Origin of the sequence: Enterococcus dongliensis (assembly GCF_031927985.1) — a bacterium.
In the GTDB taxonomy this organism is placed as follows: domain Bacteria; phylum Bacillota; class Bacilli; order Lactobacillales; family Enterococcaceae; genus Enterococcus_A; species Enterococcus_A dongliensis.
Genome location: NZ_JARPZC010000006.1, coordinates 1 through 57671, shown reverse-complemented (window position 1 = coordinate 57671; position 57671 = coordinate 1). Strand labels below are relative to the sequence as shown.

The 57671-nt window shown below is 38.8% G+C and carries 46 protein-coding genes and 7 tRNA genes (1 of these 53 running past the window's edge); 11 read left to right on the top strand and 42 right to left on the bottom strand.

Annotation, left to right across the window (positions count from 1 at the left end; translation table 11 throughout):
- The 6 genes from P7D84_RS06340 to pcrA all read right to left on the bottom strand — a co-directional run.
- Window positions 1–39, bottom strand: partial view of a diacylglycerol kinase gene (locus tag P7D84_RS06340; RefSeq protein ID WP_137603376.1) — the 5' end (the start) only. It extends 969 nt beyond the left edge of the window; the window shows 39 of its 1008 coding nt (coding positions 1–39); it begins with the start codon at window positions 37–39; its stop codon lies beyond the left edge, outside the window.
- Window positions 40–50: 11 nt separating this feature from the next.
- Window positions 51–1481 (bottom strand): Asp-tRNA(Asn)/Glu-tRNA(Gln) amidotransferase subunit GatB, encoded by a 1431-nt coding sequence (gene gatB, locus P7D84_RS06335; RefSeq protein WP_311805597.1) that lies wholly within the window; start codon window positions 1479–1481, stop codon window positions 51–53.
- Window positions 1481–2950, bottom strand: coding sequence for an Asp-tRNA(Asn)/Glu-tRNA(Gln) amidotransferase subunit GatA (gene gatA, locus P7D84_RS06330; protein ID WP_311805595.1), 1470 nt, complete (start codon window positions 2948–2950; stop codon window positions 1481–1483). Before gatA ends, gatB begins: the two co-directional genes overlap by 1 nt.
- Entirely contained in the window at window positions 2950–3255 is a 306-nt protein-coding gene (gene gatC, locus P7D84_RS06325) for an Asp-tRNA(Asn)/Glu-tRNA(Gln) amidotransferase subunit GatC (RefSeq protein WP_311805593.1), read from the bottom strand. Before gatC ends, gatA begins: the two co-directional genes overlap by 1 nt.
- Before the next feature lie 195 nt (window positions 3256–3450).
- A complete protein-coding gene (gene ligA, locus P7D84_RS06320; protein ID WP_311805591.1) occupies window positions 3451–5478 on the bottom strand; it encodes an NAD-dependent DNA ligase LigA in 2028 nt (675 codons plus the stop codon).
- A gap of 77 nt (window positions 5479–5555) precedes the next feature.
- Window positions 5556–7796, bottom strand: coding sequence for a DNA helicase PcrA (gene pcrA, locus P7D84_RS06315; protein WP_311805590.1), 2241 nt, complete (start codon window positions 7794–7796; stop codon window positions 5556–5558).
- Window positions 7797–7949: 153 nt separating this feature from the next.
- Here pcrA and P7D84_RS06310 point away from each other — a divergent pair, with 153 nt between their 5' ends.
- The 4 genes from P7D84_RS06310 to P7D84_RS06295 all read left to right on the top strand — a co-directional run bounded on the left by P7D84_RS06310 (window position 7950) and on the right by P7D84_RS06295 (window position 13536).
- On the top strand, window positions 7950–9521 hold the full coding sequence (locus tag P7D84_RS06310; protein WP_311805588.1) for a ClC family H(+)/Cl(-) exchange transporter: 1572 nt from the start codon (window positions 7950–7952) through the stop codon (window positions 9519–9521).
- A 383-nt stretch (window positions 9522–9904) separates the two neighbouring features.
- Window positions 9905–10657, top strand: a complete 753-nt coding sequence (locus tag P7D84_RS06305; protein WP_311805586.1) for a DeoR/GlpR family DNA-binding transcription regulator — start codon at window positions 9905–9907, stop codon at window positions 10655–10657.
- Window positions 10654–11568, top strand: a complete 915-nt coding sequence (gene pfkB, locus P7D84_RS06300; protein ID WP_311805584.1) for a 1-phosphofructokinase — start codon at window positions 10654–10656, stop codon at window positions 11566–11568. Before P7D84_RS06305 ends, pfkB begins: the two co-directional genes overlap by 4 nt.
- A gap of 54 nt (window positions 11569–11622) precedes the next feature.
- Window positions 11623–13536: a PTS fructose transporter subunit IIABC gene (locus tag P7D84_RS06295; RefSeq protein ID WP_311805583.1), complete on the top strand. Its 1914-nt coding sequence runs from the start codon at window positions 11623–11625 to the stop codon at window positions 13534–13536.
- Between the two features lie 66 nt (window positions 13537–13602).
- On the opposite strand, the gene P7D84_RS06290 is transcribed toward P7D84_RS06295, so the two are convergent.
- Both P7D84_RS06290 and P7D84_RS06285 read right to left on the bottom strand, forming a co-directional pair.
- Complete coding sequence (locus tag P7D84_RS06290) at window positions 13603–13788, bottom strand: hypothetical protein (RefSeq protein ID WP_311805582.1); 186 nt, start codon at window positions 13786–13788, stop codon at window positions 13603–13605.
- Between the two features lie 15 nt (window positions 13789–13803).
- Window positions 13804–15132: a hypothetical protein gene (locus tag P7D84_RS06285; RefSeq protein WP_311805581.1), complete on the bottom strand. Its 1329-nt coding sequence runs from the start codon at window positions 15130–15132 to the stop codon at window positions 13804–13806.
- Window positions 15133–15333: 201 nt separating this feature from the next.
- On the opposite strand from P7D84_RS06285, the gene P7D84_RS06280 reads away from it, so the two are divergent.
- The gene (locus tag P7D84_RS06280) at window positions 15334–15480 is read left to right on the top strand and encodes an SPJ_0845 family protein (protein ID WP_311805580.1); all 147 of its coding nucleotides are present in this window, start codon (window positions 15334–15336) and stop codon (window positions 15478–15480) included.
- Window positions 15481–15488: 8 nt separating this feature from the next.
- Here P7D84_RS06280 and yihA read toward each other — a convergent pair whose 3' ends face one another.
- From yihA to P7D84_RS06240, 8 genes are all read right to left on the bottom strand, one after another.
- Entirely contained in the window at window positions 15489–16079 is a 591-nt protein-coding gene (yihA, locus tag P7D84_RS06275; protein WP_311805579.1) for a ribosome biogenesis GTP-binding protein YihA/YsxC, read from the bottom strand.
- Between the two features lie 53 nt (window positions 16080–16132).
- Entirely contained in the window at window positions 16133–17380 is a 1248-nt protein-coding gene (gene clpX, locus P7D84_RS06270) for an ATP-dependent Clp protease ATP-binding subunit ClpX (RefSeq protein ID WP_137603388.1), read from the bottom strand.
- Between the two features lie 152 nt (window positions 17381–17532).
- Complete coding sequence (locus P7D84_RS06265; protein WP_311805578.1) at window positions 17533–18882, bottom strand: GH25 family lysozyme; 1350 nt, start codon at window positions 18880–18882, stop codon at window positions 17533–17535.
- 237 nt (window positions 18883–19119) lie between these two features.
- Window positions 19120–20403 carry a trigger factor gene (gene tig / locus P7D84_RS06260; RefSeq protein WP_137603389.1) on the bottom strand — a complete coding sequence of 428 codons (1284 nt, stop codon included), beginning with the start codon at window positions 20401–20403 and terminating at the stop codon, window positions 19120–19122.
- Window positions 20404–20506: 103 nt separating this feature from the next.
- Window positions 20507–21430 carry a tetratricopeptide repeat protein gene (locus P7D84_RS06255; protein WP_311805576.1) on the bottom strand — a complete coding sequence of 308 codons (924 nt, stop codon included), beginning with the start codon at window positions 21428–21430 and terminating at the stop codon, window positions 20507–20509.
- Window positions 21427–21972: an RDD family protein gene (locus P7D84_RS06250; protein WP_311805575.1), complete on the bottom strand. Its 546-nt coding sequence runs from the start codon at window positions 21970–21972 to the stop codon at window positions 21427–21429. Before P7D84_RS06250 ends, P7D84_RS06255 begins: the two co-directional genes overlap by 4 nt.
- Window positions 21973–21974: 2 nt before the next feature.
- Window positions 21975–23003: a signal peptide peptidase SppA gene (gene sppA / locus P7D84_RS06245; RefSeq protein ID WP_311805574.1), complete on the bottom strand. Its 1029-nt coding sequence runs from the start codon at window positions 23001–23003 to the stop codon at window positions 21975–21977.
- Between the two features lie 42 nt (window positions 23004–23045).
- A complete protein-coding gene (locus P7D84_RS06240) occupies window positions 23046–23333 on the bottom strand; it encodes a hypothetical protein (RefSeq protein ID WP_311805572.1) in 288 nt (95 codons plus the stop codon).
- A 468-nt stretch (window positions 23334–23801) separates the two neighbouring features.
- Here P7D84_RS06240 and glmS point away from each other — a divergent pair, with 468 nt between their 5' ends.
- On the top strand, window positions 23802–25610 hold the full coding sequence (gene glmS / locus P7D84_RS06235) for a glutamine--fructose-6-phosphate transaminase (isomerizing) (protein WP_311805570.1): 1809 nt from the start codon (window positions 23802–23804) through the stop codon (window positions 25608–25610).
- Window positions 25611–25769: 159 nt separating this feature from the next.
- Window positions 25770–26417 (top strand): CPBP family glutamic-type intramembrane protease, encoded by a 648-nt coding sequence (locus P7D84_RS06230; protein WP_311805568.1) that lies wholly within the window; start codon window positions 25770–25772, stop codon window positions 26415–26417.
- 50 nt (window positions 26418–26467) lie between these two features.
- Here the strand turns inward: P7D84_RS06230 and glmM are convergent, their stop codons facing one another.
- The 4 genes from glmM to nifJ form a co-directional block, all read right to left on the bottom strand.
- The gene (gene glmM / locus P7D84_RS06225) at window positions 26468–27823 is read right to left on the bottom strand and encodes a phosphoglucosamine mutase (protein WP_311805566.1); all 1356 of its coding nucleotides are present in this window, start codon (window positions 27821–27823) and stop codon (window positions 26468–26470) included.
- 23 nt (window positions 27824–27846) lie between these two features.
- Window positions 27847–28950 carry a CdaR family protein gene (locus P7D84_RS06220; protein ID WP_311805564.1) on the bottom strand — a complete coding sequence of 368 codons (1104 nt, stop codon included), beginning with the start codon at window positions 28948–28950 and terminating at the stop codon, window positions 27847–27849.
- Entirely contained in the window at window positions 28947–29831 is an 885-nt protein-coding gene (gene cdaA, locus P7D84_RS06215; RefSeq protein WP_137603398.1) for a diadenylate cyclase CdaA, read from the bottom strand. Before cdaA ends, P7D84_RS06220 begins: the two co-directional genes overlap by 4 nt.
- Window positions 29832–29943: 112 nt before the next feature.
- Complete coding sequence (nifJ, locus tag P7D84_RS06210; RefSeq protein ID WP_311805563.1) at window positions 29944–33612, bottom strand: pyruvate:ferredoxin (flavodoxin) oxidoreductase; 3669 nt, start codon at window positions 33610–33612, stop codon at window positions 29944–29946.
- Window positions 33613–33909: 297 nt separating this feature from the next.
- Between nifJ and P7D84_RS06205 the strand changes: the two genes are divergently transcribed.
- Complete coding sequence (locus P7D84_RS06205; RefSeq protein ID WP_137603400.1) at window positions 33910–34425, top strand: thioredoxin domain-containing protein; 516 nt, start codon at window positions 33910–33912, stop codon at window positions 34423–34425.
- Window positions 34426–34444: 19 nt separating this feature from the next.
- On the opposite strand, the gene whiA is transcribed toward P7D84_RS06205, so the two are convergent.
- From whiA to uvrB, 7 genes are all read right to left on the bottom strand, one after another.
- Window positions 34445–35380 (bottom strand): DNA-binding protein WhiA, encoded by a 936-nt coding sequence (whiA, locus tag P7D84_RS06200; RefSeq protein WP_137603401.1) that lies wholly within the window; start codon window positions 35378–35380, stop codon window positions 34445–34447.
- A gap of 38 nt (window positions 35381–35418) precedes the next feature.
- Window positions 35419–36417 carry a gluconeogenesis factor YvcK family protein gene (locus P7D84_RS06195; RefSeq protein WP_170999764.1) on the bottom strand — a complete coding sequence of 333 codons (999 nt, stop codon included), beginning with the start codon at window positions 36415–36417 and terminating at the stop codon, window positions 35419–35421.
- Entirely contained in the window at window positions 36414–37301 is an 888-nt protein-coding gene (gene rapZ / locus P7D84_RS06190) for an RNase adapter RapZ (RefSeq protein WP_137603402.1), read from the bottom strand. Before rapZ ends, P7D84_RS06195 begins: the two co-directional genes overlap by 4 nt.
- Window positions 37302–37634: 333 nt before the next feature.
- On the bottom strand, window positions 37635–38348 hold the full coding sequence (locus P7D84_RS06185; protein WP_311805562.1) for an amino acid racemase: 714 nt from the start codon (window positions 38346–38348) through the stop codon (window positions 37635–37637).
- A gap of 2 nt (window positions 38349–38350) precedes the next feature.
- Entirely contained in the window at window positions 38351–39601 is a 1251-nt protein-coding gene (locus tag P7D84_RS06180; RefSeq protein WP_137603404.1) for a carboxylate--amine ligase, read from the bottom strand.
- Between the two features lie 101 nt (window positions 39602–39702).
- Window positions 39703–42525 carry an excinuclease ABC subunit UvrA gene (gene uvrA / locus P7D84_RS06175; protein ID WP_311805560.1) on the bottom strand — a complete coding sequence of 941 codons (2823 nt, stop codon included), beginning with the start codon at window positions 42523–42525 and terminating at the stop codon, window positions 39703–39705.
- Window positions 42526–42561: 36 nt separating this feature from the next.
- Window positions 42562–44553 (bottom strand): excinuclease ABC subunit UvrB, encoded by a 1992-nt coding sequence (uvrB, locus tag P7D84_RS06170; RefSeq protein WP_137603406.1) that lies wholly within the window; start codon window positions 44551–44553, stop codon window positions 42562–42564.
- A 243-nt stretch (window positions 44554–44796) separates the two neighbouring features.
- Here uvrB and P7D84_RS06165 point away from each other — a divergent pair, with 243 nt between their 5' ends.
- A complete protein-coding gene (locus P7D84_RS06165; RefSeq protein ID WP_311805558.1) occupies window positions 44797–46956 on the top strand; it encodes an amino acid ABC transporter substrate-binding protein/permease in 2160 nt (719 codons plus the stop codon).
- A gap of 1 nt (window position 46957) precedes the next feature.
- Window positions 46958–47695: an amino acid ABC transporter ATP-binding protein gene (locus tag P7D84_RS06160; protein ID WP_137603408.1), complete on the top strand. Its 738-nt coding sequence runs from the start codon at window positions 46958–46960 to the stop codon at window positions 47693–47695.
- A gap of 101 nt (window positions 47696–47796) precedes the next feature.
- Here P7D84_RS06160 and tuf read toward each other — a convergent pair whose 3' ends face one another.
- Window positions 47797–48984 carry an elongation factor Tu gene (gene tuf, locus P7D84_RS06155; protein ID WP_311805557.1) on the bottom strand — a complete coding sequence of 396 codons (1188 nt, stop codon included), beginning with the start codon at window positions 48982–48984 and terminating at the stop codon, window positions 47797–47799.
- Between the two features lie 228 nt (window positions 48985–49212).
- On the opposite strand from tuf, the gene P7D84_RS06150 reads away from it, so the two are divergent.
- Complete coding sequence (locus P7D84_RS06150; RefSeq protein WP_311805556.1) at window positions 49213–49467, top strand: hypothetical protein; 255 nt, start codon at window positions 49213–49215, stop codon at window positions 49465–49467.
- Between the two features lie 39 nt (window positions 49468–49506).
- On the opposite strand, the gene ilvA is transcribed toward P7D84_RS06150, so the two are convergent.
- The 14 genes from ilvA to P7D84_RS06080 all read right to left on the bottom strand — a co-directional run bounded on the left by ilvA (window position 49507) and on the right by P7D84_RS06080 (window position 57671).
- The gene (gene ilvA, locus P7D84_RS06145; protein ID WP_311805554.1) at window positions 49507–50763 is read right to left on the bottom strand and encodes a threonine ammonia-lyase IlvA; all 1257 of its coding nucleotides are present in this window, start codon (window positions 50761–50763) and stop codon (window positions 49507–49509) included.
- A 14-nt stretch (window positions 50764–50777) separates the two neighbouring features.
- Window positions 50778–51773, bottom strand: a complete 996-nt coding sequence (gene ilvC / locus P7D84_RS06140) for a ketol-acid reductoisomerase (protein WP_311805552.1) — start codon at window positions 51771–51773, stop codon at window positions 50778–50780.
- Window positions 51774–51821: 48 nt separating this feature from the next.
- Window positions 51822–52298, bottom strand: coding sequence for an acetolactate synthase small subunit (gene ilvN, locus P7D84_RS06135; protein ID WP_311805550.1), 477 nt, complete (start codon window positions 52296–52298; stop codon window positions 51822–51824).
- Window positions 52299–54005, bottom strand: a complete 1707-nt coding sequence (ilvB, locus tag P7D84_RS06130; RefSeq protein WP_311805548.1) for a biosynthetic-type acetolactate synthase large subunit — start codon at window positions 54003–54005, stop codon at window positions 52299–52301.
- A gap of 11 nt (window positions 54006–54016) precedes the next feature.
- On the bottom strand, window positions 54017–55699 hold the full coding sequence (ilvD, locus tag P7D84_RS06125; RefSeq protein ID WP_311805547.1) for a dihydroxy-acid dehydratase: 1683 nt from the start codon (window positions 55697–55699) through the stop codon (window positions 54017–54019).
- 528 nt (window positions 55700–56227) lie between these two features.
- Complete coding sequence (locus P7D84_RS06120; RefSeq protein ID WP_311805545.1) at window positions 56228–56413, bottom strand: N-acetyltransferase; 186 nt, start codon at window positions 56411–56413, stop codon at window positions 56228–56230.
- A gap of 30 nt (window positions 56414–56443) precedes the next feature.
- Complete coding sequence (locus P7D84_RS06115; protein ID WP_311805544.1) at window positions 56444–56686, bottom strand: hypothetical protein; 243 nt, start codon at window positions 56684–56686, stop codon at window positions 56444–56446.
- 281 nt (window positions 56687–56967) lie between these two features.
- Window positions 56968–57040: transfer RNA gene (locus P7D84_RS06110), tRNA-His, on the bottom strand.
- Between the two features lie 55 nt (window positions 57041–57095).
- Window positions 57096–57179: transfer RNA gene (locus P7D84_RS06105), tRNA-Leu, on the bottom strand.
- Window positions 57180–57208: 29 nt separating this feature from the next.
- Window positions 57209–57279 (bottom strand) — tRNA-Cys (locus tag P7D84_RS06100).
- Between the two features lie 67 nt (window positions 57280–57346).
- A tRNA-Gln gene (locus tag P7D84_RS06095) sits at window positions 57347–57418 on the bottom strand.
- Window positions 57419–57428: 10 nt separating this feature from the next.
- Window positions 57429–57501 (bottom strand) — tRNA-His (locus P7D84_RS06090).
- 14 nt (window positions 57502–57515) lie between these two features.
- A tRNA-Trp gene (locus P7D84_RS06085) sits at window positions 57516–57586 on the bottom strand.
- An 8-nt stretch (window positions 57587–57594) separates the two neighbouring features.
- Window positions 57595–57671, bottom strand: a tRNA-Tyr gene (locus P7D84_RS06080).

Sequence of the window (57671 nt, the reverse complement as noted above, 5' to 3'; positions counted from 1 at the left end):
TCCGGATACTGGATTATAAATCAGTCGTGCTTTTCTCATGATCGAGCTCCTTACCGTTTTGCTAATTCCTCTTGAAGTAATTTATTTACTACACCAGGATTTGCTTTTCCTTTAGTTGCCTTCATAATTTGTCCAACTAGGAAGCCAACTGCCCGATCTTTACCGTTTTTGAAGTCTTCCACGGATTGTTCGTTGTTATCTAACACTTCGTTGATCATTGGCAATAATTGAGCAGGGTCAGATAATTGAACAAGACCTTTTGCTTCAACAACTGTTTTTGCATCACCGCCGTTTTGAATCAACTCACGGAATACTTTTTTGGCGATCTTAGAACTGATCGTCCCATCAGCGATTAGTTTAATCATCCCCGCTAAATTATTCGGTGTTAATTTCGTATCGTCTAATTCCAGTTTTTCACTGTTTAGATAGGCTGAAACTTCCCCCATCAACCAGTTAGAAGCTTGTTTAGCATCTGCGCCTTCTCGTAGTGTTTCTTCAAAGAAGTCAGACATCTCACGACTCAATGTCAAGACCATTGAATCATATTCTGGTAATCCTAAATCAGTAACGTAGCGGTCGCGGCGTGCTGCAGGCATTTCTGGTAATGATTCACGAACCGTTTCAATCCATTCATCATCAATCTCAAAACGTGGAATATCTGGTTCTGGGAAGTAACGATAATCACTTGAACCTTCTTTTACCCGCATCAAGATTGTTTTATTTGTTCCTTCATCGTAACGACGCGTTTCTTGTTGAATCGTTCCGCCAGATAATAAAACTTTGGTTTGGCGTTGGACTTCAAACGTCAGACCTTTTTTAACAAAACTGATTGAATTTAAGTTCTTTAATTCGGTTTTAGTTCCAAATTCTTCTTGACCGTAAGGACGTAAAGAAATATTGGCGTCACAACGCATCGAGCCTTCTTCCATTTTTACATCGCTGACGCCGGTAAATTGGATAATCGAACGCAAAGCTTCTAAATAAGCATTGGCTTCTTCTGGTGAACGCATATCTGCTTCAGAAACGATTTCAATCAGTGGTGTACCTTGTCGGTTTAAATCGACATAGGAATAGCCACCGATTCCGTGCATGTTTTTACCAGCATCTTCTTCTAAGTGTACCCGTTCAATCCGGATTTTTTTCTTTTTACCGTTGACATCAATCTCGATCCAACCATCATGACCGATTGGTTCATCAAATTGTGAAATTTGATAAGCTTTCGGATTATCTGGATAGAAATAGTTTTTACGATCAAAATGCATATTTTTTGAGATTTCACAGTTCAATGCAAGAGCGGCTTTCATGCCAAATTCGATTGCTGTTTTGTTCATGACTGGCAAGACACCTGGATAACCCCAGTCGATGATATTTGTATTTGTATTCGCTTCTGCACCAAAGTGAGCGGGCGCAGGTGAAAAGATTTTAGAGTTTGTTTTTAATTCTACATGGACTTCAAGTCCAATGACTGTCTCTAAATTCATTATTTGTCCCCCCCTAAAATCACAGGTCTTTGTTTATGGAAATCTGTCGCTTGTTCAAAAGCGTAAGCTGCTTTATACATCGTTGATTCATCAAAATGCTTCCCGATGATTTGTAAACCAACTGGCAAGCCTTCTGAAAATCCTGCTGGAATCGACATTCCTGGCAGACCTGCTAAGTTCACAGGAATCGTTAAAATATCATTTAGATACATCGTAATTGGATCATTAATATTTTCACCGATACCAAAAGCAACAGTCGGTGCTGTTGGGCCAATAATCAAATCATATTCAGCAAAAATTTTGTCAAAATCTCGTTTAATCAATGTCCGTACTTGTCCAGCTTTTTTGAAGTATGCATCATAATAACCAGCTGAAAGTGAGAAAGTCCCCAACATAATCCGGCGTTTTACTTCATCGCCAAATCCTTCAGTCCGTGTATTTACATAGACATCTTCCAAGTTTTGAACATCTTCTGAACGGTAACCATAACGAATCCCGTCAAAACGTTGCAAGTTTGAACTTGCTTCTGATGAGGCAATGATGTAATACACTTCTACACCATATTTTGAATACGGCAAACTAACTTCTTCTACTGTCGCACCTAACGCTTTAAATGTTTCTACCGCTTTGACGATTGCTGCTTTGACCCCTGGTTCGATTCCTTCGGCCATATATTCTTTGGGCAAAGCAATCTTCATTCCTTTGATGTCCCCAGTCAAACCTGCCGCAAAATCAGGTACAGAAACACCAGCAGAAGTACCATCTTTAGGATCGTAACCACTGATTGCATTTAATGCCAAGGCATTGTCTTTAACCGTACGAGTAAATGGCCCAATTTGGTCTAATGACGAAGCAAAAGCGATCAGCCCAAAACGTGAAACACGTCCATAGGTAGGTTTCAATCCGACGATTCCATTAAATGCTGCTGGTTGGCGGATACTACCGCCTGTATCGCTCCCTAAAGAAACTGGGATTTCACCGGCAGCCACTGCTGCTGCTGAACCACCAGAAGAACCGCCAGGAACTTTTGTTTGATCCCAAGCATTTTTCGTTTTCTTGAAATAAGATGTCTCACTAGATCCACCCATCGCAAATTCATCCATGTTGAGTTTTCCAACGGGAATTAAATCAGCACCATAGACTTTTTCCATTACTGTCGCATCATAGATTGGTTCGAAATTCGACAAGATTTTCGATGCTGCGGTAGTCAAAATACCTTTTGTAACAATATTATCTTTGATCCCGATTGGAATACCAGCCATTGCATTTTCTTCAGTAATTCCTTTAGCATCGATTGCTTTGGCTAAATCCATCGCTTTTTCTTCGTTTAATGTAATAAATGCATCGATATCTTTTTCTGTTTCTTTAATACGAGCATAAGTTTCACTTGTCAGATCAGTTGCAGTGATTTCTTTTGAAACAAGTAATCCATGAAGTTCTTCAATTGATTTATCATATAATTTTTCCATTACGCACCAGCCTCTCCGTTGTCAATGATCGCCGGAACTTTGATAAACCCATCTTCACTTTCCGGCACATTTTTCATCAACTCATCGCGTGACCAGCCCGGTGCAGCGACGTCTTCTCGCATGACATTGATTGATTCTGAGACATTTGAAGTAAAAGGTACTCCTTCAGTGTCCACCTCTCCTAATTGTTCAACCATGTCGATTATTTTCCCTAATTGATCGGTAAATCCGGCCAATTCATCATCTGAAAAAGAAAGTTTCGCAAGTTTTGCTACATGTTTGACTTGTTCTTCATTGATTGCCATAATATCCCTCTTTCTTTTGTCAATTTTCAATCATTTTATCATAACTCTATTAGAATTCACGTTTTTTTCTTGAAATTTTTCGAAAAAATTGTTCAATTCAAACAATTTAAATGAGATAGATTTTAATAGAGCCGACGCTTTTTTATAATACTCGTTCGTTAATAGGCTCGTCAACAATCTTCTAAACAAAATTAGCTAATCTGTCTGACTTTCTTCAATTGCTTGAATCATTTGCTTTTCATCCCAAATTTCAACGCCTAAGCTTTGTGCTTTGCTCAATTTGCTTCCGGCCTCTTCACCAGCTACAACGATATCTGTTTTTTTCGATACGCTACCTGTGACTTTTCCGCCGAGTGCTTGAATTTTTTCTTTTGCCTCTTCGCGCGTATAATCAATCAATTTTCCAGTCAACACGACCGTTTTATTTTTAAAAGGAGAGTCAACTTCTGCTAATTGACTGCTTCGAAGCCCTTTATATTTCAAATTCACACCACGATCAGCGAGTTCCCGCATCAACTCATGGACCTCTTCATTTTCAAAATAAGTTACGACACTATCTGCAATCGTTTCACCAATCGTGTTTAAACTGACGATCTCTTCTTTTGTTCCTTGGCTAAGAGCTGTAAGACTGCCAAAATGTTCAGCCAATATTCCAGCAGCTTTGGCACCTACATGACGGATTCCTAACCCAAAAATCAAACGCTCTACCGAATTTTCCTTACTTGCAGCGATCGCTGTCAAGATATTTTCAGCTGATTTATCTTTGATCTTTTCCAGTGTCAACAACTGTTCTTTGTCTAATGCATAAAGATCTGCGACATCTGCGACCAACCCTTTGTCAAACATTTGTGCCAAGACGCGAGGGCCTAAGCCATCGATATTCATCGCATTCCTTGAAACAAAGTGATTTAAACCTTCTTTTATCTGTGCCGGACATTTTGGATTGATACAGCGCAGTGCGACTTCTTCGTCTAAGTGGACTAACTCACTGTTGCAAATCGGACAATGAGACGGTATTGGATAGCTTGTGCTATTTGCTGGACGTTTTTCCAAAATAACTTGTGCAACTTCGGGAATGATATCGCCTGCCTTATAAACTAAAATCGTATCATTTAACCGAATATCTTTTTTTTCGATGTAATCACTATTATGCAGACTTGCTCGACCAACTGTCGTACCTGCTAAACGAACAGGTTTCATTATTGCCGTGGGGGTCAATACTCCAGTCCGGCCAACCGTCCAATCGATGTCTAATAACAGCGTTTGTGCTTCTTCTGGTGGGAATTTATAGGCTGTGGCCCAACGCGGTGCTTTCACCGTGAAGCCCAAGTCGTCTTGCACATCAAATTCATTGACTTTAATCACGATACCATCAATTTCATAGGGCAGTTGATCCCGCGTTTTGTGGAATGCTTCGATATATTCCCATACCTCATCAATTGTCTTGCAAACACGATGTTCAGGATTTGTTCGAAAGCCTAAACGAGACATCTCAGTTAGGGCATGGTCTTGTGTAGTAGATTCCAACGGTCCAAAATCAGCCAGCGTATACAAAAAGGTACTTAGATTACGTTTTGCTGCGATTTTTGTATCTAATTGCCGCAAACTTCCCGCTGCGGCGTTCCGTGGATTGGCAAAAACTTCTTTGCCTTCTTCTTCTCGTTGTTGATTTAATTTAATAAAAGAAGCTTTTGGCATATAGCATTCTCCGCGAACTTCGATCGTCAAGGGTTCTTTTAAACGAAAGGGAATTGACTTGACTGTTTTTAAATTCTCAGTGATATTTTCGCCAACTGTTCCATCGCCGCGGGTCGCTCCTTGAATGAAGAGTCCTTCTTCATACTTTAAGGAAATCGACAGACCATCGATCTTCAGTTCACAACAATAGGAGACGGGATGTCCTACCGCTTTTTTGACCCGCTCGTCAAAAGCAATCAATTCTTCTTTGCTAAATACATCGTTCAAACTGTATAAAGGAACATCATGTACAACTTTTTCAAATCCTTCCAGTACTTTGCCTCCGACACGTTGTGTGGGCGATTCTGGGGTAATCAGGTCTGGGTATTCCATTTCGATTGCAACTAGCTCTTGATATTTTTTATCATAAACAAAATCTTCCACAGTGGGTTGATCTTGTACATAATATTCATACGCATATTGGTTCAGTTCCTCACGAAGTTTTACGGAACGTTCTTCTGCTGCTTGAAAGGTCAGTGGTTCCAAAAAATTCCCTCCTAACTTTTTTAAAGATTAATCATCTCTTCTCCTAGTAATTCTAGGAAACATTATAAAACTCAGCGTTAAACTTTTTCGATTGGTGCAAAGGCTGCTAACAATCGTTTGATTCCTTGTTGTGGAAATGCGATATCCAATTCAATGTCTTTAGCCTTACCGCTGACTTTTACCACTGTTCCAATTCCCCATTTTCTATGCTGAACTTTATCACCAGGATTCCAGTTCTCATTTTCACCACCAGAGGCCTTCTTTGTCATGACTGGTTCACGAGTAGCCTGTTGATATTTAGGACTCATTGGATTGTTTTTGAATGGGCTGTTCACTGCTTTTGATTGCGGCTGTATCCCTACAGGATTCAATAAGCTGTCATCAATTTCAGCGATGAAACGAGAAGGCTGATTGTACTGCGTTTTCCCGTAAAGCGTTCGCGAGAATGCGTTGGTCAAATACAGACTTTGTTCTGCACGTGTGATACCGACATATGCCAAGCGGCGTTCTTCTTCTAATTCAGCTTCTTCCATCAATGACCGAGACAATGGGAAAATTTTTTCTTCCATCCCAATCAAAAAGACAATTGGAAACTCTAGACCTTTTGCCGCATGCAATGTCATCAACGTTACTTGTGCGCTGTCTTCTTGATAATCATCCAAGTCTGAAACCAACGCTAAATCGTTTAAGAAAATAGCAAGTTTTTCTTCTGGGGCATCCGCTTCTTCATCATCCTGTACTTCATTTCGCTTATCAAATTCTTTTGTAACTGTTCGAAATTCTTCTAAATTTTCTAGACGTGATTCTGCTTCTAAAGTTCGCTGATTTTTTAATTCAGCCAAATAACCGGTTCGTTCCAATACTTGATCGACTAGCTCTGTTACAGGAAGGTATTCAATCATTTCTTGAAATTGTGTGATCATCATACCAAATTCACCAATCATTCGTCCTGCCTTGCCCGAAATATTCGCTAAGTCTACATTTTGAGCTGCTTCTACCATTGACCAATCGTGCATTGTTGCAAAAGCTCTTAGTTTTTCGACTGAAGCAGCGCCGATGCCGCGTTTTGGTGTATTAATCACTCGTTCAAAACTAACGCCATCGCGGGCATTGTTGATGATATTTAAATAAGCAATGATATCTTTAATTTCTTTGCGATCGTAGAATTTATGCCCACCAACCATCGTATACGGAATATTTGATTTGACTAATGTGTCCTCAATGATCCGAGATTGAGCATTCGTTCGGTACAAGACCGCAAAATCATTGTAACTATGATTATTTTTTTGGATCTCTTCTTTTATCTTGCTGACGATAAATTGCGCTTCATCTCTTTCGCTATCTGCACGATAATATGTGATTTGTTCTCCTGCATGATTATCCGTCCAAAGATTTTTTTCTCGCCGGTTGCTGTTGTTTTTAATCACTTGATTCGCCGCATCTAAAATACTTTTAGTCGAGCGATAATTTTGTTCTAGCAAAATAACAGTTGCATCGTTATAGTCTTTTTCAAAGTCTAAAATATTTTGCATATCAGCTCCGCGCCAACCGTAGATACTTTGATCCGCATCGCCTACGACACATAAATTGCGAAAACGCGCCGCTAACAAATTGACTAACGTATACTGAGCATGATTGGTATCTTGATATTCATCGACATGCAGATAATGAAATTTATTTTGATAATACGTCAAAACCGCTTCATTTTCGTCGAATAAACGGATCGTATTCATAATCAAATCATCAAAATCCATACTCTGATTGTTCCGCAAAGCTTTTTGATAGGCCTCGTAACAACGTGCCACGATTTCTTCAAAAAAAGATCCTTGTCGTTCTCCATATGTTTCCGGAGTCAACAATTCGTTTTTAGCATTACTGATTGCTCCTAAAATCGAGCGTGGATCATACTTTTTAGGATCAATATTCAATTCTTTCAAGATTCGTTTCATCAACGTCAATTGATCTGAACCATCCAAAATAGTAAAATTCCGATCATAACCGATGGCATCAACATCTCGACGTAAAATCCGCACACACATTGAGTGAAAAGTTGAAACCCAAACATCTTGGCCGCCTTGACCTAAAATACTATTTACTCGCTCTTTCATCTCACGCGCAGCTTTATTGGTAAAGGTGATTGCTAAGATATTCCAAGGATTGACATTTTTTTCTTCTATTAAGTAAGCAATTCGATGGGTCAAAACTCGTGTCTTCCCACTTCCTGCTCCTGCCATAATCAATAATGGGCCTTCGGTGTGAAGCACCGCTTCTTTTTGTTTAGGGTTAAGTCCTGCTAACAACTCTTGCTTGTTTGGCATGCAAAACGTCCTTTCTTTATTCAATCTTTTTTATTATAGCATCTCAGAAAGTTTCGCGACACTAGCAACAATTTAAAAAAGCGGATTCATTGATTCAGTCTTGTTTTTCTTAGGAATTCGCGCTAAATTGAATAGTGGTTATGGAGGGAGAACATGAAAAACGAGCATGAAATCAAGCGTTTAGACAGTACAAAAGTAATCTTTATTTTAAAAGGCGTCTTAATCGGCGCACTTGCTGGCGTAGTCGTTAGTTTATTCCGGTTATTGATCGAAAAAATTATGACACACGTCGTAACACTTTATCTCTGGTTTAAGATAAATCCTTTATGGATGATTCCTTGGGCTTTAGTGATGCTCGCTATCGCCTTTATTGTTGGTCGTTTAATGAAGTCAGAGCCCAACATCAAAGGCAGCGGGATTCCTCAAGTAGAAGGAACGTTGCAAGGAGAAATCAAATTAAACTGGTTCTCAATCCTTTGGAAAAAATTTATTGGCGGAATTTTATCAGTCGGTTCGGGGTTATTTCTTGGGCGCGAAGGTCCATCGATTCAATTAGGGGCAATGGTCGGTCAAGGATTTAGTGAATATACACAAGCTTCTACTTCCGAAAAAAAAATCTTTATCTCCAGTGGTGCCGCCGCTGGACTAAGTGCTGCGTTTAACGCGCCAATCGCCGGATTATTATTTGTGATTGAAGAAGTTCACCATCATTTTTCACCTTTAATTTGGTTGACTTCACTCACCGCTGCGCTGACAGCAAATCTGGTTTCACTTAATTTTTTTGGTTTAAAACCTGTTTTGTTTATTGCCAATGTCCCATCGTTACCATTGAAATATTACGGCTTATTGCTTCTTCTTGGTGTAATTTTAGGAATTCTTGGCTATGTCTACCAAGTGGTACTTTTGGCATTGCCAAAATTGTATAAACGTTCTCATTTACCAGAGCATCTTTACGGAATCATTCCCTTTTTATTGATCATTCCAGTTGCGTTCTTTTTCCCACATTATTTAGGTGGCGGAAACCAAATCGTTTTAGCTATCGGTGAGAAAAATTTTTCGTTAGCTTTATTGATCTTATTATTTTTTCTTCGCTTTATTTTTTCAATGGTTTCTTATGGGGCAAATTTACCTGGTGGAATCTTTTTACCTATTCTGACTTTGGGCGCTTTAATTGGTGGAATCTACGGAACGGTTTTACATCAATGGTTTGGAATAGACCCACTGTTAATCAGCGATTTTGCTATTTTTGCTATGGCTGGTTATTTCACCGCGATTGGTAAAGCACCTTTGACAGCGATTATTTTAGTAACAGAGATGGTTGGTAATATCACTCATTTGATGCCGTTAGCTGTTTGTTCGCTAACAGCATATGTAATTAATGATTTATTAGGTGGAAATCCAATCTATGAATCCTTGCTGGAACGTTTGCTTGCAGGGCATACTCCTAGTATTACCGGTAATAAGACAATCATTGAAATCCCTGTTACTGCGGAAAGTTCTCTAGACGGAATGATGGTCCGCGATTTCAATTGGCCTGACGAGATGTTATTGATTTCGATCCGACGAGGTTCAGCTGAAATACTCACTCATGGCGATACCGTCATGAAAGTTGGCGATCTGCTAATGATATTAACAGATGAAGGTCATACACAAAAAATCAAACAACAGATTCATAAACGATCTTATGCAGCAATCTCCAAAAAACAAGAAGCAATCCGAGGCTGAGTTTTACTCAACCTCGGATTTTTTAGTAAATACCCAATTTATGTCATATTTAGTCCCCATACCTCTTGATCAAAGTCACTAAGATCATACACATCGTAGCATCCATCTCTAACATTTTTTATATACTAATAAAATCCAATTATCATCAAACTAAGAAAACAGAATTTTCTAGTTTTTGGCTTGCACACTCTAGTAATTGCTATCAATAGGCGCTATTATTCAAAAGTTTGTAAAACTATTTATTTTTCATCAGATGAAAAATAAGATAAATCCAGACTAAAGAAGACAAAGACTTTTTTTTGCTGTTTTTGAATGTTTTTGACTGTTTTGTCTTGTGTTACAAAAATAATTATGCTAATATTTCAATTGAAGGGGGATTGAAAATGCTTACAGAAGAACGACATAAAAAAATTATCGAATGGTTGGAACGCGATGGTTTAGTTAAATCACAAGATTTAATCCAATGGTTAAACTCCTCTGAATCTACAGTCCGTAGAGATCTTCATGAATTAGAAGAACTTGGATTACTAGAACGCATCCACGGAGGTGCGAAACGTCCACAACATCTTGAACAAGAATTAGGGATGGATGAAAAATCATCCAAAAACGTTCAACAAAAGAAAATAATCGCCAAATATGCGGCAAATCTCCTTTCTGAAGGCGATGTCATTTATTTAGATGCTGGAACGACTACCTCCGAAATGATTCCATTTATGAAAAAACAAAAAGTTACGGTCGTTACAAATTCAGTCGGACTTGCTGCTCATTTAGTCGAAGCGCAAATCGCTACGATCGTCCTGGGCGGCCGAATAAAATTAACAACTGATGCAGTTGTTGGCTCGCAAGCGTTAGAACAACTGAAACAATACCGTTTTAATAAAGCTTTTATGGGGATGAATGGCATCCATTCTGACAGTGGTTATTCGACACCCGATCCTGAAGAAGCCATTTTAAAAAGAACTGCGATCCAACAAGCCGAAGAAGCCTTTGTCTTAGTCGATCACAGTAAATTTAATCAGACAAGTTTTGTCCGTGTCGCTTCTTTATCAGCTGCTTCAATCCTCACTGATACCTGTCCTTTGATAATCCGTGATCAAATCACAGAACAAACTACCTTGAAGGAGGTTTCTGTATGATCTATACAGTAACACTAAACCCATCAATCGATTATATCGTTCACGTCGATCAATTAACGATTGGTGCTGTCAATCGAATGAAAAATGACTTGAAATTACCTGGAGGTAAAGGAATCAATGTTTCACGTATTTTAAAACGAATCAAACATGAATCCACCGCTTTAGGCTTTATTGGCGGTTTTACCGGAAACTTCATCAATGAATGGATGAAGCAAGAAAACATTCAAACAAACTTTACGACTGTGGCTGACGACACTCGTATCAATATCAAACTAAAAGCCCACGAAGAAACTGAGATCAACGGTCAAGGTCCCCTTGTTTCTACTGATGAGATGAACAAACTAAAAAAAATCCTAGAAAATTTGACAGCGGCTGATATCGTGGTACTGTCTGGCAGCAAACCTGCCAGTGTTCCAACAGGTTTTTATCAAGAATTAATTGAAATCATTACATCATGCAATGCTGAGTTCGTGATTGATACAACTGGTGCTGATTTAATGGATGCTCTAGAGAAACGACCACTATTAGTCAAACCAAACAATCATGAACTAGCCGAATTGTATCAAACGACTTTTAATTCTGTGGAGGATATCTATCCTTTCGGTCAACGATTACTCGATGAAGGTGCACAATATGCTCTGGTCTCTATGGCTGGTGATGGCGCATTGCTCTTTACCCAAAACGGAATCTATCGCTCAAATGTTTTAAATCGACCTGTAAAAAATTCAGTTGGCGCGGGTGATTCAATGATTGCTGGTTTTGTCGGTAATTTTACTCAGACTAAAGATCCTGTTGAAGCCTTTAAATGGGGAGTAGCCTGTGGCAGTGCAACTACTTTTTCAGATGATTTAGCCACAGCTGCCTTTATCCAAGAATTATTACCAGAGGTACAGATCACTCAAGTCCAATAAGTTTGATCTTACTTACTGTTAAAATAGGAATCTATAAAAATTGGAGGAATTATGATGGAGATTAAAGATTTATTGATCAAAGATGCCATGATCATGGATTTACAGGCCACTACTAAAAAAGCCGCAATCGATGAAATGGTTCAAAAGATGTATGCTGCTGGCCGAATCTCAGATATCGATGTTTACAAAGACGGGATCTTGAAGCGCGAAGCACAAACTTCAACCGGATTAGGCGATGGGATTGCAATGCCTCATGCAAAAAATAGTGCAGTCAAAGAAGCGACCGTTTTATTTGCCAAAAGTCAAAACGGTGTGGACTACGAATCATTAGATGGCCAACCTACTTACCTATTCTTTATGATTGCTGCTCCAGAAGGTGCTAATGATACTCATCTTCAAGCACTAGCAGCTTTATCAAGACTTTTGATCAATCCTGATTTTGTCGCAAAATTAAAAGCAGCAGAAACACCTGAACAAGTACAAGCAACTTTTGAAACCGCTGAAAAAGCCAAAGAAGCAGAAGAAAAAGCTGAAGCAGAAGCTGAAAAGGCTGAAGATGGAACTCGACGCTATATCGTAGCGGTCACTGCCTGTCCGACAGGGATTGCTCATACGTATATGGCAGAAGATGCGCTGAAGAAAAAAGCGAAAGAAATGGGCGTCGAAATCAAAGTTGAAACAAATGGTTCCGAAGGCATCAAGCACCGCTTAACGGAAGAAGATATTGCTCGTGCAGCCGGCGTAATCGTCGCTGCGGATAAAAAAGTCGAGATGAATCGTTTCAATGGGAAAGAATTAGTCAATCGTCCTGTTAGTGATGGAATCCGTAAACCAGAAGAATTGATCAATTTAGCTCTAAGTGGTAAAGCTCCTGTTTATCACGGAGATAGTGAAGAATCTTCAGAAACTGAAGAAAAAAGTGACAACGGAACGTTAGGTCAGCGTATCTACAAAGATTTAATGAACGGCGTTTCTCATATGCTGCCATTTGTTATTGGCGGTGGAATCATGATCGCTTTGTCATTCATGATTGACCAATTCATGGGTGTACCGCAATCTGAGTTAGCAAATCTAGGAAATTATAACCAAGCAGCTGGATGGTTCAATCAAATCGGCAGTGCTGCATTTAGTTTCATGTTACCTGTTCTCGCTGGCTTTATCGCATCTAGTATCGCTGATCGACCAGGTTTGATCGTTGGTTTTGCCGCAGGTGCCTTAGCAAATGCCGGTGGCGCTGGATTCTTAGGAGCATTGATTGGCGGGTTCTTAGCTGGTTATGTAATCATTTTCTTGAAGAAATTATTTAAAAACTTACCTAAATCACTTGAAGGAATCAAAGCAATTCTTTTTTATCCTTTCTTTGGTCTATTGATCACTGGTTTCTTGATGCTCTTAGTGAATGTTCCTATGAAAGCAATCAATGATGGTTTAAATGGTTTCTTAACTGGTCTTAGCGGTTCAAATGCCATCTTACTAGGTGCGTTACTTGGCGGAATGATGGCCGTTGACTTAGGCGGACCAATCAATAAAGCCGCTTATGTTTTTGGTACTGCGACCTTAGCTTCAAGCGTTGCTCAAGGCGGATCAATCGTTATGGCAGCAGTTATGGCTGGTGGTATGGTCCCTCCTCTTGCAATTTTTGTTGCAACACGCTTGTTCAAAAACAAATTTGAAAAGAGTCAAGTCGATGCCGGATTGACTAATATCGTCATGGGATTATCTTTTGTAACAGAAGGAGCAATTCCATTTGCGGCAGCTGACCCGATTCGTGTCATCCCAAGTTTTGTAGTTGGTTCTGCACTAGCTGGTGGATTAGTTGGTGCTGTAGGTATTAAATTACTTGCTCCTCACGGTGGTATCTTTGTGGTTTTCCTATTAAGCCACCCACTGCTTTATCTTTTATTCATTGCTATCGGTGCGATTGTTTCAGGAATTATCTATGGTTTAGTCAAAAAACCAGCGAACTAATAACAAAAAAAGATTCGTTCTCATTTTGAGAACGGATCTTTTTATTATTGATAAAAAGCAAGCTTGTTACATCCAGCGATCTTTTCTACGAACACGGACTGGTTGAGGCTTAGGTTTGATTGAAAATAAAACAATCCCGATGAAAAATACGGTAATGGACAGCGGTATAGCTAACGTCGCCAAAGGTAAGGCAAATATCATCCCCACAATCAATAAACAACTTCCCATAATCTTAATGTAACGTTGATCCATAATTATCCGCTCCTTTCAAATTTCGAGTATATCTAACTGATTTTTTAATGTTACCTTCTTTTGATCTATAAAGGAAACGATCAAATGTTTTTTTTCTTTTTCCAAGGAAAAAGTCAACGAATCGTTTTTACGACTGATCTGATGGATCGTCATATCTTTTAACGCTCGTTTCAATTCTTCCAAAGGAAAATCCGAAAAAGCTTTCTTTGGAATAAATAATTGTAAAACAGCAGTATAATCCTTGTAGCGTGTGTCTTGAATCTCAAATTCGATTGAGTCTCGAATATAGTATTCAAAAGCCGCCAGTCCTTTATCTAAGGTCAATTCAGGATATAAAATATGATAATTCATCATTCGCTCACTTTTGTCATCGATCCAGGGAAAATAAGCCAAGGCATTCAACCCGCCCTTCATTCGATTGACTCGATACTGATTCGTCAAAAAATTATAGGTCCGAGTCACAAAATATGAGGCATGCTTCTTTTCGGTCGGTTGAAATCGTTCATTTTGGTATTGAACAGTCTGAATAACAGTATCCTCAAATGCAAATTCAATGTATGGTTGTTTTAACAAGCCTACTCCATTGGTATAAGATAGTTGCGGGATGCCTAATTGATCACGAAGCAATTGTTGAAACTTTAAATTCGCCTCTTCTTGCCATTGAAATGGATCTTTATATAACTTAAAAATAACCCCTTCGCCAAGTTCGGCAACTTCTTCGACTTGCTGGATTTCCAGTAACAGCGGTTTTGCAAATAATTGTTTGTAAGGCGCTCCTAGAAAGATACGCCAACATGCCGTCAAACAAACTCCTTTATAAAAAACATCATAGCCTGGAAAAACATTGCAATCTACGACAACATCTCCATTAAGCCCTTTCATTTTAGGCAATTTTTGCGTTTTTTCTGCTGTTTCAAATGAACGCCGTTTGGACAAGTCACTTGTATTATGGTATAAATATTCAGCATACGAACGAATATATGCGAAAAACCCATGTTGACGCAAGCGAGCTGCCAAATAATCTAGATAAACATTTTCCCAATAATAAAAATTTTTTTTAGCAAGAATATATTTCTCAAATAATCTATCACCCATCAGATGGATCGTCGTTTCTTCCTCATCGTTTCGTAACTGAAGCCAATAATCTTCATTTACGCCAAATTCAGCGATCAGCTGTCGCAGATAATCCAGATCAAATTTTTGATCCTTTCCATTGATCGACATTGTATCTGGTTCCAGCAATAGACGGCTCATAACTAGCCAATCTTCGATCTTCAATTGGATCTCATCTTGTTTCAAATCATACAGCTGACTGACACAATATATCATTTGATTTTTTTCCATTGCCTTCCCCTTTCCTATCTATCTATCTATCTATCTATCTATCTATCTATCTATCTATCTATCTATCTATCTATCTATCTATCTATCTATCTATTATAATTATATCGTAAAGATTAAAAAATCCCTATAAAATTGATTACTATGTTTTAAAAAATTGTATACTATAATAGATTATGTTAAAACTTAATTGGAGGTGCTCAAATGGGACTAAAATTTGAAAAAACCGATGACTTGGATAAATTATTTGAATCTTTTGTAGTTGATCCGGATAAAGATGTACAGAAAAGTGAGGATATTCAAAAATTCTTAAAACCAAAGGTAGAACCAACTGACAAAAAAAAGGACTGAGCATAAGCTCAGTCCTTTTTGATTGCCGCTTCAATCGCCTGCCACGCCTCTTCTTTTCCTTTTTTCGTTTCAGATGAAAAGAGAACGAAGGTATCGTTTGGATCAAAATCCAATTTTTTCTTAATCGCACTTGTGTGTTTGTTCCATTTTCCACGAGGGATCTTATCCGCCTTAGTTGCAACCATGATTACAGGGATATTATAATATTTCAAAAATTCATACATCTGGATATCTTCTTTACTAGGATCGTGTCGAAGATCCACTAACGAGACGACTGCACGTAATTGCTTACGCGTAGTGATATAAGTCTCAATCATTTCTCCCCATTTAGCCCGCTCAGTCTTAGATACTTTCGCGTAACCATATCCAGGTACATCGACAAAATGTAACGCATTTTCGATTAGATAAAAATTCAATGTCTGAGTTTTTCCGGGTTTTCCTGATGTTCGTGCCAGATTTTTACGATCAATTAATGTATTGATAAAAGAAGATTTTCCAACATTTGATCGGCCAGCTAAGGCAATCTCAGGCAATTCTGTTTCCGGATATTGTTTAGGTGAGACCGCGCTGATGACGATCTCTGCATTGTGCACTTTCATTCTTTCACGCCTTTCAAAAAGGGTCCACAAATTACTTTGTGAACCCTCATTTGCTAACCTGCTTTTTTCGTGTCGCTATGATACTCGATTATTGGTTTTCCTGATCCTTCAACAGAATCTTTTGTAACGATTACTTTTTTGATTGATTCGTCTGAAGGTATATCGAACATGACATCCATCATGACGTCTTCGATGATCGACCGCAAACCGCGTGCGCCTGTATTACGAGCAATAGCTTTGTCGGCGATTGCATTCAACGCATCCTCATCAAACGTTAGCTCTGTCTCATCATAAGAAAGTAATTTTTGATACTGCTTAACCAACGCATTTTTAGGTTCAGTCAAAATACGAACCAAATCTTCTGTCGTTAGTTTTTCTAACGCTGTTGTCACTGGCAAACGTCCGATGAATTCTGGAATCAAACCGAATTTCAATAAGTCTTCTGGAATGATCTGTTGCATAATACTTTCATCATCTGCAATTTTTTTATTATTGGTCCCAAAACCAATCGTTTTTTCTCCTAGTCGGTTTTTAACGATTGCTTCGATGCCATCAAATGCCCCGCCAACGATGAACAAAATATTGGTTGTATCGATTTGAATAAATTCTTGGTGTGGATGTTTGCGGCCGCCCTGCGGTGGAACGCTAGCAACAGTCCCTTCAAGAATTTTAAGCAATGCTTGTTGGACACCTTCACCTGACACATCACGCGTAATTGAGACATTCTCACTCTTACGGGTAATCTTATCAATTTCATCAATGTAGATGATTCCTTTTTCAGCACGCTCAACATTATAATCTGCTGCTTGTAATAGCTTTAATAGGATATTCTCTACATCTTCACCGACATACCCCGCTTCGGTTAAACTAGTAGCATCTGCGATTGCAAATGGTACATTTAGCGTTCTAGCCAAAGTTTGTGCCAAGAAAGTTTTCCCTGAACCTGTTGGTCCAATCAAACAAATGTTACTCTTTTGCAATTCAACTTCATCTATCTCATCTGCTTCAGCATTCACTCGTTTATAATGGTTGTACACCGCAACTGATAACGCTTTTTTAGCACGGTCTTGCCCAATCACATATTGGTTTAGTACATCTAATAATTCTTTGGGTTTTGGTACATCAATAAACTCACGAATCGCTTCTTCATGAAATTCTTCATCTATGATCTCTTTACAAAGGTCAATACATTCATTACAAATATAAACTCCGGGACCCGCGACAACTTTTTTTACTTCTTCTTGGGTCTTTCCACAAAATGAACAGCGGACTGTTTCACCTGCGCCTGTGCTTTCATACATGGTTTTCACCTCTTGTTTCTTTCTCTACAAGTGTTTCCACGATTGCAGTCTTTATCTATAATAACACAAAGCCTTGAAAAGACAAAGAATCCAAGAAAATTTAAAAAGAATTTCTAAAGAAAAAAGTTCTCGAAAAATCGAGAACTTTTTGTCTATTTTGCGTACCAAGCCAATCCCTCATAACGCCAACCATGTTTAACTAAATTATTCTTTTCATTGGTATTGAGCGTATAATGATGGGCTCCTGCTTTGGCATTGGGATTATATAAGCGATGCAGTTTATTCGAGCCACCTGAATACCAAGAGATTCCTTCATAACGCCAGCCTTTTTTGACTAGATTGTCTTTTTCATATGAATTCAATGTGTAATGATGATCTCCTGCATTTGGATTATACAAGCGATAAACTGGATTACCTGATGTCGGCCCATTCCAGCCAATCCCTTCATACTTCCAACCGTGCTTGACTAAATTATTCTTTTCAGCAACGTTTTGTGTGTAAAAATGTTCGCCGCTGTTGGGATTATACAAGCGATGCATCTGGACACTCGTCGTCGGTGTCGTTACTGGATTGCTGAATATCCCCGTGTAATCGGCATTAATATCGAAGGTCCCATTGATTCCAGGAAATGACAAGCGTGAAGACCATTGCCAAGAACCATATTGTGTATAGAGATTTGTAGTTGAAAGATTGTATGGATAAGCCGCTACCCAAATATTTTTATTTCCAATCGTTCCTGCATTGATCCGTCCAGATGTTAACCAGCTTAACCCGATATAATGTCGAACGTTTCCATACCCTAGAGCTTTTAACCGATTTTCAAAAGCTTTTGAGTTGTTTGTATGATTGCCTTTACCAAGAATCTGTGGTTCTTCTATATCGTTGACCAATACTGTGCTGTTGCTGAGCCCAAATCTTTTGGCAGCAGCAGCAAAATAATTTGCTTCTGCGATTGCCTGTGCATCACTAGTAAACCAACTATAATGATAAGCAGAAACTTTCATTCCAGCGGCCTTAGCATTATTAATCTGCTCTTGAGCATTGGGATTTGTATAGCTTGTAGCTTCGGTTAACTTAACGACAACTCCTATGATTCCATAACTCTTCATTTTTTGGAAATTTGCGACAGAAATTGTTCCGTTATGAGAAGAGATATCAATGAAATTTTTACTCGGTGTATTTGTGTTTGTCACAGAAACTGCTGGTAGTGCCGAATATAATTGCAGTGTGGGATAAAGATCTGAACGTCCGCTTGGCAAAGACATCGTCCCGTCAGCAGTCTCCATTTGTGTTTGCGGAATAGCTTCTTCTGCACTTTCTGTCTGTTCTGTTGTTTCTGCTGTTATTTGTTCGGCTGCCGAGCTGTCAACAGTTTCCTCGCTAGTAACTGCTGTCGTTACTGTTTGTTCAAGGCTTCCTTGACTTTCTTCTGCTAACACCGTTGTAGCGTAACTTAAACTTAAAATCGTTAAAAAGCTTAGTCCTAAAAATTTTTTCTTCATATTCTCCTCCTTATTATTCAAAAATATTAACTATGAATTATATTTTTTATTCATTTACTTTTACCATTAGTTTAATAACACCAAATTTAATCATTTATTTGAAGTTTTTTTGTTATATTAAACCAAAAAAGCATATATTTTATCTCTGAACACAAAAAGTATGTAGTACGAATTTCGTACTACATACTTAACGTCAACTTATCAGGTTCCATTTCATCAAAGGAACGGCTCGGTGACTTATTTTTCTACAGCTGTTCCAGTTACTAGCTCAACTGCTTTTTTCATTTTGATGTCATGTTCTAACATATCTTCTGTTAGGACACGGCGGATTTGTTCTTCTGGCATTTGATACATGTCAGCTAATTCTTTGATTTCTTTTGCGATGTCTTCTTCAGAAGCTTCGATTTTTTCTGCTTCAACGATTGATTCCATCACTAAGTTTGTTTTCACACGGTTTTCAGCTTCGCCTTCAAATTGTGTATGAAGATCTTCTTCTGTTGAACCAGTTAATTGATAGTACATTTCTGGAGAGATTCCTTGACGTTGCATGTTGTTTAGGAATTCATCCATTGAACGATGTACTTCATCATGAACCATTACATGTGGAAGCTCAACGATTTCTGCATTTTCTACTGCTTGTTTGATTGCTGCTTCGTCTTTAGCTTCTTTGCCAGCTTCTTCTTTTTGTTTTGTTAATTCATCACGATATTTTGCTTTTAATTCATCCAAAGAATTTACTTCTTCATCAACATCTTTTGCAAAATCATCATCTAATTCAGGTAATTCTTTTGCTTTTACTTCATGGATTGTTACTTTAAAGATTGCTTCTTTACCAGCTAGATCTTCTGCTTGATAGTCTTCTGGGAAAGTAACTGTTACGTCTAAACTTTCGCCAGCTTTATGTCCAACTAATTGTTCTTCAAAACCAGGAATGAATGAACCAGAACCTAATTCAAGTGAGTAGTTTTCGCCTTTGCCGCCTTCGAATGCTTCGTCGCCGACAAAACCTTCAAAATCAATGACTGTTGTGTCGCCATTTTCAGCTGCTTCATCTTCTTTGATCACTAATTCAGCTTGAGATTCTTGTTCTGATTTCAAACGAGCATCTACATCAGCATCAGTTACTTCTACGTCTTGTTTAGGAACTTCTAATTCTTTGTAGTCGCCTAATTTTACTTCAGGTTTGACAGTCACTTCAGCTTTGATTACCCAAGCTTCGCCTTTTTCCATACTGTCTACATCAATTTTGGGTTGAGAGACTGGATCGATGCCAGCTTCTTTTACAGCTGCTTCATAAGCTGTTGGCAATACGTCATTTAGAGCATCTTCATACAAAGCTTCTTCCCCATACATCCGATTGAATACTTGGCGAGAGACTTTGCCTTTACGGAAGCCAGGTACATTAAGATTTTTTTTCACTTTGTTGAATGCATTGGTTAATCCTTTTTGAATCTCAGTTTGTTCAATTGAAAATGTTAACACACCATCATTGGTGCCTGTTTTTTCAAAATTTACAGTCACGTTTGTTCCCTCCGAATACTAATATACTTGCATTTTGCATACCATTAAATATTACACTACTGATTGTGAAATGTAAATATAAAGCTTTTGTTCTCGGTATTTTTTAATGGTAATCAATCATCAGTCGTTTGATTATTTCACGAATCTCTTCAATATTTTTATCCAGGGATTCGGCTTGATTCAAATACTCAGATAAATAACTGGCAATCCACGCTTCTGGTTTCAAATAAGAATTTTGTAGCGGATATAAAAAAGCCATTTCTAATTTGACTTGTTCTAAGATATTTGCTAAAAAAACTGGATCCTCATCTTCTAACTGTTCAGCTAATCCTACTTCGATTTTATTTTGCAACCCTTCTGAAAAATCTATTTCCGTTGGTGATAGCTCCACAATCTCAGCTTGAATCGTTAAGTAGCGGACTTTATCCACTGTCCCTATACGTGCCAAACTTTCAAATAAATAACTACGAACCAGCGGTGCTACTTTAGGATCAACCATAAAATTTTCTGCCAGCACTCTAAGGCGCTCTTCCGGAAGCTGTTTGACTGTACGAACGAGCAGCAACTGCTCCATCGTAGATACTTTTGGTAATTGATGAAGTTGTACTTCCAGTTGTTTCAGCATAGTTTGTTGTTGTCTTTGGTGGAACAACTCTTGATCATCGATCCGCATCAACCAACGGTCATTTTGTTCTTCAGTCAATGATTTAGTTTTTTTTGCCCGCCATAAAAATTCTCGTGCGACGAAAAAACGTTTAGCTGACGTTTGGACTTGCAAGTACAAATCGACCGTCTCTGCTGACTCAAGATAGCTCTCACTAGCTTCGTCCGCGTATTCTAGGGCTTCAGTAACTTTCCCTTGTTCTAATGCTAAACTTACGATCAATCGATTCAATTTCGCCGAAGGATTCTTTTGATAAGCTAATTGATAATTGACTAAGGCTTGCAGATAATCACCTGAAGAAAAGGCTTCTTCTGCCAGTGCTAAATAATAATGATCATTATTAGGAAAATCTATCGGATTCATAATTGACTAAAATCCTCTCTAGCTGCTAATAGATTTATTGTTACTACACTAGTATCGGAAAAATAATCACCAATGTGTTGTTTGTTCGCTGTAAAAATCGTTACGAGGTACCCTAGCATAAAAAATGAGCCCCGCAGAACAAAACGACAAGCTCCTTCTCGAATAAGAACTGTTTGCCAGCTTAATTTTTCTTCATTAAAACAAACAACTTGAATCCCAAAAGCCATCTTTCCAATCGTTTGTCCATGATTCAACTTTGTCAACAAAATAAAATACGCTAAATAAATAACTACACTTAATGATCCATAGACACTTATTAATCCTGCATCTTTCGGCCACTCCATTAAATTTGCAGGCAGTCCCAACAAAATTCCTGTCACTGCTGAGATACACAATAAATCCAACAAGTAGGCAAATAGACGTATCCAAAAACCGGCATAAAAATAATCCGGGTATTGATGAAATTTTAGACGCTTCTTTTTTTTATTCAGTAACTGTGTTACAGGTCCTACAGCTGGTTTTTGCTGGATTTCTTCTTTCATGTCTACTCACCTCCATAAAGATACATCGCTTTAGGCGCTTGAGGGGTACCAACACTTTCAACGATATTTCTGACCAATTCTTCCTGTGAAGGTTTGATTCCTTGAAGTTCTGCTAAACTGTTTCCTAACCAAGTATTCATGAAATTAGTTGCACCACTTGTATAGGACACGACTTTTGCATCACTTAGATCTTTATCTTTCTTCAATGCCCGCAATGCTTGATCAGGATACCCGATTTCATCCACTAGACCATTTTCCAGCGCTTGTGTCCCATCATAGATTCGTCCATCAGCTAATTTACGTACGTTTTCTTCATCCATATTGCGTCCCTCAGCAACATTTTTAACAAAACGACTATACATACTATCCACAAAACCTTGCAGCACTTCTTTGTCTTCCTTCGTTTGAGGTCGAGAGGAAGAACCGATATCTTTTAATGCCCCGCTCTTGATTGTCGTATCACTGATTCCAAGCTTTTCCATCAAACCAGAATAATTCATGCTAGACATAATCACACCGATTGAACCGGTCATCGTATCTTCAGTAGCGTAAATCCGATCTGAATTAGCCGCAATGTAATAACCGCCACTAGCTGCTTGACTTTCCATCGAAGTATAAATAGGGATTTTTTTTGTTTTTTGGAGCTCTTTTAGAGCGCGAGTGATCTCTGCCGTTTCATAGACCGCTCCTCCTGGAGAATTGATTTCTAACAAAATCCCTTTGACCTGTGAGTCTTTTTTGATCTTTGCTAATTGCTTCATAAATAATTCATGGTTGTAGCCGCCACTAGCGAATAACCCGCTGGAGCCATCATCAATAATGGCTCCTTCGACTGTTAGTTTGACAATTTTTTCATTAGTTGAACCGGCTTCTTCAGTTTTTTCTTGTATGCCATTTGTGCCATACAACAACTCATTGACTTGACTAAGTTCTTTTTTTTCGTCATTTTTACTGCCGATAGCAGATGATACCACTGATAAAATCAATACTATCGCCGCAATCCCAATAGCTACCCAGCGTCTCTTGTTCATGTTTTCCCTCCTAATCTTTTAAAACAGGTCTAACTTTCAATTTTAATACAAATTACGAATCACCAATACTTTTTCTACTGGGCCTTCACCTTTCATTTTTTCCGCTTTTTCTAATAGAGAGTACCCGCCAAATAATTCATGGGTTAAAGGATCTTCTATTTTAAACGCTTGTGCTTCTTCAATACTCAAAGCATCCGGATTGATCTCTTGAATGCTGTCCCAACCGGTATCTAAAAATATTTTAGTATCATCGGTGATTTCTGAATCATCTGTAAACTGCGTTAAAAATTTGCGCAATTCCCCGACTGTCAGATTTTCTGGTTGATTCATTTAAATTTCCTCCTCTTTTTTTGTAACAATTGTTGGTATAGATCCTTCGCTGAACTAACTCGTCCAAACAGCGAGCTCTTCCCGCTACAAAAATATTCTGTAACTAACTACTCTTCTATTCTACCTTATTCTCCTACCAGATGAAATGTGAAAGCAAGATAGCCGTCCATATCAATTTCACAAATTACATATATACCAATTAGTTAAAAATTAAAAAATATTTGACTAAAATGAAAGTTTATATTATATTAATCCTTGTTTCCGATATTAAAACAAAAAAATCTTAAATGTACCAATAAGATAGCGCCAGACCTTTTTTGAAGGTGACGAGGGAGAAGTTTATCGAAGGATTCGGCGGATAACTTCAGGGTTGCTGTACTCTACAGATCATTACAAATACTTTATAAAAGAACAAAAAATGATCAGACAGTTCGGAAACAGATAATGCTAAGAAAGTAGGAAGACATTATGTGTGGAATCGTAGGAATTGTAGGAAATGAGCAAGCAACAAAGATTTTAGTTAAAGGATTGGAAAAATTAGAATATCGCGGGTATGACTCTGCAGGTATTTTTGTAGCAGATCAAAAAGAAGATTTTTTGATCAAATCACAAGGACGCATCAAAGAATTAGCCGATAAAATCGGAGAAAACGTTCATGGCACAATCGGGATCGGTCATACACGTTGGGCAACCCATGGTGAACCAAGCGAAGAAAACGCGCATCCCCATACTTCACAAAGTAAACGCTTTGTATTGGTCCATAATGGTGTCATTGAAAATTATGACGAATTGAAGAAAAAATATTTGGCAAAGGATACTTTTTACGGTGAGACTGATACAGAAATAGCAGTTCATCTAATTGAATATTTCGCAGATCAAGGACTTACTACGAAAGAAGCTTTCCGAAAAGCTTTGAAAGAAATTCACGGTTCTTACGCTTTTGGTTTGATTGATAAAAATGATCGTGAAACTATCTACGTCGGAAAAAACAAAAGTCCATTATTGATTGGATTAGGTGATGGATTTAATGTCGTCTGCAGTGATGCAATGGCTATGTTAGAACAAACGAATCAATTCGTTGAGATCAACGACGGTGAGATGGTCATCGTAACCAAAGATCAGATTGAGATTGAAGACGAAAACGGCAATGAGATTCAACGAGCACCTTATGAAGCAAAAATCGATCTTTCTGATATGGAAAAAGGCACGTATCCTTATTACATGTTAAAAGAAATCGATGAACAGCCAGCTACAATGCGCCGGATCATCAGTGAATACACTGATGAAACAGGAACTGTCGTTATTGATAACGCACTATTACAAAGTTTATTAGAAACTGACCGTATTTATATTGTCGCTTGCGGAACTAGCAACAACGCCGGCTGGGCAAGTAAACAGATCATTGAAGGCTTAGCTGATATTCCTGTGGAGATTCATTTATCTAGTGAATTTGGTTATAACATGCCTTTACTTTCAAAAAAACCATTCTTTATCTATTTAACACAAAGCGGTGAAACAGCCGACAGCCGTCAAGTACTAGTAAAAACTAATGAACTAGGACACCCTTCGCTTACCATAACAAACGTTGCTGGTTCAACATTGTCACGAGAAGCAAGCTATACGATGCTGTTGCACGCTGGTCCAGAAATTGCGGTAGCTTCTACTAAAGCGTATACAGCTCAGATTGCAGCTTTAACTGTCTTAGCCAAAGCCGTGGGCCAAGCCAAAGGAAACTCAGCTGCCAAAGAATTTGATTTGACAAAAGAACTAGGAATCGCAGCAAACGCGATGGATGTCATGATCTCTGAAAAATCAATGATCGAAGAAATTGCTAAAAATTATTTGGCAACAACTCGTAATGCTTTTTATATCGGACGTTCAGAAGACTATTACGTCTCTATGGAAGTCGCATTGAAATTAAAGGAAATTTCCTATATCCAAGCAGAAGGTTTTGCAGCGGGAGAATTGAAACATGGTACGATTGCTTTAGTTGAAGAAGGAACACCAGTTATTGGGATTATTACCGAAGCAGTGACTGCTCCACATACACGTGGAAACTTACGAGAAGTAGAAAGCCGCGGTGCTCATACTTTAGTCATCGTTTCCGAAGAATTGAGCAAAGAAGGCGATCAAATTATCTTGCCTGTCGTCCATCAATTCTTACGTCCCCTTGTTTCTGTTATCCCTGGTCAATTGATTGCATATTATGCAACCTTACAACGCGGATATGATGTTGACAAACCACGTAACTTAGCAAAATCAGTCACAGTTGAATAACAAAAAAAGGTTGAGAATTCTCAACCTTTTTTTGTTTGCTATAAATGTAATCGTTATTGTTCAGCTGTTTTCAGCAAAACGTAAAATAATCTAAATTATTTTATATTCAGGTGTATAGTCTTGAATGAAACTGAAAACAGATTCTACGAGGAGCCTTTTATGAATAAATTGTTTTATCAACCTGTCAACTTAAGAAAAGTGATTCTTGCTACAGTACTTATATTTTTAGGCCTGTTCGGATTATTGTATGGCCCTACTTATCTGGGGATTTTCTCAGTTGCGCTAACAAGTTATCTAGCCTTTATTTTAGTTTTTGGCGTCCCTTTAACAAACCATTTATTTTCCAAACCAATCCGACCAATAAAAATCAGCTTAATTTATTTTCCTTTGAATTGGGTTGTAAGTTTAGTGGCTGGATTCATTTTAACTTATCTTTTAGGTTGGCAGCTACAAGGAAACCTCGTAACTGATCATCCGAGTTTACTCTTGATTTTTACTCTCCCAATCATGTTACTTGGTGAAGAATTATTCTCACTATTCTTTTTAAGTATTTTTTCCAGTAGATTTAGTCTGACGGTCTCCAGTATTCTCTCAGCAATTATTTTTGGCTTGATTCACTTTTCTACTTATTATAATGGAAATAGTTTTGAAACCCTTGTTCACATCTGTTTAATTCAAGGGAGTGCACGACTGATCTTTAATCAAGCTGCAATAAAGAGTAACTCACTCTGGACTAGTTGGATGGTTCATGTTCTTTTTGATTTTTCTTCTATCGTTATTTCAATCCTTCCACAATTATTCAACTAATAAACTATATAAAAGAACCGTTCCGTAAAATCCGGAACGGTTCTTTTTGCTTAATCTAAGCCGATTTCTTCACGAACAACTGCTGCAATTTTTTCAACATAGTATTCAACTTTTTCATCCGTTGGCGCTTCAGCCATTACACGTAATAACGGTTCAGTTCCTGAAGGGCGAACCAAGATTCGTCCATTACCGGCCATTTCTGCTTCTGCTTCTTCAATCGCTTTTTTGATAGCCGGCACATCCATTGCACCATATTTATCACTCACACGAATGTTAACCAATTTTTGCGGATAGATCGTTACTTCACTAGCTAGCTCAGAAAGCTTTTTGCCAGTTTGTTTCATGATGTTCAATAATTGAACGCCTGTCAACATACCATCGCCAGTCGTATTATAATCCAAGAACAATACATGGCCGGATTGTTCACCGCCAAGATTGTACTCATTTTTACGCATTTCTTCAACAACATAGCGGTCACCGACTTGAGTGACAACATCAGCTAAGCCGATTTCTTCGATTGCTTTATGGAAGCCTAAATTACTCATGACCGTAGTTACTACCGTATCTTTTTTCAATCGTTTACGTTCAGCTAGATATTTTGCACAGATAAACATAATCCGATCGCCATCAACGATATTTCCTAACTCATCTACAGCGATCACTCGATCACCATCGCCATCAAAAGCTAGACCGGCATCTGCACCTTTTTCAACAACCATTTGTGCTAATGCTTCTGGATGGGTCGAACCAACACCTGCATTAATATTCAAACCGTTGGGCGATGTTCCCATCGTATAAAAATCTGTTTCTAAGTCTGCAAATAAACGATCGACACTTGTTGAAGTGGCTCCATTTGCCGCATCGACACAAACTGTCAAGCCTGATAAATCACCTGAAATTGTTTGGACCAAAAATTGTGAATATTTCAATAGTCCTTCATGGAACTCGTCTAATGTTCCGAGACCTTCAGCTGATGGTCTTGGCAAGGTATCTTCTGCAGCATCAATCAATGCTTCGATCTCAGCTTCTTGTTCATCGACCAATTTGAAGCCATCACCACCAAAGAACTTGATCCCATTGTCTTCTGCAGGATTGTGAGAAGCAGAAATCATGACTCCAGCAGAAGCTTTTTGTAATCTCGTCAAATAAGCGACACCTGGTGTTGAAATAACACCTAATTGGAATACTTCGATCCCAACAGATAACAATCCTGAGATCAAAGCTGTTTCTAATAACTCGCCAGAAATACGTGTATCACGCCCGACTAAAACTCGCGGACGTTCTTCACTGTTATGATGCTGGCTTAATACATATCCGCCGCATCGACCTAATTTAAATGCTAATTCAGGCGTTAGCTCCTTGTTTGCAATTCCTCGTACGCCATCTGTTCCAAAATATTTACCCATTAACTTATATTTCCCTTCTCCAACTAGTTAGTTGATCGGTCTGTCGTTTCTTCTTGATTATTCATGATTTGAGTCGAACTTGTTTCAGAAGTTTCCGAAGACTCATTTGGATTTCCTGTCGTTTCTGTTGTCGACGAACTAGAATGATCCGTGCTACTAGTTGTTGTTTCTTTTGATTTTTTGAATACCGGTGTCACTTGCGCATTCACCGTTTTAGGATTGACTTGGTAATTTCCAGCTATTGGTATATCGATCAATTTTTTTACCGTTCCTTGTAATTGACTAACATCAACTGGAACACCAATACTATCGATTGGATCAATTACTGATTGTGCACCGGTGATTGTTGCCTTTGAACGATTCAAATCGATTTTAACGCTTTCGATAGTTGAAGGCAATTTTCCTTCTTGAATCGGATAAAGCGATACCTCTTTACTTGGTGTCTGAATTTCAAAATTGACCGTTACATTTTGCGGACTAGCTTGAATTGGTAACGCCTCGCCAGTTGCACTCAAAGCTTGAACTGTTGCTTGGATACCCTCTTGTTCTGCTGTTAGTTTGCTGCTATCTACAGAAGCGACTACTCGATCAATCTCATTCATGGTAGTTTCACCAGTTGTGATCTCAACTTTTTCCGGTTGAACTGACATCTGACCAATTTCCAGACCACTACTATTGGTTGTGCTGCTTAAGATTGGTGAGACCTCAAATTCTTTTTTAACCTTTTTTTCGATTGTCACTGAGATAGTCTCTGGTTCGATGGTCGCAAAAAGTGAACTAGCCAAATTTTTGGTTTTTAAATGAACTTCATGGGTTCCTGGTGATAATTTTGTTAAATCAGCGACCACACTAAAGTTTCGCGTATCTTGATCAATTTCTCGATTTAATTGGATTCGATTTGCACCGCTTAACTTAACCGAGACATTCGATGAGAAGCCATGAACAAAATATTCATCTGAATCATATAAAACATTGATTGGAACATTTTGCAGTACCTCTTCATACGTTGCTTCTGAAGAAATCAACTGACTAAAATTTTGACTATTTACATTAAAAAATAAAATCAAACTAAACACTAAAGAAATCAGCATGTACGGTGCATTGCTTTTTTTAAATTTAATTCTCATTTTTGGCCTCCTTTAGTCAACCCTTCTAAAAAGGTTTGCAAGAGACTCTTTTTACCGATATTTTTTTCATCAGGCAATAATTCTCGCCGCATCACAGCCAAGTACTCTTCTTGTGACAAATCATGAAGAAAATCATTGTTCAATGTGATACTGACTCCGCCTGTTTCCTCCGAGACAATAAATGTCAGTGCATCACTGACTTCACTGATACCTACTGCGGCTCGATGACGTGTCCCGAATTCTTTTGGGATCAACATACTGTCTGAAAGAGGTAAATACGCTGACGCAACCGCGATTTTTCCATTTCTAACAATCACAGCGCCGTCATGTAAAGGCGTATTCGGAATAAAGATATTGATCAATAATTCTCCGGTGATATCCGCATCCAAATCAATTCCTGTTTCAATGTATTCTTCCAATCCTGTAAAACGTTGGACCGTTACTAATGCGCCGATCTTTCTTTTGGACATGTATTGAATCGCTTTATCAAACGCTAGGATCATTCGCTCATCATCTCGTTCTTCTTTTTTAGTTGATTTAAAGAATGAACTACGTCCCAAATGTTCCAGCCCGCGTCGAACTTCTGGTTGAAAGATTACGATTGCTGCAATCACACCATATGTGATGATTTGGTTCATCAGCCATGACAATGTATGCAGCCCGATCAATTCAGCCACGATTCGAATCCCAATAAAAATCGCCACACCTTTAATCAATTGGACAGCTTTTGTTCCGCGAACAAGTTCAAACAAACGATAGATCAAAAACCAGACAACAACTATATCTAAAAGGTTGACGATAATATCCCAGGTTGAAAGATTCTCAGAAAAAAAGCTAAGCCAATATTCCGGTTTGAATAACTCAATTAGACGATTAGGCATAGATAACCTCTCTTTCTATCCAAAATTCTCTACAATTATACCACAGTGGTACAGGTCTAGCATAAAATTTGAACAAGAAAAAAGAGCCTTAGTAACCTAAGGCTCATAAAACTTATTTGCTGCGTTTTTCTGCTCGGGCAGCTCTGCGTGCTGCGCGACGTGCTTCTGCTTCAGGATCAACGGTACGTTCACGTTTTGGTTTGGCATCGGCTGCCACACCAACTGCGACTTTTGTTCCTTCCAGTTTTGCACGAATCTTTTCTTCTTGTCCAGCTAAACGTGCATAGTTATAAAAGCGAGTCTGAGCGTCATCTACTGTCTTTTGGTACAGTCGTTGCGCATCATCAGGCTGAATTCTTTCTAATGCTGAAAAGCGTGTTTGTTGTTTCATAAAACCAATCATATGATCGAAGTTTGGTTTCTTATAATCCAATGACATCGGATTTTTTCCTTTTTCACGTTGTGCAGGATTAAAGCGATACAATGACCAGTAACCAGAGCTAACCGCCTCTTGGGCTTCTTTCAATGTTTGGCTCATACCGCCGCGCAATCCATGATTGATACATGGTGTATAAGCAATCACTAGTGAAGGTCCAGGGAATTTCTCCGCCTCTTCTAAAGCTTTAATTGTTTGCATTTGATTGGCACCTGAGGCAATTTGTGCTACGTATACATTGCCATAAGTCATAGCCATCATACCTAAATCTTTTTTAGATTGGTATTTACCGCCGGCAGAGAATTTTGCAATTGCTGAAGCTGGCGTTGCTTTTGATGTTTGACCACCAGTATTAGAATAAACTTCATTGTCCATGACTAAAATATTTACATCAGCGCCACTAGCTAAGATATGATCGATACCGCCAAAACCGATATCGTATGCCCAACCATCGCCACCAAACATCCATTGACTCGTTTTGACGAATAAATCACGATCATCATAGATCTCAGCTAGTTTAGGATCTGTTGAACCTTCAGCCTCAAGAGCTGCAGTTAGTTTTGTTGCTCGTTGCTGTGTTCCTTCAGATTCAAACATATGATCCATCCAGTCTTCCATCAGTTCACGTAATGGTTCTGAAACACTGTCTAAAACATCGTTGATTTTATCAGCCAACTCTTTTCTTCGTGTCTGATTGGCTAAAAACATTCCATAGCCATATTCAGCATTGTCTTCAAACAATGAATTTGACCAAGCAGGACCTTGTCCTTTTTCATTGGTCGTATATGGGCTGACAGGGGCTGCTGCTCCCCAGATAGACGAACAGCCGGTCGCATTAGCAATCATCATACGGTCACCAAACATTTGTGTCATTAATTTGACATACGGTGTTTCTCCGCAACCAGAGCATGCACCTGAAAATTCAAGTAATGGTTGATTGAATTGAGAACCTAAAACAGAATTTGTTTTAGCAGGATTTTCTTTTTGTCTTAATGTCATTGAAAAGGCCCAGTTGATTGCTTGTTCTTTTTCTTCTTCGTATGGTTTCATAACTAATGCTTTGTCTTTTGCAGGACAAGCTTCAACACACAGACCACAACCGGTACAATCTTCTACTGAGACTTGGATGCGGTATTTCATGCCATCAGCTCCGCGCATCTCACGAACGATGTAGCCTTCTGGCGCCTCTTCCATCTCTTCATCATCTGCTAAAAATGGACGTATCGCTGCATGAGGACAAACAAAGGAACATTCATTACACATAGTACACCGATCACTGATCCAGTGAGGAACTTCTAGTGCTACTCCACGTTTTTCAAATTTCGCTGTTCCAGTAGGAATCGTTCCATCTGTCATTCCGTTAGCTACAAGATCATTGACTGTCAAATCATTTCCTTGTTGTGAGTTGATTGGTTCAACGATTTGTTCCACATATTGAGAAACTGGTGTTTTACGTACTTTTTCAGGAATCTCAACAGTCCGCCAAGTTTCAGGAACTTGTACTTGGTGTAATAACTCGACCGTCTGTTCAATTGCTGCAATGTTCTTTTCAACGATTTCTAAGGATTTCCGACGATAACTTTTATCAGCTTCTGCTTTTAAAATCGGCAAAACCTCATCAAATGGAATAATCCCTGTTAGTTTAAAGAATGCTGTTTCCATCACCGTGTTGATGCGAGAACCAAGTCCGACTTCCATTGCTAATTTTGCTGCATTGATCGTATAAAATTTAATATCATTTTCAGCGATATAACGTTTCATTTTTGCAGGCAGCAACTTATCGATCTGAGCATCGCTCCACATTGAATTCATCAGAAAGACTCCGCCAGGCTTTAACCCTTTCAATAAGTCATACGTATGAATATAAGCCGGCGTGTGACAGGCGATAAAGTCTGCACGCTCAACAAGATAGGTCGAACGGATCGGCGTATCACCAAAACGCAAATGAGAAACAGTTAGACCGCCAGATTTTTTTGAGTCATAACTGAAATAGCCTTGAGCATATTTATCTGTATGATCCCCAATAATTTTGATGGCTGACTTATTCGCTCCGACAGTTCCATCTGAGCCAAATCCCCAGAATTTCGCTTGGAAAGTATTAGGATTGGTTAAATCAATCACTTCTTTCTTTTCCAACGACATATTCGTCACATCGTCAACGATTCCTATAGTAAAGCGTTTCTTCGCTGTTTTTTTGTCTTTCAGCAGTTCATCATAGACCGAAATAATCTGATCAGGCGTAACATCTTTTGAACCTAATCCGAAACGTCCGCCGATTACTTTAGGACGAACATCAGCTTCATACATCACACTTTGGACATCTAATAAAAGTGGTTCTCCGTCTGCTCCTGGTTCTTTTGATCGATCTAAGACCGCAATCGATTTAACTGTATCAGGCAGTTTTTCCAAAAAGTTTTCTGTTGGGAACGGACGATACAAATGGATATTCAAAAAGCCAACTTTACGGCCGCTAGCATTTAAATAGTCTACTGTTTGTTCGATTGTCTGAGCCACTGAGCCCATCGCAACAATGATCTCTTCTGCATCTTCTGCACCATAATAAGTGACAAGATCATAATTAGTCCCGCGCAACTTGTTGATTTCAAACATATATTTTTGAACGATTGCAGGTAATTCGTCATAATAACGATTGACTGTTTCCCGTTGTTGAAAATGAACATCAGGATTTTGATTAGTCCCGCTGATCATTGGATGATTAGGGTTCATACTGCGTTTACGGAAAGCTCTTAATTTTTCTTGATTGACTAAAGGAGCCAATTCTTCATAATCAAGTACTTCTACTTTTTGAATCTCATGGCTTGTCCGAAAACCATCAAAAAAATTCATAAAAGGCAGACTACCTTCAATTGCAGCGAGGTGTGCAACTGCAGATAAGTCCATCACTTCTTGCACACTGCTTTCTTGCAGCATTGCAAAACCTGTTTGACGAGCGGCCATAACATCGCCATGGTCACCAAAGATATTTAAGGCATTCGTCGTAACTGCACGACTAGCAACATGGAATACACCTGGCAGTAATTCGCCCGCGATTTTATACATATTAGGGATCATCAATAACAAGCCTTGTGAAGCTGTATAAGTTGTTGTCAGTGCTCCTGTTTTCAACGCGCCATGAACAACACCAGCCGCACCTGCTTCTGATTGCATTTCTGTAATCGATACAGGTTGACCAAATATATTTTTCTTTCCTTGGGATGCCCACTGATCCACAAGTTCAGCCATCGTCGAGCTAGGAGTGATTGGATAAATTGCGGCTAACTCCGTGAATGCATAGGAAATATAAGCAGCTGCTGTATTTCCATCCATCGTTTTTTTCTTACGCATGTTTCTCCTCCTTAATTTATATAATACTATCAGACTGTAAAAAGTCTTTCGCTTCCTTGATTGATACTAGACCAGTTGAATACTTGTAATTAAATAAAAAAACAGAGTTCTCTTTCATTTAATTCCTTGAGAGCTATTAAAATAATCTCTGTATGATCATTACTATAACGCCTTCATTATAAACCAACCTGGCATAATTTCAAACCTAGGTTTTAGGCTTTTTCACTTATTTATGTGAAAAATTTTGTTTTCTACTGTTTTTTTTGTACACTGATAAAAGAGAGGATGTGTCTTTTTATGGATATTTCGATTATTAAAGCAGAGTTCGTTAATGACTTCAATGGGATAAAGATTGGTTCAAACACTGCACCGAAACGTTTGATTGAATTTCTCAATCTCCGTTGTCCTTATTGCAAGCAGTGGTTTGTAGAATCTTCTGACACTTTAAACCAAGCAGTTGCCGAAGGAAAAATTCAGCGTGTCATTAAATTATTAGATAAAGATAAAATCAGTTTGCAGCGCGGCAATATCATGCATGAATACATTAGTTCTGATCCTAAGAAAGCTTTGTTCCAAATACAACAGGCCTTTGAAACACAAGAGATTTGGGGCGATTTCGAATTAGAGGCTGTTGCGGCCTATGCCGAAAAAAATTTACACCTTACTCAACAAGCAAATCAAAACTTGCAGCAAGAAATACGCAACGAAGCAGAACAGGCTAATATCAACTTCGTCCCAACAATTATTTTAGGTGAACATATCTTTGACGAAGCAATCGATGAAACGACCTTACATTCCTATATTGCTGAATAGCAAAAAAACCGTTTGAGCTTCAAACGGTTTTTTTGCGTAAATTATCAGCAAAATCATTAATCTTGCGAATTCGATGGTTAATCCCTGATTTAGAGATTGCACCAGAAGGAATCATTTCACCTAGTTCTTTCAAACTGATTTCAGGATTTTGAATCCTTAATTCTGCGATTTCTTGTAATTTTTCAGGCAGCGATTGCAAACCGACAGTCGATTCAATAAAATGGATATTCTCAATCTGCTTTGAAGCCGCATCAATCGTTTTGTTCATATTGGCAGTCTCGCAATTGACTAAACGATTGACGGAATTACGCATGTCTCGCACGATTCGAACATCTTCAAATTTCAACATGGAATTTGTCGCGCCAATTAATGTCAAGAAGTCTGCGATTTTTTCAGCTCCCTTCAGATACGTGATGTATCCATTACGACGCTCCAATGTTCGTGCATTGAGGTCAAATTGATTTAACAAGTCACAGATGTCTTGGTTATGTTCTTCATAAATCGAAGAAATCTCTAAATGATACCGGCTTGTTTCAGGATTATTGACTGAACCAGAGGCTAAAAAGGCTCCTCTCAAGTAGGCTCTTGTCTTTTCATCTGATTGCTTGATTTCATTAGAAATATGAGATTGGAACATCATGCCATCCATGATATCTAAATCTAGCAATATTTTCTGTGTCCCTTGTTTCAGCCGTACAATATAAACATTGTTTTTCTTTAATTTCATTTTCCGACGTACCAACAACTCACTGCGCACACCATAATGTTCTTTCAACAAAGTAAAAATCCGACGAGCAATCGCCGCATTTTCAGTCTGGACATTTAAAACAAATTGATGATTACTCAAGCTAAGCGAGCCATTCATTCGAATCAAAGCGGCTAACTCAGCTTGTGCGAGGTGTTTTTGGACTGTCAGACTCGTTAGCTCTTTTTTTACTTCTGCCGCAAAAGACATGACGAGCCCTCCTTTTTTTAAATTGAAAAAGTTCTCTTCTAAATCTTCGCTCCAAAAACAATTCGGAACAATTCATCAACAACTTTTTCACCATCATGAAAGACACCACCGTCACGTAGTTTCAAAAAATCAGTTGAAACGACTCGACAGCCCTGTTCTCTCAATCCGTTGAAATCATGAGTCACTTGGACTAGATACTCGTCATAGACTTCCGGATCCATATACCCTTCTGGTACCTTTTCTGTATTGACTAAAACAGTATCAATAAATTTACTTTCTAGATGTTTATGCAGCACGCGAATATGATCGGCATCGCTGAAATGTTCTGTCTCACCTTTTTGTGTCATGATGTTACAAATATACACGACTTCAGCGGCAGTCGTACGAACAGCATCACCTAATTCTTTAATCACCAGATTTGGTAAGATACTCGTGAACAAAGAGCCTGGTCCTAACACGACCATATCGGCTTCATTAATAGCTTTTACTACTTTTCGTGCAGCATGTACGGCTTTTTCACCACTTTTTTCAGTGACATAGACTTTTTCGATTGTCTTACGGTCAAGTGCGATTTTTGATTCGCCTATTGCGCTAGTCCCATCAGTAAAATCAGCATGCAAAACTAAAGGGGTTTCAGAAGAAGGATAGATGTGCCCATCCACATGCATCATCATTGAAAGCAATTGAATCGCTTCATACGTACTGCTGCGCATTTCTGACAAAGCTGCAATTAAAAGGTTGCCGATTGTATGATTGGCTAAAAATTTATCGTCTTCATGAAAGCGATATTGAAATAAATCTTCATATAATTTAGGCATGTCTGATAATGCCGCTAAAACATTGCGTAGATCTCCTGGTGGAGCCATATCGATTGAATCTCGCAATTCACCGCTGCTGCCGCCATCATCGGCAACAGTTACAACTGCTGTGATTTCCGCACTTTGATTTCGCAAACTTTTTAAAATGACTGGTAATCCCGTTCCGCCGCCGATTACAACAATTTTAGGTTTTCGGATACGGTATGTTTTCATCTTCATGAACGATTCACCGTCTCTTTCCGCTTATCTTTGTCGCGGTGGGTGATATTCACTCTATATTCCGCATCAGCAATCGCCTGACCGATTCGCTCTGTCAAAGCTACTGAACGATGCTGACCCCCGGTACATCCAATTGCAATTGTCAGCGAACTTTTGCCTTCTTTAATATACCCTGGCAAAATATCCATGATCAAACGAACAAAATTTGTATAAAAATTTTCTGTTTCAGTAAAAGACATCACATAATCATAGACTGGTTTATCCAATCCGGTCTGTGGACGCAATTCTGGAATATAATGAGGATTAGGCAGAAAGCGGACATCCATCACGATATCAGCATCAATCGGCAAGCCGTATTTAAATCCAAATGAAACGACTTCTACGTGGAAACCTACATCATCTTTTTGTTTAAATGACTGGTTGATTTTTTCTCGTAATTGACGAGGTGACAGCTCCGTTGTGTCGATCATCAACGTTGCTCGATTTTTCAAGTCCTCTAAAATCGCACGCTCTTTACGAATTCCTTCTGTGATCATTCCGTCCATGGCAAGCGGATGGGCACGCCGCGTTTCTTTATAACGAGAGACAAGTTCTTCATCCGAACAATCTAGAAATAAAATACTCGTATCGATGAAACCAGTATTTTCAATCTCTATTAACATTTTTTGAATATCTTCGAAAAATGACCGGGAACGTAGATCTACTACTAAGGCGATCTTAGTCACCTTTCCAGATTCACGAATCAATTCCCAAAATTTAGGGATCAATCCCGGAGGCATATTGTCTACGCAAAAATACCCCATATCTTCAAAACTTTGGATCGCGACGGTCTTTCCCGCCCCACTCATACCAGTGATGACAACTAAATGCAAACTCTCAGTCATTCGTGTCACTCCTTTCTCTTCACTAAGAAATCATTTTGTTAAAATGATAAAAATTTCAATTTTCGACTGTTTCATCAAGAGTATTCGCTTCGTGCGCTCTTTTCATTACACTTGAGAAACGTTATCGCTTGTTTGATGCTCTTGTCAACTACACAAAAAGAGGCTAAAGAAACCAAGCGTTAGCTTCTTTAGCTATCTAAAAAAATTATAACACTCCTGGCGTGTCTTTGCTACTTATTTATCATTCTTTCCTTTTTTCTAATATATTGGATCCAAATGCAGCTAGTATTGTAGGATACCCCAGGATCATTCAGGCATTAAAAAACAGATCTCCTACTTGGAAGATCTGTTTTTTAATGCACGTTCGATTGTGCGGTCAGCTAAAATAGATTGAGCATCAATGACTGGATAAGGAACTTTATCTGTCAACTCTTGAACTAAAGAAAGCTCGGTGCAACCTAGAATGGCATTTTGACAGCCATATTTTTCAAAAACATCTGACAAAATTTCTAAATACAGCTCACTATTGATGAAATCATGTTCTTTTACATCATGATAGATCAAGTGATTGATTTTATCTTGAAGTTCTTTTTCAGGAACGAGTACTTCAAAGCCCCGCGCTTCTAATTCACTTTGATAAACTTTAGCCGTCATCGTCCCAGCAGTCGCAAGTACAGCGATCTTTTCGCCTGTTTGATGGTGTTGTGTTACTTCATTAACTGCTTCACGCGGCATATGTAGCAGCGGGATGTCCGTTGCTGCTTGCAACTGCTCGAAGAAATAATGTGCAGTGTTGCAAGTCAATACGATAAAATCCGGACGCAATAAATTTTGTTTTTCAATATCATCTAATAAAAACGGCAGCGGGTTTGCTGCTTGATGATCCAAAATATAAGCCGTCCGATCAGGAACAGTCGCATGGTTAAACATGACATAGTTCAAATACTCTTGATCATTATGGGCTTGTGTTCGCTGGTTCAAGATACGAATAAAACTTTCAGTTGCCATCGTCCCCATACCGCCAAGAATACTAAAGAAATTTTCCATGCTTACCCTTCTTTCTCTTTAAAGAATAGATCAAATCGTCCTTTGTATTTACTAAACATATATTTCATCAAGATCCAACGCATCAAGGACATGTCATTTTTATAAAAGACTGTCGTACCCCATTGATTCTTTTTGATTAATTCTAGTGCTTGTTTTTTATCAGCATTGTCACGAGCAAATTTTACAAAGACACCCTTTGGTACGCCCATCCATAACATCGCCTTTTCAGCTTTTCCATAGACCGTTTCAGTAAACGGTTTTTCAAAGACGCGGTCTTCGGTTACATACTGAGCCAAATTAAATCCATTTAAGGTAACAAAGAAACTACTGCGTCCTTGACGCAAATTAATTTCAAATAATTTATATTCACCATCTCGCGGATCATACTTCATATCGAAATTTGCAAAACCAGTATAGTTGATTTTTTCTAAAAAACTTTTGATTGTTTGATAAATTTTTTCATTGTATTCTGGCATAATTGCGACATAGTTGCCAATTGCTTCTGGTGATGGATCTTCCAATAATGGATGACCTAGGCACATCATACGAACATGATGATGTTGATCGACATACGCATTCAACACCCGCATATTGCTGTCATCTCCGGGAATAAAGTCTTGCGCAATCATTTCGCTAGTGTAGCCTGCTTGATAGATCCGTTCAATAATCGTATCAAATTCATCACGCGTGTCCAAAATAAACGCTTTTTTCCGTCCTTCAAAATCGATTGACAGCCATTCTACGCTGTTAGCTGGTTTTAACGCTACTGGAAAATCAAACGGCAAGTCTTGTTTCAGTTTGCCTGCTTCCAACATCTCTTCAGTAATGATGAAGGTGTTTGGATATGGTAGATCATATTTTTCGCAAATATCATAAAAACTGACTTTGCTAATCAAACGTTGCAACAACTCAAAATCAATGTACGGACAGATGAACCATTTAGAAAGTTCTTCTTTGTGTTGAGAAACCAATTCTGCATAGCCGTCGCCACAAGCAATCAATAAATATTTTGTTGCCGGATCATTGTAAGTATTTTTTGCTAATTCACGCATTTGTTCAATAAATACCGGATCTTTATCAAATCCTGGAACGATGTGAACATTTACGATCTTGCTGTACTTAGTCGGCGCCAATTGTAATCCAGCATAAGCCTCAGAGACAATCCCATAAGCTTCATGAAAAGAGCGAGACATCCCATAGACGTTGATGTCGCTTCCTAATAAAATCGGTACAAATTTTTGTTTTTCATTCATATTTTCTTACACCTTCTCATTCTAAATCCTTGATAATCATACCATAAAGAAAAATGCAAGCAAAGGAGAATCCTTTACTCGCATTTTTCTTTATCAGTTATTTATTTTTTCAGCACACGTTTTAAATAATGCCCCGTATAACTCTCTGAGATTTCGGCGATTTCTTCTGGTGTACCCGTTGCTAGAATCGTGCCTCCGCCGTCACCGCCTTCTGGCCCAAGATCAATTACATAGTCGGCAGATTTGATTACATCTAGATTATGTTCGATCACTAAAACTGTGTTGCCCGCATCAACAAATCGCTCAAGTACTTTTAATAAACGGGCGATGTCATCTGTATGCAGTCCAGTTGTTGGTTCATCTAAAATGTAGAAATTTTTACCGTTCGAATTTTTGTGAAGCTCACTGGCAAGTTTCATCCGTTGCGCTTCTCCTCCAGACAACGTTGTCGCTGGTTGTCCCATCGTCACATAGCCTAATCCAACATCAACAATCGTTTGTAACTTGCGATGAATCTTAGGAATATGTTGGAAAAATTCTACTGCATCTTCTACCGTCATTTCCAAAATATCTGCAATATTCTTCCCTTTATAGTGAACCTCTAAAGTTTCTGAATTGTAGCGTTTGCCATGACAAACTTCACACGGTACATACACATCAGGTAAAAAGTGCATTTCAATTTTAATGATTCCGTCACCACGACAAGCCTCGCAGCGTCCGCCTTTAACATTGAAACTGAACCGCCCTTTTTTATACCCGCGAATTTTGGCCTCATTCGTTTGGGCAAAGAGATCACGAATATCATCAAAGACACTCGTATAAGTAGCTGGATTGCTTCGTGGTGTACGACCAATTGGACTTTGATCGATATCTACTAATTTTTCAATGTGTTTATACCCAGTAAGTTTTTTGAATTTTCCTGGTTTGTTTGAATTGCGGTTTAATTTTTGAGCTAAGGCTTTTTTCAAAATTTGATTGACCAAAGTTGATTTACCAGATCCTGAAACACCAGTGACTGCTATAAACTGTCCTAGAGGAAATTCTACATCGATATTTTTTAAATTATTCTCCGCTGCGCCAGTGATCTTGATTTTCTTGCCATTTCCTTTGCGGCGTTCTTTTGGCACTGCTATTTCTCGTTTTCCTGATAAATATTGACCGGTTAATGAATTCGGATTTTTCTCTACTTCTTGAGGCGTACCAGCAGCAACAATCTGCCCACCTTGATCCCCAGCGCCCGGACCAACATCGATCAAGTAATCGGCTGCACGCATCGTATCCTCATCGTGTTCTACTACGATCAACGTGTTTCCAAGATCACGCATTTTTTTCAATGACTCGATCAAACGATCATTGTCACGCTGGTGCAAACCAATGGATGGTTCGTCCAAAATATACAAAACACCAGATAAGTTTGAGCCAATTTGTGTAGCTAAACGAATTCGTTGTGCTTCACCGCCTGATAAAGTCCCAGCAGCCCGACTCAAAGTCAAATAATCCAGCCCAACATTGCGCAAAAAGCTCAAGCGATCATTAATTTCTTTTAAAATGGGTTTTGCGATCATTTTTTCTTGTTCGCTTAAAGCCACGTTTTCAAAAAATTCTAACGCGCCATTTATCGAATCTTCACTGATTTTCCCGATATTTTTCCCGTTGATCTGAACTGACAATGCTTGTGGATTTAAACGATACCCTTGACATGTTTGACAAGTTAATTCTGTCATATATAAACGCATTTGATCACGTGTAAAATCACTATTTGTTTCTTTATAACGACGATTGATGTTATTGATAATTCCTTCAAAAGGAACTTCTACATCTCGAACGCCGCCAAAATCATTTTCATAATGAAAATGGAAATTCTCGCCATTTGAACCAGCCAAAATAATCTCTTGATGTTCTTTTGGTAATTCTTCAAAGGGCGTGTCCATGTCAATCCCAAAACTCAAACAAGCTTGTTCCAACATTTGCGGATAATATTGCGAGCTGATAGGATTCCACGGAACCAGCGCTCCTTCACGTAATGTTTTGCTTTGGTCCGGAATCACTAAATCTAAGTCGACTTCTAGTTTTATCCCTAAACCATCACAATCAGGACAAGCACCAAATGGCGCATTGAATGAAAATAAGCGTGGTTCAAGTTCACCGACTGTAAAACCGCAGTACGGACAGGCATAATGTTCACTAAACAGCATTTCTTTTTCACCAATCACATCAACGATTGCATAGCCTTCTGCTAGTCGTAAAGCTGCTTCAAAAGAATCAAATAAACGTGAGCGGATTCCTTCTTTGACGACAATCCGGTCAATAATAATCTCAATGTCATGTTTTTTATTCTTACTTAATTCCGGTGCTTCCGTCACATCATACAATTCGCCATCGACCCGCATCCGGACATAGCCTTCACGTTGAATCATTTCGAACACTTTTTTGTGCTGTCCTTTTTTCTTAGCAATTACCGGAGCCAAAATTTGAAGCTTTGTTCGTTCTGGTAATGCCAACACTTTATCTACCATCTGTTCCACTGACTGTGAAGTAATCTCGATATGATCATTAGGGCAAATAGGATGTCCTACCCGCGCATACAACAAGCGCAAATAATCATTGATTTCTGTTACGGTACCCACTGTTGAACGAGGGTTTTTACTCGTGGTTTTTTGATCGATTGAAATTGCTGGACTAAGACCATCGATACTATCGACATCTGGTTTATCCATCTGTCCTAAAAATTGACGCGCATAGGCAGACAAACTTTCTACATAGCGCCGCTGACCTTCTGCATACAGTGTATCAAACGCTAAAGAGCTCTTTCCAGAGCCTGATAATCCAGTAACAACCACCATTTTGTCACGAGGGATCGTAACATCTACATTTTTTAAATTGTGAGCACGTGCTCCATGAATTACAATCTTATCATTCGCCATTTATATCTCCTATTTCGATTCATCCGATTCATTTTTCTATTCTGCTGCTTTTAATTCTAAAATCGTATCACGTAAGGTTGCTGCCGTCTCAAAATCAAGCGTCTTAGCAGCCTCGCGCATGTCATCTTCAAGTTTTGCAATTAATTCTTTCCGTTCGGCTTTTGACAGTTCTTCATACGAAGTCGTGTCATAAGTACCGCTTTCTTCAGCCACTTTGCTAATAGCAATCAGATCACGGATCTCTTTGATGATTGTTTTTGGCTCTATGCCATGTTCTACATTATACTGTTGCTGGATGCCGCGTCGACGTGACGTTTCATCCATTGCTCGTTGCATCGAATCTGTCACTTTGTCTGCGTACATAATTACTTTACCTTCAGAATTCCGCGCTGCTCGACCGATCGTTTGAACAAGAGAACGCTCACTGCGCAAAAAGCCTTCTTTATCTGCATCCAAGATTGCGACTAAAGAAACTTCAGGTACATCTAAACCTTCCCGTAACAAGTTGATACCAATAAGAACATCAAATTTCCCTAAGCGTAGATCACGAATAATTTCCGTCCGCTCCAGCGTCTTGATATCACTGTGTAAATATTTGACTTTGATTCCCAATTCTTTGAGGTAATCCGTCAAATCTTCTGACATCTTCTTAGTCAAGGTGGTAACAAAGACACGTTCATTTCGTTCAGCCCGTTCATTAATCTCACCAACAAGATCATCAATCTGTCCCATAATCGGACGAACTTCAATAACTGGATCTAACAATCCTGTCGGACGAATGATTTGCTCCACCACTGTATCGGTTTTTTCGTGTTCATAGGGGCCAGGTGTAGCAGAAACGTACACGACTTGATTTACCCGCTCTTCGAATTCTTCTAAGCGTAACGGCCGATTATCTAATGCCGAAGGTAAACGAAAACCATAGTCAACCAACATTTGTTTTCGTGCACGGTCGCCATTATACATTCCGCGAACTTGAGGCATCGTTACATGAGATTCATCAACGACCAATAAAAAGTCATCTGGGAAAAAGTCAATCAGCGTATAAGGTGGTTCGCCTTCTGTACGGCCGTCCATATGCCGCGAGTAATTTTCGATACCAGACGTATACCCCATCTCACGCAACATTTCAATGTCATAATTAGTGCGTTGTTCCAAACGTTGGGCTTCCAACAATTTATTGTCATTGCGTAATTCTTCTAAGCGATCGGCAAGTTCTTTTTGAATGTTGCTGATGGCTACTTCCATATGGTCTTCATTAGTCAAAAAGTGCGTGGCCGGAAAAATCGCGACATGTTCTGTTTCTCCAGTGATCTCTCCAGTCAACGCATCGACTTCACGAATCCGTTCGATCTCGTCTCCAAAAAACTCAACACGTAATGCACGTTCATCTCGTGATGCAGGAAAGATCTCTACTACATCCCCACGAACTCGGAAACGCCCACGTTGAAAATCAATGTCATTTCTTTCAAATTGGATGTCGATTAAGTTTCGCAACAACTGATTGCGATCCATTTCCATTCCTACTCTTAATGAAACGACTTGTTCTAAATATTCTTTAGGTGAACCTAACCCAAAAATACAAGAAACTGAAGCAACCACAATCACATCGTTTCTTTCAAGTAATGCACTGGTTGCTGAGTGACGCAGTTTATCAATCTCATCATTGATACTTGAATCTTTTTCAATATAGGTATCACTAGATGGCACGTAGGCCTCGGGTTGATAATAATCATAGTAGCTGACAAAATACTCCACCGCATTGTTAGGAAAGAATTCCTTGAACTCTCCATATAATTGTCCTGCTAACGTCTTGTTATGGGCAATGATCAAAGTCGGTTTATTAACTTCTTTGATCACATTAGAAATAGTATAAGTTTTCCCAGTACCCGTAGCGCCTAAAAGTATTTGTGCTTTTTTTCCAGCGACGATTCCTTCGGTCAGTTGCTTAATGGCCTCGGGTTGATCGCCAGCAGGCTGATATTTTGAATGAAGGTCAAACGCAGTGTCTGTTACTCTTTCAATCACACAAACATCCCCTTTTTATATTAAATAAACAAAGATTTTCCATTTAAAAATTATAGCATACCGAACATATTTTCGCTATTTTTTGTTCCTACTATAAAGACTTCTTAAAAAGACTCATGTTAGAATTGCTAACATATCATGTCACTAAATTTCACTTTTTTTCTATCCAAACCTTAACTAACTTGTATTTTAGTTATAAACTAACCTATAATAAATAAATGATAAGTATATAGGAGGATTATTATGAGAAAAACCAAATTAATTCCATTTATCGTTTTCTTAATGGCAAGTATTTTTACACTTGGATTTGCCAGCAAGACAAACGCTGCAGAAAAAACATATAAAATCGGAACGGATCTGACTTTTGCGCCTTTTGAATTTCAAAATTCTGATGGTGACTACATAGGAATCGATGTGGACTTACTTAACCAGATAGCTAAGGATCAAAACTTTAAAGTAGATTTACGCCCATTAGGTTTTGACAGTTCAATCCAAGGTGTGCAATCGGATCAACTTGACGGTATGATCGCCGGTATGAGTATCACAGACGAACGAAAAAAAACTTTTGACTTTTCTGAACCTTATTTTGACAGCGGGATTCAAATGGCTGTCAAAAATGATAATAACAACATCAAAAATTATCGCGATCTCAAAGGCAAAACAGTTGCCGCAAAAATCGGAACTGAGAGTGCTACATTCTTAGATAAGAACAAAGACAAATACGGTTATGAAATCAAGCAATACGAAGCCGCCGACGCTATGTATAATGCATTGACAAATGGTAACGTCGAAGCGATTTTTGATGATTATCCCGTTTTAGGGTATGCTGTAACTAATGGACAATCGTTTAAATTAGTCGGTGATCCTGAAAAAGGCAGCTCTTATGGTTTTGCAGTCAAAAAAGGCGAAAACAAAGAGTTGCTGAAAAAATTCAACCAAGGATTAAAAGATTTAAAGAAAAATGGCCGCTATGACAAAATCGTCAGCGAATATATTTCTACTGGTGCTAGTTCTGCTGCTTCTAGTGAAATGAAAAAAATCAAACCTAAAAAGGATGCCTATGTCGTTGCCAGCGATTCAGCTTTTGCCCCTTTTGAATACAAAGATAGCGACGGTGAATACAAAGGAATCGATGTGGATCTGTTAAAACGAATTGCTGAATTACAAGGATTTAACATCGAATTTAAATTCATTGGTTTCTCTTCTGCGATGCAAGCATTAGAATCTGGACAAGCAGATGGAATGATTGCCGGTATGACAATCACTGATGAACGAAAAGCTAATTATGATTTTTCTGATCCTTATTTCCAAAGCGGCATCCAATTAGCGGTGGCTAAGGACAACAAGGATATTAAACATTACAAAGACTTAAAAGGCAAAACAGTTGGCGCCAAAGTCGGAACTGAAAGTGCTGATTTCTTAGAAGCTCACAAAAAAGAATATGGCTATACAATCAAAAGCTTCGATGCAGCAGATCAACTATATGATGCATTAAAAGTTGGTTCAATCGATGCGATGATGGATGACTACCCTGTTATCGGATATGCTGTGAAACAAGGACAAGAGTTAAAAACACCGATTAAACGTGAAGTTGGCGGCGAGTATGGTTTTGCAGTGAAAAAAGGGCAAAATCCTGAACTTAGTGCGATGTTTACTGAAGGATTGAAAGAACTAAAACAGACAGGCGAATACGATAAAATCATCGATCGCTATATCGGTTCTGGTAGTGAAAAAAAACAAAACACAGTGGATGAATCGACAATCGTCGGCTTATTAAAAAACAACTATAAATCATTATTAGATGGATTGTGGAAGACGATTGTATTAGCCTTGGTATCCTTTGGACTAGCTCTTGTGGTAGGTGTTATTTTTGGATTGTTCCGTGTTTCCCCAATCCGCAGCTTACGCACTCTAGCCGGAATCTATATCGATATTATTCGTGGAATTCCAATGATGGTATTGGCCTTCTTCATTTTCTTTGGCTTACCAGGTATTACCGGAATCAAGATTCCAGATTTTGCTGCTGGGATTATTACATTGACCTTGAATGCTAGTGCCTACATCGCTGAAATCGTTCGCGGCGGAATCAACGCAGTCCCTGTAGGACAAATGGAAGCTTCACGAAGTCTCGGTCTTTCTTATAATCGGACGATGCAAAAAATTATTTTACCGCAAGCTGTGAAGATTATGATCCCTTCTTTCATCAATCAATTTGTTATTAGTTTGAAAGATACGACCATCATTTCCGCAATCGGTGTTGTAGAACTACTTCAAACAGGAAAAATTATCGTCGCTCGTACCACTCAAAGTTCTTATGTATATTTGATTATTGCGATCATGTATCTGATTTTGATTACAATCTTGACCAAGTTAGCAAACCGTTTAGATAAGAAGGTGAAATAAGATGGATAAAAAAATTGTCGTAAATCATTTAGTAAAAAAATTCGGTGACAACACCGTTTTAAATGACTTGAATATCAGCATCAGTGAAGGCGAAGTAGTTTGTATCATTGGTCCATCTGGTTCAGGAAAAAGTACTTTTTTACGTTGCATGAATCATTTGGAAGAACCGACTTCAGGAGAAATCATCATTGATGGCCAAGACCTGACCGATAAACATACGAATATCAACTTAGTACGTCAACACATTGGAATGGTTTTCCAACACTTTAACTTGTTCCCTCACTTGACTGTCTTGGAAAACATCACTCTGGCTCCATTAGATTTAAAGAGCGAGAAAAAAGATGCTGCCGAAAAACGTGGGATTGAGTTACTTACCCAAGTAGGATTAGCTGAGAAAAAAGATGTCTATCCTGACAGCTTGTCCGGTGGTCAAAAACAGCGGGTTGCGATTGCCCGTGCGTTAGCAATGAATCCTGACATCATGTTGTTTGACGAACCGACTTCCGCTCTTGACCCTGAAATGGTCGGAGATGTTTTAAAAGTTATGAAGGACTTAGCCTTACAAGGCATGACGATGGTGATCGTCACTCATGAAATGGGTTTTGCTAAAGAAGTGGCCGACCGTGTAATCTTTACTGACGGCGGGAAAATTTTAGAAGATGGAACACCTGAGCAAGTCTTCAATAATCCTCATAATCCAAGAACACAAGATTTCTTGAATAAAGTTTTGAATATTTAAAAAAAACCGTGAAATCATTTTAGATTTCACGGTTTTTTTCACAATTTATTTTGTAAACAAAAAAGAGCACCACAATTGTATGTGATACTCTTTATTCAAAACTATGCTTCGATTTCCGTTACCATACCTGAACCAACGGTACGTCCGCCTTCACGAATAGAGAAAGTCGTTCCCTTTTCTACAGCGATTGGATGGATTAATTCAACATCAATCGTTACATTATCACCAGGCATGACCATTTCAGTCCCTTCTGGTAATACGATATTCCCAGTAACATCAGTTGTACGGAAATAGAATTGTGGGCGATAATTGTTAAAGAATGGCGTATGACGTCCGCCTTCTTCTTTTGTTAATACATAAACTTCGGCTTTAAATTTCATATGAGGTGTGATTGAACCTGGTTTAGCAAGAACTTGACCACGTTCGATTTCATCACGGGTGATCCCACGTAATAAGACACCAACATTATCGCCAGCTTCACCATAATCCAAAGTCTTACGGAACATTTCAAGGCCAGTTACAACAGCTTTTTGGATCTCGGGTTTAATCCCAATAATCTCAATTTCATCACCGACTTTTACTTCCCCACGGTCGATTCGACCAGAAGCTACAGTCCCACGTCCTGTAATTGAGAAAACATCTTCTACTGGTAATAAGAATGGTTTATCTGTATCACGTTCAGGTGTTGGGATATATTCATCAACTGTATCCATCAAATCAAGAATTACTTGTTCTTGTTCAGGATCACCTTCTAGTGCTTTTAAAGCTGAACCTTTAAGAACTGGGATGTCATCACCTGGGAACCCATATTCAGAAAGTAATTCCCGAACTTCCATCTCAACTAAATCAATCAATTCTTCATCGTCGACTAAATCAACTTTGTTTAAAAAGACGATCAAATGTTTCACACCAACTTGACGTGATAACAAAATATGTTCACGTGTTTGAGGCATTGGACCATCTGTAGCAGATACAACTAAGATCGCACCGTCCATTTGTGCAGCACCGGTGATCATGTTTTTTACATAGTCCGCGTGTCCTGGAGCATCAATATGGGCATAATGGCGTTTTTCTGTTTCATATTCTACGTGAGCAGTATTGATAGTAATCCCGCGTTCACGTTCTTCCGGTGCAGCATCGATACTGGCATAGTCTTGAGGGTTTGCCAGACCTTTTTTACCTAATACCGTTGTGATTGCTGCCGTTAATGTTGTTTTTCCGTGGTCGACGTGACCAATCGTTCCAATATTAACGTGTGGTTTACTTCTATCGTAATGTTCTTTTGCCATAATAAACAAACCTCCTAAAATATAAAAATTCTTACGGATACAGTGTAAAACATTTTTAGCTAAATGAAAAAGATTTACACTTTTACTTTTTGTAAGTAACTATCCGAAATCATAATACATCAGAATTGGTCAAACTCCAAATAATTTGTCTCCTACTGGACGGATACTGATAGTTACGTAATAATAGAGATACTGTTTGGCTAAACATTTTAACTAGGAGTTGATCACATGCGTACCTTTGTAGAAAAGATCCAGCAGTTCCCAGAAAACTTAAAACAAGCTTGGAGTGTGGGCTTTGTTTTCATGTATAACGGTAAGACCTTTCAGCATTTTCCAGCAAGACAATGGTCAGATCAACAGATCCGTGCCTATTTTCAAGAAAATCATGACAGCCTTTCTACGATTATTACTCATCCCGATTTGAGATTAAAAGAGGTTCAAGTTGACCACTATCCTGACTGGATTGTGGTCGTCCCCTACTAATTAAAAAAAGCGATGACAGCTAACTGTCATCGCTTTTTTTTAAACCAATAAATCATAGAGAGTTTTATTTTGACTTAACTCAATATAATTAGAATCAAATTTTTTCAATCGTTTTAGAAGATTAGGCAATGTCTTCGGCTCTTTTAAAAGCACTCCAATCACAACTGGACCTGTTCCCCGATTGCTCTTTTTAGTGTACTCAAAACGAGTGATATCATCATCTTCGCCTAAGATTTCAGAGACAAATTCTTTTAATGCACCCGGTCTTTGTGGGAAATTCACAACGAAATAATGTTTCAATCCTTCATAAATCAGTGAACGTTCTTCAATCTCAGCCATCCGATTAATATCATTATTCCCACCGCTGATAACACAAATTACGGTTTTTCCTTTGATTTTCTCTTTCATAAGATCCAAAGCAGCCACACTCAATGCTCCAGCTGGTTCTACAACGATTGCTTGTTTACCATATAGTTCTAAAATAGTTGAACAAATCAATCCTTCATCTACCGACATAAGCTCATCAACGTATTCTTTGCTATGCAAGTAAGTAATATCACCAACACGTTGAACAGCAGCACCATCAACGAATTTATCGATCTCTGTTAAAGTCACTGGCTGTTCTTTTTCAAACGCCGCTTGCATTGACGCTGCCCCTTTTGGTTCAACACCAATCACTTTTGTATCTGGTGAGGTATTTTTTACATAAGCAGAGACACCGCTGATCAATCCACCACCACCAATTGCTGTAATGACATAATCAGGTTTGTACCCTTCGCTTTCAGCATCGGTCATCATTTCTAGAGCTAATGTTCCTTGACCGGCGATGATGTCGCGGTCATTAAAAGGATCAATAAAAGTCATGCCATTTTCTTCACAGTATTTTCTTGCGGCAGCAGCAGAAGCATCAAAAGTATCACCGACTAAATGAATATCGGCAAATTCCCCACCAAAGAATTGGACTTGTGAAACTTTTTGTTGCGGTGTAGTTGTTGGCATGAAGATGGCCGCTTTTGTCTTTAATTCCTGACAAGTATAGGCAACTCCTTGTGCATGATTTCCTGCACTTGCACATACTACACCTTTTTTCAACTCAGATTCTGGCAATTTTTTGATTGCATAGTACGCCCCACGTAATTTAAATGAGCGAACTTTTTGTAAATCTTCCCGTTTCAACAAAACGGTCGCTTGGTATTTTTCAGATAAAAAACGATCATATTGTAATGGTGTATGGTTCACAGAGTTCTTTAGCAACTGATAAGCACTTCGAACCTCGGTATCTTTGATTAATCCCATCGCTATACCTCCCGTTAGTCTTCGCGGCTTACAAATGGCATCATTTTTCTTAATTCACTACCAACTGCTTCAATTTGATGACCCGCACTTTCTGCTCGCATTTTCTTGAATTCTGGGAAGCCATTTGCGTTATCTTCAACAAAACCTTTGGCAAATTTTCCGTTTTGGATATCTGTTAGAACTTCTTTCATTCCTACTTTAGCTTGTTCAGTAATAACACGTGGACCTGAAACATAGTCACCATATTCAGCAGTATTAGAGATTGAGTTGCGCATTTTTGCGAAACCACCTTCATAGATCAAATCAACGATCAATTTCATTTCATGACAGACTTCAAAATAAGCCAATTCTGGTTGGTAGCCAGCTTCAACTAATGTTTCAAACCCTGCTTCGATCATACTTGTCAAACCACCACAAAGGACAGCTTGTTCACCAAATAAATCCGTCTCTGTTTCTTCTTTAAAGCTTGTTTCCAAAACTCCTACTCGAGTAGCACCGATTCCTTTAGCATAAGATAAAGCTAAATCTCGAGCGGTTCCTGTTGCATCTTGATGGACTGCATATAATGCAGGTACAGCAAATCCTTCAGTAAAGGTACGACGAACTAAGTGACCTGGACCTTTAGGAGCAACTAAGAAGACATCCACATTTTTAGGTGGTTTGATTACATCAAAATGAATATTGAAACCATGTGCAAAGGCTACTGCATCGCCTTCTGCCAAGTTTGGCGCGATTTCTTTTTCATATAAAGTTCCTTGGATTTCATCTGGAGCTAAAATCATGACTACTTCGGCTTTTTTAGTTGCTTCACTTACAGAAAATACATCAAATCCATCGTTACGGGCAGCTTCAGCTGATTTTCCTTCACGGATACCGATTACGACTTGGTGGCCTGTATCTCTAAGGTTTTGTGCATGAGCATGTCCTTGAGAACCGTAACCTACCACGGCGATTGTTTTTCCTTCTAAAGCATCCTTTTCTACTGCGTTATCATAATAAACTTTAACCATAATTTTTTCCTCCATTTTTTTAAACTATATTAAAAGCATTTCTGCTTATTAACCCCTATTAAATCCGGTTACCCCGGTTCGTGCCAATTGCTTGATACCATAAGGCCTCAAGACATCGATACAAGCGTTGACTTTTTCAGTTGAACCAGCAACTTGTACAACAATCGTTTTTAATCCTACATCTACAACATCTGCGCGGAATGGATCAATCATTGCTTGAATCTCAGATCGCGTTGCTGCTGGAGCATTGACTTTGATTAAAGCCAATTCTCTTTCTAGATGCGGCTCATCTGTAATATCAGATACTTTAACTACATCAATTTGTTTATTTAACTGCTTGGTCACTTGTTCAACCTCAGCCAAGGTATCTGCTTGGATAATAATAGTCATTTGCGACTCACCCGCTCGCTCTGTGCGGCCAACGGAGACACTATCCATATTCACTTGTCGTCGATTTAAGACACTTGTGATTCGACTCAGTACACCAGCTTGGTCATGAACCATCGCGGTAATCATTCGTCTCATTTAATCAACCCCCAACATCTGATCATTTGGCATTCCAGCCGGAATCATCGGCAATACATGTTCACTCTTGCTGATCATAACTTCAATCAACATCGGTCCCGGTGTTGCAAATGCTTCTTGCAATTCTTCGTCCAAAGTAGCAGGATCTGTGATTTTTCTACCACCGATGCCGTAAGCTTCAGCCATTTTCATAAAATCAGGCTGTTCATTGAACACCGATTGAGAACGTCGTTCATTAAAGAATTTTTCTTGCCATTGACGAACCATCCCAAGTGATTGGTTATTCATCAAAACAAATTTGATATCCAAATTATTTTGATTTAAAATCGCAAACTCTTGATTGGTCATTTCAAATCCTCCATCGCCAACAAAAACGACAACAGACTTATCTGGTTGACCAAATTTCACACCAACTCCAGCAGGAATTCCATATCCCATTGTTCCAAGCCCACCACTTGTGATTAATTGCTTAGAAAATTTAAAAGGATAATATTGCGCTGCCCACATTTGGTGTTGACCAACATCCGTTACGATATAAGAGTCGCCTTTTGTGATTCGTCCAATGATCTCAACTACTTCTTGCGGTTTAATAATTTTTTCATCCCGTTCATATTTTAACGGGTATTTTCGTTTGCGTTCTTCACAAAGTTCTCGCCAAGGTTGACAATCTGGTGCATCAATTTCAATCGACAGCATTTGCTGCAAAGCAATTTTTGCATCACCAACGATTGGAATATCCGTTGGAATGATTTTTCCAATCTCTACTGGATCAATATCGATATGAGCGACCTTCGCATGGGGAGCAAAATCCTTAGGTGAACAGGCTAAGCGATCATCAAAGCGACTACCGATATTGATTAATAGATCTGTCTCCATTAGTGCCATATTGGCAGCATAGGTCCCGTGCATGCCACCCATCCCAAGAAAGTTTGGATGATCATGAGGCAGTAAACCTAAACCTAACAATGTGCTGACTGTTGGCAATTGATATTTTTCAACAAACTGACGCAACTCTTCTCCACCATCAGCAGCAACAACACCTGCTCCAGCTAAAACAATTGGTTTTTTCGCTTGTTTTAGCAAATTCATTAACCGCTCAATCTGTAAGACCGAAGGAATTATCGTTGGTTGGTAGCTTTCAAGATGAACCGCATCGTCGATTTTAGGATTAGCTTTCAATGTCGTGATATCCTTAGGCAAATCGATCAATACCGGCCCTTTTCTACCAGTTGTTGCAATATGAAAGGCTTCATTGACGATTCGTGGCAACTCTTCGATGTCTCGAACCTGATAATTATTTTTAGTAATCGGGACTGTGATTCCTAAAATGTCTGCTTCTTGAAACGCATCTTTTCCGATTCCCGCTCGTGATACTTGTCCTGAAATAACTACTAACGGGACAGAATCGATCATCGCATCCGCAATACCGGTGACCACATTGGTCGCACCTGGTCCACTAGTAACAATCACCACTCCAGGTTTTCCAGTAGCTTTAGCGTAACCTTCTGCAGCATGAACTGCGCCTTGTTCATGACGAGTAAGAATATTCGGAATAGTCTCATCATAAAGTGAATCATATAATGGTAGGACAGCTCCGCCAGGATAACCAAAAATCAATTCAACTCCTTGATTTTCCAAACATTTGATTAATAGATCTGCACCTGTTTGTAAATCTTCAACTGCCACTTTTTGCTTCATTTCTTCCATCCTCATTCCTCCTATTCCTCAGGCAATTTCATGATTCCCCCGGTGTGTGCCGAGGTTACCATCGCTGAATAGCGTGCCAACCAGCCTTTTTTAACTTTTGGTTGAAATTTTTCTAATTTTTCTTGCCGTTTCGTTAATTCTTCATCAGCTACTGCAACGTTCAAAGTTCGATTCGTTAAATCGATTGTGATCTCATCACCATCTTGAACCAATGCAATCGGTCCGTCAGCCGCTGCTTCTGGTGAGATATGGCCAACTGCAATTCCCCATGTCGCTCCAGAGAAACGTCCATCAGTAATTAATGCAACCTCTTTACCTAAACCACGTCCTACAATACTTGAAGTTGGAGCTAACATTTCAGGCATGCCTGGACCGCCTTTTGGTCCTTCGTAGCGAATCACAACGACATGACCTTTTTTGACTGTATGATTATCAATTGCCTCGACCGCCTCATCATGAGAGCTGAAGCAAATAGCTTTTCCTGTAAAGGTTTTGATACTAGAATCTACGCCTCCGACTTTGATTACACAACCTTTTGGTGCAATATTTCCGTATAAGATCGAAAGACCACCAACTGGGCTGTAAGGATTGCTTTTCGGATGAATCACTTCTTCGTTCATGATTTTTGCAGAAGCGACATTTTCTCGTAATGTTTTTCCCGTTACGGTCATACGATCTGGATGAATCGCTCCCTCAATCGAGACTAACTCATGAATGATTGCCGAGATCCCACCAGCTTCATGTACATCGTGCATGGAGTAGCTAGAAGATGGAGCAAGTTTAGAAAGGTAAGGGACTCTTTTAGCAATCTCATTAATATCTGACTGATCGTAATCGATCTCTGCTTCATTAGCAATTGCTAAAGTATGGAGTACCGTATTGGTTGAACCTCCCATTGCCATGTCCAAGGCAAACGCATCGTCAATTGCTTCTTTGGTTATGATATCTCTTGGTTTGATTTGTTTTTTCACAATTTCCATCAGATGTTTCGCTGATTTTCGAACCAAATCACGTCGTTCATCTGAAACAGCTAAAATGGTCCCATTTCCAGGTAATGCCATCCCAAGCATTTCCAACAAACAATTCATCGAATTTGCAGTAAACATTCCTGCACAAGAGCCGCAAGTTGGACACGCATTTTGTTCCATGAATTGAAAATTTTCTTTCGTCATTTGCCCTTCTTTAAAAGCTCCAACTGCTTCAAACATTGAAGAAAGTGTAATCTGATGTCCCCGTGGATCGATTCCAGCTTTCATAGGACCACCTGAACAAAAAATCGATGGGACATTGGTTCGTACAGCTGCCATGATCATGCCTGGTGTAATCTTGTCACAATTGGGAATATACAATACACCATCGAACCAGTGAGCATTGATTACTGTTTCTGCCGAGTCAGCAATCAACTCACGACTAGGTAAAGAATAACGCATACCGATATGTCCCATCGCGATGCCATCATCCACACCGATCGTATTGAATTCAAAGGGAATCCCTCCAGCCTCACGAATCGCTTCCTTCGCGACATTTGCTAGTTCCCGCAGATGAACATGGCCTGGAACAATGTCGATATATGAATTACAAATCGCAATAAAGGGTTTATCCATATCATGTCTATTTTTTACTTGGCCAGTCGCATATAGTAAACTTCTAGCAGGTGCCGCATCGATACCTTTTTTTATTTGATCACTTCTCATATTTACATCTCCTATTTCCAAAAAAAGAGCTTCCCATCGTAAAATGGGATGCTCTTGCAAGAATCCCATTTTTAACACAAACAGGACTCAAACTAACGGTTGTTACTCTCCCGCGTTCTAAGCCCTGCACATAATAATTAATAAGACGATACCATCAAGATTATTGAATTTTTCTTTACACATAGTCATCGTCTCCTCATTTTTCTAATGTTTTTTTAATCATTTTTTATACTATACAATCCATAAGATTAAAAGTCAATGAATTTTCAGAATATTTTCTAAATAAGTTTTTTACCCTTTTCACTAGAAAAAATTCGTAAACGTATTCAAGTTAAGTACTAACAAATCAAAAAAAGCTCGACAGAAACTGTCGGGCTCAGCTAAAATAATTAAACTATTGGTTCTCTGCACTCTTATTTAGTTGAAAAGAAACAAATACATTGATTTTTAATTTCTCTGCTTGTCTTGGTGAGAGATATTTACGCTTAGTCTCAGAAAAAACCAGCTTACGATATAACGACATAGCTGCTACGTTAGTTCTGCCATCCCTTCAATAACATAATTCTCGTAAAGGGTATGCTCAATTATATTAGATGCAACGCCTTGTTTTCTAAATTCAGAAGCAACCCCAACAAACTCAATCGAACCAGTATTACTTGGTGGATTTTCAAAAAGAGTCTCAAATTCTTTTTTAAGCACCTTGAAAGCGATCATTCCCCTTAACCAACCAAAATGTTTTTTAGCTTATCTTTTACTAAAGATCAAACTTTTCTTATGACAATCAGTACAAGCAACAAAACCAGCAATTTTTTTATCCACAATCGCAACAAAAAATTGATCCAGCTGAAAAGAATGTTCAAATGCTTTTGCGATAACCACTGGTTTTTTTGAAAAATAACCCAACCATTGAGTAAATCCTTCCGCAAAAATCTTTCCTAGATTCTTGCGACAATCATCAGCTAGTGTATCCCCACGATAAATATCCATAAAGCTTCTCCTTTGTCGATAAATATTTATTGTTGCGCCTTATTTACGTTTGTATCGCATTATTTTCAATACTCCCATTGTATAGAAAAGCTAAAATAAAATCTATATTTATGAACACAAGATCAGTTGATTGATGAAAGACTAAAATAGTAGTCTAATTTTTTGGGAAATCATTACTACCCGTTAAACGGGCGGTAATGATTTTGGACGCTTTTGCGACCTCAGCAGGACTCCATGCTCAATAATAAAAAAGACTAGACAAATTTGTCTAGTCTTTTTAGGGCGAACGGTGGGAATCGAACCCACGAGTGCCGGAGCCACAATCCGGTGCGTTAACCACTTCGCCACGATCGCCATGTTACTATTTAATTCCAAAGAAAAAACCAAGATGAATAGACATCTTAGTTTATACCGGCGGCCGGGGTCGAACCGGCACGCCCGTGAGGGCACTGGATTTTGAGTCCAGCGCGTCTGCCAATTCCGCCACGCCGGCATATCAATAATAAATATTTTTTAGTACTAAGGCGGTAACCGGATTTGAACCGGTGATGAAGGTTTTGCAGACCTCTGCCTTACCACTTGGCTATACCGCCATTATACTATTTTTTTCTTTTCAAAACAAGTTTCACAAGAAATTTTCTTGATAGTTTCTGAAAAAAACTGGGGTAGCTGGATTCGAACCAACGCATGAGGGAGTCAAAGTCCCTTGCCTTACCGCTTGGCTATACCCCAATGATACAAGGGCGAACGATGGGAATCGAACCCACGAGTGCCGGAGCCACAATCCGGTGCGTTAACCACTTCGCCACGATCGCCATATTAATAAAAACAGGGGCAGCAGGAATTGAACCCACACTAACGGTTTTGGAGACCGCTGTTCTACCTTTAAACTATGCCCCTGAAACGAATGGAGGAGAGTGGATTCGAACCACTGAACCCTAAGGAACGGATTTACAGTCCGTCGCGTTTAGCCACTTCGCTACTC

What these genes read in the sequence shown, in the direction of transcription:
- gatB (WP_311805597.1), bottom strand. Translation starts at nt 1,481, where the DNA reads ATGAATTTAGAGACAGTCATTGGACTTGAAGTCCATGTAGAATTAAAA.
- gatA (WP_311805595.1), bottom strand. Translation starts at nt 2,950, where the DNA reads ATGGAAAAATTATATGATAAATCAATTGAAGAACTTCATGGATTACTT.
- gatC (WP_311805593.1), bottom strand. Translation starts at nt 3,255, where the DNA reads ATGGCAATCAATGAAGAACAAGTCAAACATGTAGCAAAACTTGCGAAA.
- pcrA (WP_311805590.1), bottom strand. Translation starts at nt 7,796, where the DNA reads ATGCCAAACAAGCAAGAGTTGTTAGCAGGACTTAACCCTAAACAAAAA.
- P7D84_RS06310 (WP_311805588.1), top strand. Translation starts at nt 7,950, where the DNA reads ATGAAAAACGAGCATGAAATCAAGCGTTTAGACAGTACAAAAGTAATC.
- P7D84_RS06305 (WP_311805586.1), top strand. Translation starts at nt 9,905, where the DNA reads ATGCTTACAGAAGAACGACATAAAAAAATTATCGAATGGTTGGAACGC.
- pfkB (WP_311805584.1), top strand. Translation starts at nt 10,654, where the DNA reads ATGATCTATACAGTAACACTAAACCCATCAATCGATTATATCGTTCAC.
- P7D84_RS06295 (WP_311805583.1), top strand. Translation starts at nt 11,623, where the DNA reads ATGGAGATTAAAGATTTATTGATCAAAGATGCCATGATCATGGATTTA.
- P7D84_RS06290 (WP_311805582.1), bottom strand. Translation starts at nt 13,788, where the DNA reads ATGGATCAACGTTACATTAAGATTATGGGAAGTTGTTTATTGATTGTG.
- P7D84_RS06285 (WP_311805581.1), bottom strand. Translation starts at nt 15,132, where the DNA reads ATGGAAAAAAATCAAATGATATATTGTGTCAGTCAGCTGTATGATTTG.
- P7D84_RS06280 (WP_311805580.1), top strand. Translation starts at nt 15,334, where the DNA reads ATGGGACTAAAATTTGAAAAAACCGATGACTTGGATAAATTATTTGAA.
- yihA (WP_311805579.1), bottom strand. Translation starts at nt 16,079, where the DNA reads ATGAAAGTGCACAATGCAGAGATCGTCATCAGCGCGGTCTCACCTAAA.
- clpX (WP_137603388.1), bottom strand. Translation starts at nt 17,380, where the DNA reads ATGTATGAAAGCACAGGCGCAGGTGAAACAGTCCGCTGTTCATTTTGT.
- P7D84_RS06265 (WP_311805578.1), bottom strand. Translation starts at nt 18,882, where the DNA reads ATGAAGAAAAAATTTTTAGGACTAAGCTTTTTAACGATTTTAAGTTTA.
- P7D84_RS06255 (WP_311805576.1), bottom strand. Translation starts at nt 21,430, where the DNA reads ATGAATCCGATAGATTTTCCTAATAATGATCATTATTATTTAGCACTG.
- P7D84_RS06250 (WP_311805575.1), bottom strand. Translation starts at nt 21,972, where the DNA reads ATGAAAGAAGAAATCCAGCAAAAACCAGCTGTAGGACCTGTAACACAG.
- sppA (WP_311805574.1), bottom strand. Translation starts at nt 23,003, where the DNA reads ATGAACAAGAGACGCTGGGTAGCTATTGGGATTGCGGCGATAGTATTG.
- P7D84_RS06240 (WP_311805572.1), bottom strand. Translation starts at nt 23,333, where the DNA reads ATGAATCAACCAGAAAATCTGACAGTCGGGGAATTGCGCAAATTTTTA.
- glmS (WP_311805570.1), top strand. Translation starts at nt 23,802, where the DNA reads ATGTGTGGAATCGTAGGAATTGTAGGAAATGAGCAAGCAACAAAGATT.
- P7D84_RS06230 (WP_311805568.1), top strand. Translation starts at nt 25,770, where the DNA reads ATGAATAAATTGTTTTATCAACCTGTCAACTTAAGAAAAGTGATTCTT.
- glmM (WP_311805566.1), bottom strand. Translation starts at nt 27,823, where the DNA reads ATGGGTAAATATTTTGGAACAGATGGCGTACGAGGAATTGCAAACAAG.
- P7D84_RS06220 (WP_311805564.1), bottom strand. Translation starts at nt 28,950, where the DNA reads ATGAGAATTAAATTTAAAAAAAGCAATGCACCGTACATGCTGATTTCT.
- cdaA (WP_137603398.1), bottom strand. Translation starts at nt 29,831, where the DNA reads ATGCCTAATCGTCTAATTGAGTTATTCAAACCGGAATATTGGCTTAGC.
- nifJ (WP_311805563.1), bottom strand. Translation starts at nt 33,612, where the DNA reads ATGCGTAAGAAAAAAACGATGGATGGAAATACAGCAGCTGCTTATATT.
- P7D84_RS06205 (WP_137603400.1), top strand. Translation starts at nt 33,910, where the DNA reads ATGGATATTTCGATTATTAAAGCAGAGTTCGTTAATGACTTCAATGGG.
- whiA (WP_137603401.1), bottom strand. Translation starts at nt 35,380, where the DNA reads ATGTCTTTTGCGGCAGAAGTAAAAAAAGAGCTAACGAGTCTGACAGTC.
- P7D84_RS06195 (WP_170999764.1), bottom strand. Translation starts at nt 36,417, where the DNA reads ATGAAGATGAAAACATACCGTATCCGAAAACCTAAAATTGTTGTAATC.
- rapZ (WP_137603402.1), bottom strand. Translation starts at nt 37,301, where the DNA reads ATGACTGAGAGTTTGCATTTAGTTGTCATCACTGGTATGAGTGGGGCG.
- P7D84_RS06185 (WP_311805562.1), bottom strand. Translation starts at nt 38,348, where the DNA reads ATGGAAAATTTCTTTAGTATTCTTGGCGGTATGGGGACGATGGCAACT.
- P7D84_RS06180 (WP_137603404.1), bottom strand. Translation starts at nt 39,601, where the DNA reads ATGAATGAAAAACAAAAATTTGTACCGATTTTATTAGGAAGCGACATC.
- uvrA (WP_311805560.1), bottom strand. Translation starts at nt 42,525, where the DNA reads ATGGCGAATGATAAGATTGTAATTCATGGAGCACGTGCTCACAATTTA.
- P7D84_RS06165 (WP_311805558.1), top strand. Translation starts at nt 44,797, where the DNA reads ATGAGAAAAACCAAATTAATTCCATTTATCGTTTTCTTAATGGCAAGT.
- P7D84_RS06160 (WP_137603408.1), top strand. Translation starts at nt 46,958, where the DNA reads ATGGATAAAAAAATTGTCGTAAATCATTTAGTAAAAAAATTCGGTGAC.
- tuf (WP_311805557.1), bottom strand. Translation starts at nt 48,984, where the DNA reads ATGGCAAAAGAACATTACGATAGAAGTAAACCACACGTTAATATTGGA.
- P7D84_RS06150 (WP_311805556.1), top strand. Translation starts at nt 49,213, where the DNA reads ATGCGTACCTTTGTAGAAAAGATCCAGCAGTTCCCAGAAAACTTAAAA.
- ilvA (WP_311805554.1), bottom strand. Translation starts at nt 50,763, where the DNA reads ATGGGATTAATCAAAGATACCGAGGTTCGAAGTGCTTATCAGTTGCTA.
- ilvC (WP_311805552.1), bottom strand. Translation starts at nt 51,773, where the DNA reads ATGGTTAAAGTTTATTATGATAACGCAGTAGAAAAGGATGCTTTAGAA.
- ilvN (WP_311805550.1), bottom strand. Translation starts at nt 52,298, where the DNA reads ATGAGACGAATGATTACCGCGATGGTTCATGACCAAGCTGGTGTACTG.
- ilvB (WP_311805548.1), bottom strand. Translation starts at nt 54,005, where the DNA reads ATGGAAGAAATGAAGCAAAAAGTGGCAGTTGAAGATTTACAAACAGGT.
- ilvD (WP_311805547.1), bottom strand. Translation starts at nt 55,699, where the DNA reads ATGAGAAGTGATCAAATAAAAAAAGGTATCGATGCGGCACCTGCTAGA.
- P7D84_RS06120 (WP_311805545.1), bottom strand. Translation starts at nt 56,413, where the DNA reads ATGATCGCTTTCAAGGTGCTTAAAAAAGAATTTGAGACTCTTTTTGAA.
- P7D84_RS06115 (WP_311805544.1), bottom strand. Translation starts at nt 56,686, where the DNA reads ATGGATATTTATCGTGGGGATACACTAGCTGATGATTGTCGCAAGAAT.